Annotated in this window: 54 protein-coding genes (2 of these 54 only partly in view); 21 read left to right on the top strand and 33 right to left on the bottom strand. The window is 73.1% G+C overall.

Annotated features, from left to right (window positions below):
- The 8 genes from FHS22_RS17025 to FHS22_RS16995 form a co-directional block, all read right to left on the bottom strand.
- Positions 1–1,308, bottom strand: partial view of an acyl-CoA synthetase gene (locus FHS22_RS17025; RefSeq protein WP_184942781.1) — the 5' portion only. 228 nt of this gene lie to the left of the window's left edge; 1,308 of the gene's 1,536 nt are visible here — the first part of the coding sequence; its start codon is at positions 1,306–1,308; the stop codon falls past the left edge of the window.
- 156 nt (positions 1,309–1,464) lie between these two features.
- Positions 1,465–2,073, bottom strand: a complete 609-nt coding sequence (locus tag FHS22_RS17020; protein ID WP_184942780.1) for a hypothetical protein — start codon at positions 2,071–2,073, stop codon at positions 1,465–1,467.
- Between the two features lie 174 nt (positions 2,074–2,247).
- Entirely contained in the window at positions 2,248–3,087 is an 840-nt protein-coding gene (locus FHS22_RS17015; RefSeq protein ID WP_184942778.1) for a MetQ/NlpA family ABC transporter substrate-binding protein, read from the bottom strand.
- A gap of 85 nt (positions 3,088–3,172) precedes the next feature.
- Positions 3,173–3,829, bottom strand: coding sequence for a methionine ABC transporter permease (locus tag FHS22_RS17010; protein ID WP_184942776.1), 657 nt, complete (start codon positions 3,827–3,829; stop codon positions 3,173–3,175).
- The gene (locus FHS22_RS17005; RefSeq protein WP_184942775.1) at positions 3,826–4,788 is read right to left on the bottom strand and encodes a methionine ABC transporter ATP-binding protein; all 963 of its coding nucleotides are present in this window, start codon (positions 4,786–4,788) and stop codon (positions 3,826–3,828) included. The genes FHS22_RS17010 and FHS22_RS17005 overlap by 4 nt, the downstream gene beginning before the upstream one ends.
- 175 nt (positions 4,789–4,963) lie before the next feature.
- Positions 4,964–5,089, bottom strand: a complete 126-nt coding sequence (locus FHS22_RS38095) for a hypothetical protein (protein ID WP_260408000.1) — start codon at positions 5,087–5,089, stop codon at positions 4,964–4,966.
- Positions 5,090–5,175: 86 nt separating this feature from the next.
- A complete protein-coding gene (locus FHS22_RS17000) occupies positions 5,176–5,964 on the bottom strand; it encodes a response regulator transcription factor (protein WP_184942773.1) in 789 nt (262 codons plus the stop codon).
- Complete coding sequence (locus FHS22_RS16995) at positions 5,961–7,247, bottom strand: sensor histidine kinase (protein WP_420829964.1); 1,287 nt, start codon at positions 7,245–7,247, stop codon at positions 5,961–5,963. Before FHS22_RS16995 ends, FHS22_RS17000 begins: the two co-directional genes overlap by 4 nt.
- Before the next feature lie 341 nt (positions 7,248–7,588).
- Here FHS22_RS16995 and FHS22_RS16990 point away from each other — a divergent pair, with 341 nt between their 5' ends.
- Positions 7,589–8,845: a serine hydrolase domain-containing protein gene (locus FHS22_RS16990; protein WP_221473727.1), complete on the top strand. Its 1,257-nt coding sequence runs from the start codon at positions 7,589–7,591 to the stop codon at positions 8,843–8,845.
- A gap of 49 nt (positions 8,846–8,894) precedes the next feature.
- On the opposite strand, the gene FHS22_RS16985 is transcribed toward FHS22_RS16990, so the two are convergent.
- Together FHS22_RS16985 and lon are read right to left on the bottom strand one after the other, a co-directional pair.
- Complete coding sequence (locus FHS22_RS16985) at positions 8,895–10,100, bottom strand: cytochrome P450 (protein ID WP_184942769.1); 1,206 nt, start codon at positions 10,098–10,100, stop codon at positions 8,895–8,897.
- A 217-nt stretch (positions 10,101–10,317) separates the two neighbouring features.
- A complete protein-coding gene (gene lon, locus FHS22_RS16980) occupies positions 10,318–12,720 on the bottom strand; it encodes an endopeptidase La (RefSeq protein ID WP_184942767.1) in 2,403 nt (800 codons plus the stop codon).
- A 200-nt stretch (positions 12,721–12,920) separates the two neighbouring features.
- Here lon and FHS22_RS16975 point away from each other — a divergent pair, with 200 nt between their 5' ends.
- The 5 genes from FHS22_RS16975 to FHS22_RS16955 all read left to right on the top strand — a co-directional run bounded on the left by FHS22_RS16975 (position 12,921) and on the right by FHS22_RS16955 (position 18,030).
- Positions 12,921–14,216 carry a sensor histidine kinase gene (locus FHS22_RS16975; RefSeq protein WP_184942765.1) on the top strand — a complete coding sequence of 432 codons (1,296 nt, stop codon included), beginning with the start codon at positions 12,921–12,923 and terminating at the stop codon, positions 14,214–14,216.
- A gap of 30 nt (positions 14,217–14,246) precedes the next feature.
- A complete protein-coding gene (locus tag FHS22_RS16970) occupies positions 14,247–14,984 on the top strand; it encodes a response regulator (RefSeq protein WP_184942764.1) in 738 nt (245 codons plus the stop codon).
- Positions 14,985–15,233: 249 nt separating this feature from the next.
- Positions 15,234–15,974 carry an alpha/beta hydrolase gene (locus tag FHS22_RS16965; protein WP_184942762.1) on the top strand — a complete coding sequence of 247 codons (741 nt, stop codon included), beginning with the start codon at positions 15,234–15,236 and terminating at the stop codon, positions 15,972–15,974.
- Positions 15,967–17,316 carry an acyltransferase family protein gene (locus FHS22_RS16960; protein ID WP_260407999.1) on the top strand — a complete coding sequence of 450 codons (1,350 nt, stop codon included), beginning with the start codon at positions 15,967–15,969 and terminating at the stop codon, positions 17,314–17,316. The genes FHS22_RS16965 and FHS22_RS16960 overlap by 8 nt, the downstream gene beginning before the upstream one ends.
- 60 nt (positions 17,317–17,376) lie before the next feature.
- Positions 17,377–18,030, top strand: coding sequence for a biliverdin-producing heme oxygenase (locus tag FHS22_RS16955; RefSeq protein WP_184942761.1), 654 nt, complete (start codon positions 17,377–17,379; stop codon positions 18,028–18,030).
- Positions 18,031–18,156: 126 nt separating this feature from the next.
- Here FHS22_RS16955 and FHS22_RS16950 read toward each other — a convergent pair whose 3' ends face one another.
- A complete protein-coding gene (locus tag FHS22_RS16950; protein WP_184942759.1) occupies positions 18,157–19,260 on the bottom strand; it encodes a winged helix DNA-binding domain-containing protein in 1,104 nt (367 codons plus the stop codon).
- 156 nt (positions 19,261–19,416) lie between these two features.
- Between FHS22_RS16950 and FHS22_RS16945 the strand changes: the two genes are divergently transcribed.
- The 6 genes from FHS22_RS16945 to FHS22_RS16920 all read left to right on the top strand — a co-directional run bounded on the left by FHS22_RS16945 (position 19,417) and on the right by FHS22_RS16920 (position 22,913).
- A complete protein-coding gene (locus FHS22_RS16945) occupies positions 19,417–20,010 on the top strand; it encodes a TetR/AcrR family transcriptional regulator (RefSeq protein WP_184942757.1) in 594 nt (197 codons plus the stop codon).
- 118 nt (positions 20,011–20,128) lie between these two features.
- Positions 20,129–20,311: a hypothetical protein gene (locus tag FHS22_RS16940; RefSeq protein WP_184942756.1), complete on the top strand. Its 183-nt coding sequence runs from the start codon at positions 20,129–20,131 to the stop codon at positions 20,309–20,311.
- A 36-nt stretch (positions 20,312–20,347) separates the two neighbouring features.
- Positions 20,348–20,674, top strand: coding sequence for a hypothetical protein (locus FHS22_RS16935; RefSeq protein WP_184942754.1), 327 nt, complete (start codon positions 20,348–20,350; stop codon positions 20,672–20,674).
- A gap of 52 nt (positions 20,675–20,726) precedes the next feature.
- The gene (locus FHS22_RS16930; RefSeq protein WP_184942752.1) at positions 20,727–21,758 is read left to right on the top strand and encodes a DUF6745 domain-containing protein; all 1,032 of its coding nucleotides are present in this window, start codon (positions 20,727–20,729) and stop codon (positions 21,756–21,758) included.
- Between the two features lie 210 nt (positions 21,759–21,968).
- A complete protein-coding gene (locus tag FHS22_RS16925; RefSeq protein ID WP_184942750.1) occupies positions 21,969–22,187 on the top strand; it encodes a hypothetical protein in 219 nt (72 codons plus the stop codon).
- 516 nt (positions 22,188–22,703) lie between these two features.
- On the top strand, positions 22,704–22,913 hold the full coding sequence (locus FHS22_RS16920; RefSeq protein WP_184942748.1) for a hypothetical protein: 210 nt from the start codon (positions 22,704–22,706) through the stop codon (positions 22,911–22,913).
- Positions 22,914–23,220: 307 nt separating this feature from the next.
- Here FHS22_RS16920 and FHS22_RS16915 read toward each other — a convergent pair whose 3' ends face one another.
- The 9 genes from FHS22_RS16915 to FHS22_RS16875 all read right to left on the bottom strand — a co-directional run bounded on the left by FHS22_RS16915 (position 23,221) and on the right by FHS22_RS16875 (position 32,830).
- The gene (locus tag FHS22_RS16915) at positions 23,221–24,069 is read right to left on the bottom strand and encodes an STM4011 family radical SAM protein (RefSeq protein ID WP_338047784.1); all 849 of its coding nucleotides are present in this window, start codon (positions 24,067–24,069) and stop codon (positions 23,221–23,223) included.
- Between the two features lie 118 nt (positions 24,070–24,187).
- Positions 24,188–25,570, bottom strand: a complete 1,383-nt coding sequence (locus tag FHS22_RS16910; RefSeq protein ID WP_184942745.1) for an STM4012 family radical SAM protein — start codon at positions 25,568–25,570, stop codon at positions 24,188–24,190.
- On the bottom strand, positions 25,567–26,394 hold the full coding sequence (locus tag FHS22_RS16905; protein ID WP_425567345.1) for an STM4013/SEN3800 family hydrolase: 828 nt from the start codon (positions 26,392–26,394) through the stop codon (positions 25,567–25,569). Before FHS22_RS16905 ends, FHS22_RS16910 begins: the two co-directional genes overlap by 4 nt.
- 61 nt (positions 26,395–26,455) lie before the next feature.
- Positions 26,456–27,571: an STM4014 family protein gene (locus FHS22_RS16900; protein WP_184942911.1), complete on the bottom strand. Its 1,116-nt coding sequence runs from the start codon at positions 27,569–27,571 to the stop codon at positions 26,456–26,458.
- A 121-nt stretch (positions 27,572–27,692) separates the two neighbouring features.
- Complete coding sequence (locus FHS22_RS16895) at positions 27,693–28,640, bottom strand: STM4015 family protein (RefSeq protein WP_184942741.1); 948 nt, start codon at positions 28,638–28,640, stop codon at positions 27,693–27,695.
- Between the two features lie 127 nt (positions 28,641–28,767).
- A complete protein-coding gene (locus FHS22_RS16890; RefSeq protein ID WP_184942739.1) occupies positions 28,768–29,721 on the bottom strand; it encodes an STM4015 family protein in 954 nt (317 codons plus the stop codon).
- Positions 29,722–29,817: 96 nt separating this feature from the next.
- Positions 29,818–30,813 carry an STM4015 family protein gene (locus FHS22_RS16885; protein ID WP_260407998.1) on the bottom strand — a complete coding sequence of 332 codons (996 nt, stop codon included), beginning with the start codon at positions 30,811–30,813 and terminating at the stop codon, positions 29,818–29,820.
- Positions 30,810–31,751 carry an STM4015 family protein gene (locus FHS22_RS16880; RefSeq protein WP_184942737.1) on the bottom strand — a complete coding sequence of 314 codons (942 nt, stop codon included), beginning with the start codon at positions 31,749–31,751 and terminating at the stop codon, positions 30,810–30,812. The genes FHS22_RS16885 and FHS22_RS16880 overlap by 4 nt, the downstream gene beginning before the upstream one ends.
- Before the next feature lie 185 nt (positions 31,752–31,936).
- The gene (locus tag FHS22_RS16875; RefSeq protein ID WP_184942735.1) at positions 31,937–32,830 is read right to left on the bottom strand and encodes an STM4015 family protein; all 894 of its coding nucleotides are present in this window, start codon (positions 32,828–32,830) and stop codon (positions 31,937–31,939) included.
- 214 nt (positions 32,831–33,044) lie between these two features.
- On the opposite strand from FHS22_RS16875, the gene FHS22_RS16870 reads away from it, so the two are divergent.
- A complete protein-coding gene (locus FHS22_RS16870; RefSeq protein WP_184942733.1) occupies positions 33,045–34,490 on the top strand; it encodes an MFS transporter in 1,446 nt (481 codons plus the stop codon).
- A gap of 110 nt (positions 34,491–34,600) precedes the next feature.
- Here the strand turns inward: FHS22_RS16870 and FHS22_RS16865 are convergent, their stop codons facing one another.
- Positions 34,601–35,089: an NUDIX domain-containing protein gene (locus tag FHS22_RS16865; protein ID WP_338047782.1), complete on the bottom strand. Its 489-nt coding sequence runs from the start codon at positions 35,087–35,089 to the stop codon at positions 34,601–34,603.
- A gap of 34 nt (positions 35,090–35,123) precedes the next feature.
- Complete coding sequence (locus FHS22_RS16860) at positions 35,124–36,356, bottom strand: cytochrome P450 (protein ID WP_184942731.1); 1,233 nt, start codon at positions 36,354–36,356, stop codon at positions 35,124–35,126.
- A 94-nt stretch (positions 36,357–36,450) separates the two neighbouring features.
- Between FHS22_RS16860 and FHS22_RS16855 the strand changes: the two genes are divergently transcribed.
- Positions 36,451–37,914, top strand: a complete 1,464-nt coding sequence (locus FHS22_RS16855) for an FG-GAP repeat protein (protein ID WP_184942729.1) — start codon at positions 36,451–36,453, stop codon at positions 37,912–37,914.
- On the opposite strand, the gene FHS22_RS16850 is transcribed toward FHS22_RS16855, so the two are convergent.
- From FHS22_RS16850 to FHS22_RS16835, 4 genes are all read right to left on the bottom strand, one after another.
- Positions 37,895–38,431 carry a hypothetical protein gene (locus tag FHS22_RS16850; protein ID WP_184942727.1) on the bottom strand — a complete coding sequence of 179 codons (537 nt, stop codon included), beginning with the start codon at positions 38,429–38,431 and terminating at the stop codon, positions 37,895–37,897. The genes FHS22_RS16855 and FHS22_RS16850 overlap by 20 nt on opposite strands.
- A 40-nt stretch (positions 38,432–38,471) precedes the next feature.
- Positions 38,472–40,025 carry an alkaline phosphatase D family protein gene (locus FHS22_RS16845; protein ID WP_184942725.1) on the bottom strand — a complete coding sequence of 518 codons (1,554 nt, stop codon included), beginning with the start codon at positions 40,023–40,025 and terminating at the stop codon, positions 38,472–38,474.
- A gap of 154 nt (positions 40,026–40,179) precedes the next feature.
- Positions 40,180–41,028: a hypothetical protein gene (locus FHS22_RS16840; RefSeq protein WP_184942724.1), complete on the bottom strand. Its 849-nt coding sequence runs from the start codon at positions 41,026–41,028 to the stop codon at positions 40,180–40,182.
- Positions 41,029–41,041: 13 nt separating this feature from the next.
- Positions 41,042–41,680 (bottom strand): DUF4386 domain-containing protein, encoded by a 639-nt coding sequence (locus FHS22_RS16835; RefSeq protein ID WP_184942722.1) that lies wholly within the window; start codon positions 41,678–41,680, stop codon positions 41,042–41,044.
- A 67-nt stretch (positions 41,681–41,747) separates the two neighbouring features.
- Between FHS22_RS16835 and FHS22_RS16830 the strand changes: the two genes are divergently transcribed.
- Together FHS22_RS16830 and arfB are read left to right on the top strand one after the other, a co-directional pair.
- Positions 41,748–42,398, top strand: coding sequence for a TetR/AcrR family transcriptional regulator (locus FHS22_RS16830; protein WP_184942720.1), 651 nt, complete (start codon positions 41,748–41,750; stop codon positions 42,396–42,398).
- 32 nt (positions 42,399–42,430) lie between these two features.
- Positions 42,431–42,850 carry an alternative ribosome rescue aminoacyl-tRNA hydrolase ArfB gene (gene arfB / locus FHS22_RS16825; RefSeq protein ID WP_184942718.1) on the top strand — a complete coding sequence of 140 codons (420 nt, stop codon included), beginning with the start codon at positions 42,431–42,433 and terminating at the stop codon, positions 42,848–42,850.
- 46 nt (positions 42,851–42,896) lie between these two features.
- On the opposite strand, the gene FHS22_RS16820 is transcribed toward arfB, so the two are convergent.
- Positions 42,897–44,147, bottom strand: a complete 1,251-nt coding sequence (locus tag FHS22_RS16820; RefSeq protein ID WP_184942716.1) for an MFS transporter — start codon at positions 44,145–44,147, stop codon at positions 42,897–42,899.
- Between the two features lie 84 nt (positions 44,148–44,231).
- On the opposite strand from FHS22_RS16820, the gene FHS22_RS16815 reads away from it, so the two are divergent.
- Entirely contained in the window at positions 44,232–44,675 is a 444-nt protein-coding gene (locus tag FHS22_RS16815; RefSeq protein ID WP_184942714.1) for an NUDIX hydrolase, read from the top strand.
- Positions 44,676–44,716: 41 nt separating this feature from the next.
- Here FHS22_RS16815 and FHS22_RS16810 read toward each other — a convergent pair whose 3' ends face one another.
- From FHS22_RS16810 to FHS22_RS16800, 3 genes are all read right to left on the bottom strand, one after another.
- Positions 44,717–45,616: a TIGR03619 family F420-dependent LLM class oxidoreductase gene (locus FHS22_RS16810; RefSeq protein ID WP_184942712.1), complete on the bottom strand. Its 900-nt coding sequence runs from the start codon at positions 45,614–45,616 to the stop codon at positions 44,717–44,719.
- A 55-nt stretch (positions 45,617–45,671) separates the two neighbouring features.
- Positions 45,672–46,415 (bottom strand): HAD-IIA family hydrolase, encoded by a 744-nt coding sequence (locus FHS22_RS16805; RefSeq protein WP_221473742.1) that lies wholly within the window; start codon positions 46,413–46,415, stop codon positions 45,672–45,674.
- 208 nt (positions 46,416–46,623) lie between these two features.
- On the bottom strand, positions 46,624–47,055 hold the full coding sequence (locus FHS22_RS16800; RefSeq protein ID WP_184942708.1) for a nuclear transport factor 2 family protein: 432 nt from the start codon (positions 47,053–47,055) through the stop codon (positions 46,624–46,626).
- 131 nt (positions 47,056–47,186) lie between these two features.
- Here FHS22_RS16800 and FHS22_RS16795 point away from each other — a divergent pair, with 131 nt between their 5' ends.
- Together FHS22_RS16795 and FHS22_RS16790 are read left to right on the top strand one after the other, a co-directional pair.
- A complete protein-coding gene (locus FHS22_RS16795) occupies positions 47,187–48,119 on the top strand; it encodes a phosphotransferase (protein ID WP_184942706.1) in 933 nt (310 codons plus the stop codon).
- A gap of 48 nt (positions 48,120–48,167) precedes the next feature.
- Complete coding sequence (locus FHS22_RS16790; RefSeq protein WP_184942704.1) at positions 48,168–48,452, top strand: TFIIB-type zinc ribbon-containing protein; 285 nt, start codon at positions 48,168–48,170, stop codon at positions 48,450–48,452.
- 69 nt (positions 48,453–48,521) lie between these two features.
- Here the strand turns inward: FHS22_RS16790 and FHS22_RS16785 are convergent, their stop codons facing one another.
- The 3 genes from FHS22_RS16785 to FHS22_RS16775 all read right to left on the bottom strand — a co-directional run bounded on the left by FHS22_RS16785 (position 48,522) and on the right by FHS22_RS16775 (position 52,155).
- Entirely contained in the window at positions 48,522–49,547 is a 1,026-nt protein-coding gene (locus FHS22_RS16785) for a hypothetical protein (RefSeq protein ID WP_184942702.1), read from the bottom strand.
- A 47-nt stretch (positions 49,548–49,594) separates the two neighbouring features.
- Positions 49,595–51,229 carry an ABC-F family ATP-binding cassette domain-containing protein gene (locus FHS22_RS16780; protein ID WP_184942699.1) on the bottom strand — a complete coding sequence of 545 codons (1,635 nt, stop codon included), beginning with the start codon at positions 51,227–51,229 and terminating at the stop codon, positions 49,595–49,597.
- Between the two features lie 356 nt (positions 51,230–51,585).
- Positions 51,586–52,155: a TetR/AcrR family transcriptional regulator gene (locus FHS22_RS16775; RefSeq protein ID WP_184942697.1), complete on the bottom strand. Its 570-nt coding sequence runs from the start codon at positions 52,153–52,155 to the stop codon at positions 51,586–51,588.
- A 59-nt stretch (positions 52,156–52,214) separates the two neighbouring features.
- Here FHS22_RS16775 and FHS22_RS16770 point away from each other — a divergent pair, with 59 nt between their 5' ends.
- Together FHS22_RS16770 and FHS22_RS16765 are read left to right on the top strand one after the other, a co-directional pair.
- Positions 52,215–54,026: an AMP-dependent synthetase/ligase gene (locus FHS22_RS16770; protein WP_184942695.1), complete on the top strand. Its 1,812-nt coding sequence runs from the start codon at positions 52,215–52,217 to the stop codon at positions 54,024–54,026.
- Between the two features lie 186 nt (positions 54,027–54,212).
- On the top strand, positions 54,213–55,243 hold the 5' portion of the coding sequence (locus FHS22_RS16765) for a hypothetical protein (RefSeq protein ID WP_184942693.1). 76 nt of this gene lie beyond the right edge of the window; 1,031 of the gene's 1,107 nt are visible here — the first part of the coding sequence; its start codon is at positions 54,213–54,215; its stop codon lies off the right edge, out of view.

Here is a 55,243-nt window from a genome sequence, read left to right as displayed (position 1 = left end):
GCCGAAGACCGCCACGTCGGCCACCTTCGGGTGGATCGCCAGCACGTTCTCGGCCTCCTGGGGGTAGATGTTCACCCCACCGGAGATGATCATGTAGGAGCGGCGGTCGGTGAGGTAGAGGAAGCCGTCCTCGTCCACGTAGCCGATGTCGCCCAGGGTCGTCCAGCCCCGGCCCCGCGGGTCCCGGGAGGCCTTCGTCTTGTCCTCGTCGCCGTGGTAGACGAACGTGGGCCCGTCGGAGAAGTAGACCGTGCCGTGCTCGCCCGGCGGCAGCTCGGCGCCGTCCTCGTCGCAGATGTGCACGACGCCCAGGAGCGGGCGGCCGACCGTGCCCCTGTGCTTGAGCCAGTCCTCCGAGCCGACGTAGAGGAAGCCGTTGCCCTCGGTCCCCGCGTAGTACTCGTGGATGATCGGGCCCCACCAGTCGATCATCTGCTCCTTGACCGGCACCGGGCAGGGCGCGGCGGCGTGGATCGCGCACGCCAGCGACGACAGGTCGTAGCGGGCGCGGGTCTCCTCGGGCAGCTTGAGCATCTTGATGAACATGGTCGGCACCCACTGCGAGTGCGTGACGCCGTACTTCTCGATGAGCGCGAGCGCCTGCTCGGGGTCGAACCTCTCCATCACCACGATGGTCGCGCCGAGCCGCTGGAAGCTCATGCAGTAGCGCAGCGGCGCGGCGTGGTACAGCGGCGCCGGGGAGAGGTAGACGCTCTCGGCCGAGGGCGCGAAGAGGAACTGGATGAGCTGGAGCAGCGGGCCGGGGGTGTCGAGCGGGGCCGCCGAGAGGGCGGGCTTGACGCCCTTGGGGCGGCCGGTGGTGCCGGAGGAGTAGAGCATGTCGGCGCCCTGGCACTCGTCGGCGATGGGCGTGGCCGGATGGGCGGCGACCGCCTCCTCGTAGGAGTCGAAGCCGGGGGCGGTGCCGTCCAGCATGAGCCGGCGCTCGACTCCGGGGGTGGCGTCGGTGATGGAGCCCGCGACGTCGGCGAGGCCGGCCGAGGAGATGAAGATCCGGGCCTCGCAGTTGTCGACGATGTAGGCGAGCTCGTCGGTCGTGAGCCGCGAGCTGATCGCGGTGTAGTAGAGGCCCGACCGGTGCGCGGCCCAGGCCACCGCCAGGAACAGCGGATGGTTCTCCAGCATGAAGGCGATGTGGTCGCCCGGCCGGAGCCCGGCGGCGCGGAACAGGTGGGCCAGGCGGTTGGACTCCTCGTCCAGTTCGCGGTAGGTGACGGTCCGGCCGGAACCCGCCATGATCACAGCGGGCCTGTCGGGGGAGATTGCTGCGATGGCTCCGGGGTGCATGAAACCGAACGCTACTCGGTTTGTTCTCCGGTGAGAAGTAGGCGCTTACCACGGGATATGTGCGCGCACACGGCGGGGCCGCGACCTCGCGGGAGAGGTCGCGGCCCCGCTCTCGGACGACGGCCCGGGACGGCCCGGGTGCCGCCGGGTAACCGGTCAGACCTGGCTGTAGACGCTCTGCCAGCCACCGAAGTAGCTGTTGGGCTCGGACGGGTTGCCGCGGCTCACCTGGACGTAGATGGCCTTGGCGTCCTTACCGCTGAACGAGTAGAACTTCGCGTGCTTGTTGCAGTTCTTGAAGCTCTTGTAGTGGACCGAGTCGTCGAAGTTCACGACCTTGAAGGTCTCCCACGCGCAGTGGTGGTTCCACTTGCCCCACCACTTGTGGTTGATGAGCTTGCTGTCGACGGTGTAGGGGTACTCGTGGACCCACTTCCAGACCTTCTTCTTGTGCCAGGTCTTGACCCACGCGCACTTCTTGTGGCCGTTCTTCCACCAGCACTTCTTGACGGTCTTGGAGTACTTCTTCCAGTACCAGTGCTTGAAGGAGTTCTTGTGGACCGTGACCTCGCCCTTGGCCTCGGCCTTGTGGTTGCTGGAGAAGTACGGGCCCCAGGTGTCGTGGAAGTAAGGGCTGGTGGCGGTTGTGGCGGTTGTTGCGGGAGCGGCGGGAGCGGCGGTCTGGGCGTTTGCCGCGACCGGGGCGCCCATCGCCAGAAGGGCGGCCGCACCGGCGCCGACCAGGATACGGGTGGCGAATCGCATTGAGGGGTCCTCTCGGGAATGAGGATTTTCTGACGCTCCCGTTGTATGACCCGTCGATTGCCGCCCGCTTACAGTTCGCTTTAAGGGCCAGGCCACGCCGCGATTCCGGTAAGGGAACTTTCCTGATCTTCCGCAATGGAAGATCAGGAATTCGCCGGCGTGGCCCGGCGGTTCTCAGTCGCCGCTCGCCGGAATGACGGAGCCGCTGTAGGTCTGCTCGATGAACCGCTTCACCTCGGGACCGGTCAGCAGCGCGGCGAGCTTGGCCACGCGCGGGTCCTGCTCCTTGCCCGCGGCGACGACCAGGCCGTTGGCGTACGGGTTGCCCTCGGCCTTCTCCAGCACCAGCGCGTCGGTGGCGGGCTTGAGGCCGCCCTCGATCGCGTAGTTGCCGTTGATGACCGCGGCGTCGACGTCCTCGAGCGAGCGGGGCAGCTGGGCGGCCTCCAGCGGCTGGAAGGTCAGGTTCTTCGGGTTGGCGGTGACGTCGCGCTCGGTGGCGGCGGTGCCGACGCCCTCCTTCAGGGTGACCACGCCGTTGTCGGCCAGCAGCTTCAGCGCGCGGCCCAGGTTGGTGGCGTCGTTGGGCACGGCCACGGTCGCGCCGTCGGCGAGCTCGGCGACGGCCTTGACCTTCTTGGAGTACAGGCCCAGCGGCTCCAGGTGCACGTCCTTGACGTAGGTCAGCTCGGTGCCCTTGGAGGCGTTGAAGTCGTCCAGGTACGGCCGGTGCTGGAAGAAGTTGGCGCCGAGCTGGCCGTCGTCGAGCTGGACGTTCGGCTGCACGTAGTCGGTGAACTCGACGATCTCCAGGTTCAGGCCCTGCTCGGCGGCGAGGTTGTCCTTGACGAACTTCAGGATCGCCGCGTGCGGGACCGGGGTGGCGCCGACCTTGAGCACCTCCCCCGCGGCGGGCGTGGCGGCGGCGGTGGTGCCGGACTCGGTCGAGCCGCAGGCGGTCAGCGCCAGCGCCAGGGCGGTGGCGGCGGACGCGACGGCGAAGAACCTGCGCATGGTGCACTCCTTTTTCGGGGTGTGAGAAGCCGGGGCCCCCGCTCGTGACGGGGTCCCGGAGAGGGCCGGAAGGCCCCGGGGAAGGTCAGCGGCGTGCGAGCCGGCGGGCAACGGCGTCGCCCAGGGTCTGCACGAGCTGGACGAGGACGATCAGCACGATGACGGTGACCACCATGAGGGTGGTCTCGAAGCGCTGGTAGCCGTACCGGATGGCCAGGTCGCCCAGACCGCCGCCGCCGATCACCCCGGCCATGGCCGAGTAGGAGATCAGCGCGACCACGGTCACGGTCAGCCCGGCGACCAGGCCGGACCTCGCCTCAGGCAGGAGGACCTTGCCGACGATCGTCCAGCGGCCGGCGCCCATGGCCTGGGCGGCCTGCACCGTGTCCCGGCCGACCTCGCGCAGCGCGGTCTCCACCAGCCGGGCGAAGAACGGCGCGGCGCCGAGCGTGAGCGGGACGACGGCGGCGAAGGTGCCGATGGTGGTGCCCACGATCAGCCGGGTCAGCGGGATGACCGCGATCATCAGGACGATGAAGGGCAACGACCGGCCGACGTTGACGATCATGCCGAGCACGGCGTTGAGCGGCCGGGAGGGCAGCAGCCCGCCCCGGTCGGTGACCACCAGCGCGACGCCGAGCGGGAGGCCGGACAGCACGGTGAACAGTGTGGACCAGACGACCATCTGGGCGGTCTGCCCGGTCGCCTCCCACAGCAGCGGGCTCATCTCCTCCCAGGTCATGCCGCCACCTCCACCAGCAGGCCGCGCTCGGCCAGGTAGCCGAGGGCCGCGGCGCGCTCGCCGCCGTCGAGGCGGACCCGGAGCCGGCCGACCGAGACTCCGGCCACCTCCTCCAGCGCCCCGCCGAGGATGCTCACGTCCACGTCGAACTTGCGCACGACCTCCGAGACCACGGGCTCGTCGGCCCGCCCGGTGAACGTGATCGTGACGTTCCCGGGCTCGGGCTCGGGCAGCGGGAACAGCTCGGCGGCCAGGCGCGAGCCGGGCCGGGCGATCAGCTCGGTGATGCCGCCCGACTCCTCGACCAGGCCGTCGCGCATGACGGCGACCGAGTCGCAGACACCCTTGACGACGTGCATCTCGTGGGTGATCAGCAGGACGGTCAGGCCGAGCTCGCGGTTGAGGGTCTTCAGCAGCGCGAGGATCGACTGCGTGGTGCCCGGGTCGAGCGCCGAGGTGGCCTCGTCCGAGAGCAGCACCGAGGGGTTGCCCGCCAGCGCCCGGGCGATGCCGACCCGCTGCTTCTGCCCGCCGGACAGCTGCCCCGGGTAGGCCCCGGCCTTGTCGGCCAGCCCGACCAGCTCCAGCAGCTCGGCCACCCGCCTGCCCCGCTCGGCCCGGCCGGCGCCCATCACCTCGAGGGGGAAGGCGACGTTCCCGGCGACGGTGCGCGACGACAGCAGCGCGAAGTGCTGGTGGATCATCCCGATCCGCTGCCGAGCCCGGCGCAGCTCGGCCTCTCCCAGCGCGGTCAGTTCCTGCCCGGCGACGGAGACGGTACCCGCGGTGGGCCGCTCCAGCAGGTTCACGCAGCGCAGCAGGGTGCTCTTGCCGGCGCCGCTCTGCCCGAGCACGCCGAAGATCTCGCCCTGGCGGACCCGGAGGTCGACGCCGCCCAGGGCGACGACCTCCCGTCCCCGGTCTCGGTAGACCTTGCGCAGGTCCGACACATCGATCACAGCGGTTCCCCCAACATGGATGGATCGTGAGAAGAGACTTCGGAAGGGGGGACGGCTAGCGCGTGCCGGGGTGGAACGGCAGGTGGCTCAGGCGGCGCAGGACGAGGGTGTCCGCGGGGCAGTTCATGGGGCAGGGCCTTCTCGGGGAGGGAACGGGCTTCGGCGCGAGGGGGACTCAGCGCATGGAGGGCATGCCGCCCATGGCGCACATGCGGGCCGTCCCGCACATGCGCGTGCCACGACACATGACCCGGCCCTGCGGGGTCATGTCGATGCCGTGTGCCACGTTCACGTCCGCCACAACGCCTCTTCTCCTCCCCGCATTCCCCGCAGGCCGCGTGACGCTCGCCACACGGCCGTCCGGTGCTCCGGGAACCGGTGGAGCCGTCAGGAGGGGTGCGGAGGAAAGGCGTCCGCCAGACCGGCCTCGTGGGCGAGGATCGCCGCCTGGACCCGGTTCTCCAGCCCCAGCCGGGTGAGGATGCGGTTCACCCGGCTCTTCACTCCCGCCTCGGAAAGGCCGAGGCTCCGGGCGATCCGCGTGTTGGACAGGCCCCTGGCGACCAGGACCAGGACCTCGAGCTCCCGCGCGGTCAGTTCGCCGATCCGCCGGGCCGCCTCGGACCGCCCGTCCGGCCGTGCTTCTCCCGCGGCCGACGCCGCCGTCCCGGGTCCCGCCGCGTCCGCGGCGGTCTCCCCCGCGCCGGGCCGCCGGGCACCGGTGAGCAGGACGGGGGGCAGGGCCGCGACGACTCCGATGATCCGCCGGGTGACGGCCGGGGCGAGCGCGGCCTCTCCGGCCGCGACCGCGCGGATGGCGTCGGCGAGCCCGTCGGGCGAGGTGTTCTTCAGGACGAACCCGGAGGCGCCCGAGCGCAGGGAGGCGTGGACGTACTCGTCGAGGTCGAACGTGGTCAGCATCAGCACGCGGGGGCGGGGGCCGTCGTGCGGCCAGTCGGCGAGGATGCGTCCGGTCGCCTCGACGCCCGTCGTCCCGGGCATGCGTACGTCCATCAGCACCACGTCGGGCCGCAGGTCGAAGGCCGCGGCCACCGCCTCCTCCCCGTCGGAGGCCTCCCCCACGACCGTCAGATCGGCGCGCCGCTCGATCATGACGCGCAGCGCCGCCCTGACCAGTTCCTGGTCGTCGGCGACGAGCACGCGCACCGGCGTCATGCCGGACCCCGGGGGACCGCGGCCGCGGCGTCCCCGCCGGGCGGGAGGCCGCCCGCGGCCGCGGCGTCTCCGGAGGACGCGGGTCCCGCCGCGGCGTCCTCCGCGGGCCCGGGATCCCCGCAGGACGGGTCGGAGAAGGGGAACAGCGCCTCCACCCGCCATCCGCCGCCCTCGACGGGACCGGCGCGCAGGACGCCGCCGAACAGCGCGACGCGTTCGCGCATGCCGACCAGGCCGAGCCCGGAGCCGGCCAGCGGCGTGTGCGCCGGCGCGGGCGGCCCGTTGCCCACCGTGACGGCCAGCCGCCCGCCGTCCCGGCGCAGGACGATCCGTACGTCGGTGGCGCCCGCGTGCCGGAGCACGTTGGTCAGCGCCTCCTGGACGACGCGGTAGGCCGAGACCTGCACCGCGGGCGGGACCCCGTCCACCGGGTCCGCGTCGGCGGTGACCCGGCACCCGGCGGCGCGGGCGGTGGCGGCGAGCCGGTCCAGGTGGCGCAGCGACGGCTCCGGAGCGGGGTCCGGCCCGTCCCGGTCGTCGGTGAGCAGGCCCAGCAGGCGCCGCATCTCGGCCAGCGCGGTGTCGGCGGCCCGGCCGATCGCGGCCACGCCCCGGTCGGCCAGACGGGGGTTGTCGTCCAGCACCTCGGCGGTGACGCGCGCCTGCATCGCGATCGCGCTGACGTGGTGGGCGACCAGGTCGTGCAGGTCGCGGGCGATGCGCGCGCGCTCGGCGAGCACCGCGCGCCGGGCGCTGACCTCCTGCTCGGCGCGGAGCCTGCCGGCCAGTTCGCGCAGCCGGGCCGCGTCGGCGTGGATGTGCCGCCGGGAGGCGCCGAGCCACCAGACTCCGGCCGACAGCGCGACGACCAGCGCCACCCCGGTGGGAGCCACCACCGGCTCCCTCGGGGAGGGCAGGCTCAGCCACGGCCCGGCGAACTCCGGTGCGAGCACCGCGGCCGCGACCACGCCGGCCGCGGCGGCGCTCGCCGGGGGACGCGCGTACCGGGCGACGGCGTAGCCGGCGAACAGGATGCACACGCCGTCCTTGAAGTCGACCAGGGGATCGACCAGCTCGTAGGCCACGTAGGCGGCGGCGACCACCGCCAGGACCGGCCACGGACGCGACCGCCGCCAGGCCAGCGGCACGGCCTGGGCCAGCAGCAACGCGACCGCCGCCACGCCCCCGGCCCCGGGAGTCCCCTCACCGTGCCGCAGCAGCAGCGCCAGCGCGGCCAGCACCGCCGCCGGCAGCGCGTCCGCGAGCAGGGGACGGACCTGCAGCCCCCGCCGCAGCGCGGAGACCGTACGGGGAGGCCGCGTCCGGAGGGCCGCGAGGGGGACCCGCGCCCGGGGAACCGCGCGGGACGGCGGCGTCCGGGAGATCGATCCGGGGATGGGTGCTCCTCCGCTTCGCAGGGGGACCGGGGGCGGCCTTCTACGCCGCCAAGCGTAGGACAGCGGCCTCGGCGGAGGAACGCATCCAAAGTTGCGCCGGTGCCCGCCCGGTCCTCCCCGGGGCCGATACGGGTCCGGGCTTATGGCCGATCCGGCCGGCGGTCTCCCTTCCTAGGGTCGAACCACCCGCCGGGCCCACCGGCGCCGACCACGGAGAGGACCCTTCCATGAACCACCCCGTTTCCCCGCGCTCCGCCGCTTCCCGGCCTTCCGGCGCGCCGGCGCCGCAGAGAGGCGGGCGGCGTCTGGCGGCGCTCTCCGCCGCCTGCGCCGTGACCGCCGTCCTGGCCGGCTCCCTCATGTCGCCACCCGCCTCCGCGGCCGCCCCCGCCGCGGGAGCCGGGGGTGACGCCGCCGCTCCCGGGTACGGCCGCGCGCAGCTCCAGCGCGACGTCGACGCCCTCCTCAAGATCGGAGTCATCGGCGTCGACGCGCAGGTGGTCACCGCCGGCGGCGGGCGCCTGGTCGCCACCGGCGGCGTCGCCGACCTGCGGACCAGGCGGCCCGTCCCCGCGGGGGGCTACACCCGCATCGCCAGCGTCACCAAGACCTTCGTCGCCACCGTGGTCCTGCAGCTCTCCGAGGAGGGCGCGCTGTCCCTGGACGACACCGTCGAACGCTGGCTGCCCGGCGTGGTCAGGGGCAACGGCAACGACGGCCGCACGATCACGATCCGCCGGCTCCTGCAGCACACCGGCGGCGTCCCGGAGGCCTATCCGGCCTTCACCACGGTGGAGCAGTACCTCAAGCACCGCTACGACCCCTTCACCCCCGGGCAGATCGTGGCCGACGCCATGAAGAAGAAGCCGGACTTCGCCCCCGGCAAGGGCTGGCTGTACTCCAACACCGGCTACATGCTGATCAGCATGATCATCGAGAAGGCCACCGGCAACCCCTGGCACGTCGAGGTCCGCGACCGCATCAGCCGGCCCCTCGGGCTGCGGCACACGCGCTGGTCGGGCACCTCGGTGGACGTCCCCTCACCCCACGCCAAGGGCTACCTGGTGGGCGTGCGGAACACGCCGCTGGACGTCACCAAGCACTTCGACGGCGACGCGGCCGGCGGCCTGATCTCCACCACCGGCGACGTCAACCGGTTCCTGCGCGCCCTGGCGGGCGGCAGGCTGCTGCCGCCCGCGCTGCTGGAGCAGATGCGCGCCACCGTCCCGGCCACGGCGTTCGAGGCGACCTGGCCGGGCGTGCGCTACGGGCTGGGGATCATGTCGCGCCCGCTGTCGTGCGGCGGCGTCTACTGGAACCACGGCGGCGACGACCTCGGGTACAGGACCCGCGTCGGCGTCACCGCCGACGGCCGCCGCAGCGTCGTGCTGGCGATGTCCACCCAGTTCGGCGACGCCCGCACGCAGGCCCAGGAGAAGGCCGCCGGCGACCTGGTCGACCGCGCGCTCTGCGCCGCGGGCTGACCGGGCCCGGCGCGCGGCGGCGGTCTTCGGTCGCGCCGTACGGCCGGTGTCATCCGCCGAGGCGGACCGGCATCTCCTTGATGGAGTTGACGAAGTTGGAGCGCAGGCGGCGCACCGGCCCGGCGGGCGCGATCCCGGGGGCGCGCTCGGCGAGGACCTCGAACAGCACCCGGACCTCCATGCGGGCCAGGTGCGCGCCCAGGCAGAAGTGCGGGCCGCCGCCGCCGAAACCGATGTGCGGGTTGGGGTCGCGGCCGATGTCGAAGACGTCCGCGGCGGCGAAGACGGCGTCGTCGCGGTTGCCCGACGGGTAGTAGAGGACGACCTTCTCCCCCGCCGGGATCTTCTGGCCGCCGAGCTCGGTCTCGTCGAGCGTGGTCCGGCGCATGGTGATGACCGGGGAGACCCAGCGCACGACCTCGTCGGGGAGCGTGCGCAGCAGCGACCGGTCCTCCAGCAGCCGCCGCCACTGCTCCGGGTGGTCGAAGAACGCCTGGAGCCCGCCGGAGGCGGCGTTGCGGGTGGTCTCGTTGCCCGCCACGGCCAGCAGCATCACGAACACCCCGAGGGCCAGGTCGTCCATGCTCGTGCCGTCCTCGCCGGGGGCGACGAGCTTGCTGACGATGTCGTCGCGCGGCTCGGCCCGCCGCTGCGCGCCGAGCGCGGCGGCGTAGGCGAGCAGCTCGAAGGCGGGCGTCTGGTCGCCGGTGGCGAACTCGGGGTCGTCGGCGCCGATCAGCGCGTTCGACCAGGTGAAGATCCGTTCCCGGTCCTCGGCGGGCGCGCCGAGCAGCTCGCAGATCACGTACAGCGGGAGCGGGGCGGCGACGTCGGCGACGAAGTCGACCGGGCCGCCCGCCGCGCCGCGGGCCAGGGCGGCGCCGACCAGCTCGTGGCAGATCTCGCGGATGTGCTCCTCCAGCTTGCCGATCATCCGGGGGGTGAAGCCGCGGTTGACGATGCTGCGGGTGGCGGTGTGCTCCGGCGGATCCTGGAAGAGCATCATGAACCGGTTGCGGGAGAGCTGCTCCTCGGTCGGGTCGGGCACCATGATGCCGCCCGCGTGGGAGGAGAAGACCTCCGGGTGCCGGGAGACGTGCTGGATGTCGGCGTGCCGGGTGACGGCCCAGAAGCCGGGACCGCCGGGCTCGGCGTGCCGGTGGACGGGCGAGTTCTCCCGCAGCCAGGCGTAGCCCGCCCACGGCATGCCGGTCTCGTACAGCGAGGGGTCGTAGATGTCGATCTCGGGGGTCATGGGGAGCCTTCTGTGCGTCATGTCCGTGCCGTGATGAAGTCTCCCAACTCCCCCGCCGCGGCGGGACCCCTCCCGGCAAATCGTGATCTTGCCTTGCCCGCCGCGGATCCGGCGCCGGTACGGCGACGCGGACGGCCCGCCCTCCCCCGCGGAGGGGAGGGCGGGCCGTCCGGCGGGCCGGCCGCCTCCGTCCGGCGGTCCCGGCGGAGGCGGGCGGTCAGGCCGCGGCGGTCTCGGCGACCTTGGCCGGGGTGAGCGCGATCTCCAGGACCTCCCGCACGTCGCTCACCGTGTGCACGGTGAGCTCGTCGCGGACGGCCTGGGGGACGTCGTCCAGGTCGGGCTCGTTGCGGGCCGGGATCAGCACGGTGGTGATGCCCGCGCGGTGGGCGGCCAGCAGCTTCTGCTTGACCCCGCCGATCGGCAGCACCCGGCCGGTGAGGGAGACCTCGCCGGTCATGGCCACATCGCCGCGGACCGGGCGCCCGGACAGCAGCGAGGCCAGCGCCGTGGTGAGCGTGATGCCCGCGGACGGACCGTCCTTGGGCACCGCGCCCGCCGGGAAGTGCACGTGCACCGAGCGGTCCTTCAGCGAGGAGACCGGCAGCTCCAGCTCCGCGCCCCGCGAGCGCAGGTAGGACAGCGCGATCTTCGCCGACTCCTTCATGACGTCGCCGAGCTGGCCGGTGAGGGTCAGGCCGGTGTCGCCGGTCTCCGGGTCGGCCAGCGACGCCTCCACGTAGAGGACGTCGCCGCCCGCGCCGGTGACCGCCAGCCCGGTGGCCACACCCGGCACCGCCGTACGCTGCCGGGACTCCGGGAGGGAGGACTCGGGCACGTGGCGCGGGCGGCCGAGGTAGCCGACCAGGTCGCCGGCCGCCACCGTCACGGGGAGCCCGCCCTCGCCGAGCGCGGCCTTCGCGGTGACCTTGCGCAGGACGCGGGCGATCGAGCGCTCCAGGGAGCGGACCCCCGCCTCCCGGGTGTACTCGCCCGCGAGGCGGCGCAGGGCCTCCTCCTCGACCGTCACCTCGTCGGCGGCGAGACCGGACTTCTCCAGCTGGCGCGGGAGCAGGTGGTCGCGGGCGATGGCGACCTTCTCGTCCTCGGTGTAGCCGTCGAGCGTCACGATCTCCATGCGGTCGAGCAGCGGGCCGGGGATGGCCTCCAGCACGTTGGCCGTGGCGAGGAAGAGCACGTCGGACAGGTCGAGCTCGACCTCCAGGTAGTGGTCGCGGAAGGTGTGGTTCTGCGCCGGGTCGAGCACCTCCAGCAGCGCGGCGGTCGGGTCGCCCCGGTAGTCGGAGCCGACCTTGTCGATCTCGTCGAGGAGCACGACCGGGTTCATCGAGCCGGCCTCGCGGATCGCGCGGACGATCCGGCCGGACTGGGCGCCGACGTAGGTGCGCCGGTGGCCGCGGATCTCGGCCTCGTCGCGGACGCCGCCGAGGGCGACGCGGACGAACGTGCGGCCCATCGCGCGGGCGACGGACTCCCCCAGCGAGGTCTTGCCGACTCCGGGAGGGCCGACCAGCGCGAGCACGGCGCCGCTGCGCCGCCCGCCCACCGCGCCCAGGCCCTTGGCGGCCCGGCGCCCGCGGACGGCGAGGTGTTCGATGATGCGGTCCTTGACGTCGTCGAGACCGGTGTGGTCGGCGTCGAGGACCTGGCGGGCCGTGGCGATGTCGACAGCGCCCGCTGGCGCGCCTTCGGCACGACGTTCCTCGGTGTACACGTTCCACGGGATGTCGAGGACGGTGTCGAGCCAGGTGCGGATCCAGCCGGTCTCCGGCGACTGGTCGGAGGTCCGCTCCAGCTTGTCGACCTCCTTGAGCGCGGCCTCGCGCACCTTCTCCGGCAGGTCGGCGGCCTCGACGCGGGCCCGGTAGTCCTCCTCCTCGGTCTCGGCGGAGTCGCCGTTGAGCTCCCGCAGCTCCTTGCGGACCGCGGCGAGCTGCTGGCGGAGCAGGAACTCGCGCTGCTGCTTCTCCATGCCCTCCTGGACGTCCTTGCGGATCGTCTCGGCCACGTCGAGCTCGGCCAGGTGCTCGCGCGACCACTCGACGAGCATCGTAAGACGGTCCGCGGGGTCGGGGGTCTCGAGGATCTCGGCCTTGCGCTGGGTGCTCAGCCAGGGGGCGTAGCCGGAGTTGTCGGCCAGGACCGACGGGTCGTCCATCGCGTTGACGGCGTCGACGACCTGCCACGCGCCCCGCTTCTGCAGGATCGTGGTGGCCAGCGCCTTGTACTGCTTGGCGAGCTCCTCGGCGCGCTCGCCCGCCGGGACGGGGTCGATCCGGGTGGCCTGCACCCACAGCGCCGCGCCGGGGCCGGTGGTGCCGGCGCCCACGCGGACGCGGCCGACGCCGCGCACCACGGCGGCGGGCTCGCCGCCGGGCAGGCGGCCGACCTGCTCCACGACCGCCCGGACGCCCACCGGGCCGTAGCGGCCGTCGATCCGGGGAACGAGCAGGACCCACGGCTTGTTCTCGTCGAGTGCCTGGGCGGCCTCGATCGCGGCGCGCACCTCGGTGTCGGACAGGTCCAGCGGGACGACCATCCCCGGAAGCACGACCGCGTCGTCGAGCGGAAGGACCGGGAGGATCAAGCTCTCACTCATCTGCACTCCAGGGGGTTGAGTTATACCGACTCAATTAACAGGAGCCCTCGAATGTTCCCGGACTTGAGCCTTTTCGCTGTGAGCGATCGTAATCGTGTAATCGAGCCCCGGGTGCCGCGGCGGCGTCCCTCTCCGGGGTGACGCCGGCGGTCCCCCCACGGTGCGATCCGGGTGATCGCCGAGCTCCCTAGACTGACCGGATGACCTCTCCCCCCGCCCGGAGCCTGCGGCCGCGGCGGCCTCTCGCCCGGCTGGCGCGGGCGCTCGGCGAGGCCGTGCTGACCGGCAGGTCCGGCCCGGCCCATCCCCGCCCCCGGTGGCTGTCGCCCCGCGTGCCGGGATTCCTCGGGCTGCTGCCGTTCCGGACGGTCGACCTGGTCCCCATCGCCGATCTCGTGCTGGCCTTCGTCCTGTTCCGCGCCGTCCAGTCGATGAACGCCGGCGGGGCCGAGCTCTCCGCTCTGACCGCCGCGCTGCCGCTGGTGCTGCGCAACCGGTGGCCGCTGGCGGCGTGGCGGCTCGCGGCGGTGCTGGCCCCCCTCGACGCCGTCACCCGCGAGCAGTCCACGGACCTCATCTACTCCGCCGACGTCGTGATCATGTATCTCCTGGTGGTCTACGCCGTCGCGGTCCGGTGCGAGCGGCACATCACCATCGGCGTGTGGATCATCTCGATCGCCGGGCTGTGGATCATCGACCTCTCGCTCGAGGCCGTCGGCACGCTGTTCCTCGGCGGTACCATGGTGACCGTCGCCGTCCTGCTCGGCTACAACATCCAGGCCAGGCGGACGGCCGCCGGGCGCCTGGCCGAGGAGGAGCGGCGCAGCGAGCGGGCTCTGGCCGGCCAGGCCGTGCTGGAGGAGCGGGCCAGGATCGCCCGGGAACTGCACGACGTGGTGGCGCACCACATGTCGGTGATCGCCATTCAGGCGGAGGCCGTGCCGCTGAAGGCGAAGGGGGAGGTCAGGCTGCTGGAGGAGGGCCTGGCGGAGATCCGCACGCTCTCGCTGGCGGCCATGACCGAGATGCGACGCGTGCTGGGCGTGCTGCGGGACGCCGACGGGGCGCGGGACACCGGGCCGCAGCCGGGCCTGGGGCGGCTGGAGGAGCTCGTCGCCACCGCCCGCTCCGCCGGGCTCACCGTGACGCTCAGCCTGGGCGGCGACCTGCTCGAACTGCCCACGGCGGTGAGCCTGTCCGCCTACCGGATCGTGCAGGAGTCGCTCAGCAACGCCATGCGGCACGCGCCCGGCTCGACCGTCTCCATCAAGATCGGCCGGTCCGGCGACGAACTGAACATCCACGTGGCGAGCAGCGCCGGGACCCGCCCCGCCGCGGAACCGGCGACGGCGGGTCGCCCCGGGCACGGCCTGATCGGGATGCGGGAACGGGTCTCCATGCTCGGCGGGAGCCTGTGGACCGGCCCGGTCGGCACGGGCTTCGCGGTCACCGCCATACTGCCGATCACACAGGACGACTCGGCGGCCACGGCCTGACGGCCGCGGCCCCCACGCTGGAGGCTATCGGTGACGATCCGGGTGCTCATCGCGGACGACCAGGGAATGGTCAGGACCGGGTTCACCGTGTTCCTGGACGCCCAGCCGGACATCGAGGTCGTGGGCGAGGCGGTGGACGGACGGGACGCCGTCGCGCGCACCGCCGAACTCCGGCCGGACGTGGTCCTGATGGACGTGCGCATGCCGGTCATGGACGGCCTGGCCGCCACCAGGGAGATCCTCTCCCCCGGCGGACGCGGGGACTGCGGCGGGCGGGACGGCGGCGGTCCGCCGGACGGGAACGGGTTCCCGGGCGAGGGCGTCCCGCCGGGCGGGCACCTGCCGAAGATCCTGATCCTGACCACGTTCGACCTCGACGACTACGTCTACGAGGCGCTGCGCGCCGGGGCGAGCGGCTTCCTGCTCAAGGACGCCTCGGCGCAGCAGCTCGCCGAGGCCGTCCGGGTGGTCGCGTCCGGGGAGGCGCTGCTCGCGCCCTCGGTGACCAGGCGGCTCATCGCGGAGTTCGCCCGTGTCGGGCCGAGCCGCCCGCGCGCCCGGCTGGACGAGATCACCGAACGCGAGACCGAGGTGCTGGTCCTCATCGCCAGGGGCCGGTCCAACCAGGAGATCGCCGAGGAGCTGGTGCTCTCGGAGCAGACGGTCAAGACGCACGTGGGCCGGATCCTGGCCAAACTGGACCTGCGCGACCGCGCCCAGGCGATCGTGTACGCCTACGAGTCCGGGCTGGTCCGCCCCGGCGAGTGAGCCCCCGGGGTCCGCCCGTGCTCCCGCCGTCCGGAACCGTCCGCCCGTGCGGCGCCCCGGGTCCTCCGGGACGGTTCCGGCCGCCGGACGCCCGGCCGCCCCGGACCCGCCGGCGCCTCCGTGAACCGCGTGCCGTGCCCGGTGTCCCTCCCCGGGGGGAGGCGGAGGTGAGCACCTGAGGGTGACGCGGGCGACCGATCTTGGTTCGTAGCGTCCTGTCCCGTTCCCCCCGAACGGACAGGAGACCCCATGTTCCGCCCCTCACTCGCCGTCGCCGCCGTCGCGGCGCTCACCTACCTGGTCGTCCCCTCGCCGCAGGGCGACCGGATCATCCAGGTCTACGGTGATCTCGGCACGGCGGAGCACGTGGCCGTCATCGTCCCGGGCGCCGACACCACGGCCGCCACCTTCGACGGCGGGCGGGCCAAGCCGTACAGCACTCCGGGAGGCGGGGCGCGGACGCTGCTGGCCCAGGCGCGGGAGCTGGACCCGGGGGCGCGGCTGGCGGTGGTGGCCTGGCTGGGGTACGACAGCCCGGCGACCGTCAGCCTGGAGGCGGCGACCGGCTGGGCCGCGGAGAAGGGCGCTCCGGCGCTGCGGAGCTACGTGAACGGAACGCTCGGCGGCAAGCGGGTCAGCCTGCTCTGCCACAGCTACGGGTCGGTGGTCTGCGCCAAGGCCGCGCCGGGGATCCGGGCGGACGACCTGGCCGTGTTCGGCAGTCCCGGGCTCGGCGTGTCGTCCGCCGCCGAACTGGGCGGGGTACGGCTCTGGGCGGGGAGCGGAAGCACGGACTGGGCCCGCGACATCCCCAAGATCAAGATCGGCCCGCTGGGCTTCGGCCGCGACCCCGCGGAGCCCGGGTTCGGCTCCCGCGTGTTCGCCACCGGCGCGGCCGGGCACAGCGACTACCTCGCGCCCGGCAGCGAGTCCCTGCGCAATCTCGCCCTGATCGCCCTCGGGCGGGAGTCCGAGGTGTCCCATGGCTGACCTGGGACACCGTACGGCGGAGCCGGATCTGGGACACCGTACGGCGGAGCCGGATCTGGGACACCCCACGGCGGAGCCGGATCTGGGACACCCCACGGCGGAGCCGGAGGCGGGGCGTCCCGGGCTGCCGGGCGAGGGCCGGGCGGGCGCGGAGCGCGCCGGAGGCGGGCGCAGGGCCGGGGGGAAGGGGCCCGGATGGGCGAGGCGGGTCGAGGCGATGACGCCCGCGGGGCGGGACCGGGGGGTGGATGCGCTGCGGGCCCTGGCGATCTGCGGGGTGGTGCTGGGGCACTGGCTGGTCACGGCCTGGGTGCCCGGGCCCGGCGGGACGCTCTCGGTCTCCAGCCCGCTCGTCTTCCTGCCGGGGCTCACGCCGGTGTCGTGGGTGCTGCAGACGCTGGCGGTGTTCTTCTTCGTGGGCGGGTACGCGGCGGCGCGGAGTCTGGGGGCGGCGCGCGGGCCGTTGCGGGCCGGAGCGGGCGGTCCGGCGCGGGACGGGAGGGGCGGTCCGGTGTGGGTGCGGGCCAGGATGGGGCGGCTGCTCCGGCCGGTGCTCCCGCTCGTGCTGGTCTGGGCGGGGATCGCGGCGGGCCTGGCGCTGCACGGCACGCCGTACGCGTCGATCAGGGCGCTGGCGCTACCGGCGCTCGGGCCGCTGTGGTTCCTGGCGGTCTTCACCGCGCTCACCGCCGCCACTCCCCTGCTGCTGCGGCTGCGTCCGGGTGTGACGGCCCTCTCGGCGGCCGCGGTGGTGCTCGCGGTGGACGCGGTCAGGTTCGGCCTGGACGGGCCGGCCTGGCTGGGGTGGGTGAACCTGGCGGCCGGGTGGCTGGTGCCGTACGCGCTGGGGATGGGCTGGGCGGGCGGCGGGTTCGCCTCCCGGCGGGCGGCGGTGGTTCTGCTGGCCGGAGGCGCGGCCGGGGCGGCGGTCCTGGTGGGCGCGTTCGGCTATCCCGCGAGCATGGTGGGCGTGACCGGGGCGAAGGTGTCGAACCTCAGCCCGCCCACGCTCGCCGCCGTGGCCTTCGGGGCCGCCCAGGTGGGGCTGGCGATGCTGGCGCGGGGGCCGCTGGGCCGGCTGATGCGGCGGCCCCGGCTCTGGGCGGCGGTGGCGGCGGTGAACCTGTCCGCGATGACGATCTTCCTCTGGCACCTGACCGTGGCGGCGGTGGCCGTTCTGGCCGTGCTCCGTTTCGGCGCCGTCCCGGGACTCCTCGGCCCGCCCGCCCAGCCCGTGTGGCTACTGCACCGCCTGGCCTGGGTACCGGTGTTCGCGGTCCTGCTGGCTCTCGCGTGGACGCGGGCGAGGCGGTTAAATGACAGGGCGTCGCCATCCGCTTGACGCGCCTTCCGGTTCTTTGTGACACTGTGTCGTGAAACACCCCTTCGTCGCGGAGTGATCATGACCGAGTCGCCGTTCTCCGAAGTGCTCAAGAACTCCACGTGGGGCGAGCACGCGTCGGCAGAGGACGAGAGCTACCTCAAGGCGCTGATGGCCGGACGGCTCAGCCGCGAGGCCTACGGCGAGATGGTCGCCCAGCACTACTTCGCCTACGTCGCCCTCGACGGCGCCTCCCGGTCCCTCGCCGGCGACCCGGTCGCCGCACCGTTCGTCTTCCCCGAGCTCTACCGCGAGGAGGCCCTGGTCCGCGACCTGGAGGCGATCTACGGCTCCGGCTGGGCGGGCAGGATCGAGCCCTCGAAGCCGACCCGGACCCTGGTCGCCCGGATCGAGCAGGTCTCCTCCTGGCCCGGCGGCTACATCGCCCACCACTACACGCGCTACATGGGCGACCTGTCCGGCGGGCAGTTCATCCGGATGGAGCTGGAGAAGATCTACGGCTACGGGACGGGCGGGGGCGTCGACTTCTACCGCTTCGACGCCGTCGGCAGCCTCCCCCGGTTCAAGAACGAGTACCGCGCCCGGCTGGACGCCCTGCCCGTCGACGAGGCCGAGAAGCAGCGCATCATCCGCGAGACCAAGCTCGCCTACCAGCTCAACACCGAGGTCCTGACCGAGCTGGGCCGGGTGGCGCGGGCCGAGGTCGCCGCCTGACCCGCCGGCCGCGACCGCACCTCTTCCGGCGGCGCAGTCGCGGCGGTGCCGCACTCCGGCGGCACAGTCACGGCGGTGCCGCACTCCGGCGGCACAGTCACGGCCGCCCGCGTCACGCCTTCGGCGTCATCCCTGCGGCGGCGCGAACACGATGTCGCAGACCTTCGCCTTGGCCGCCGTGAAGGCCAGCATCGCGGCGCCCTCGGCACTCACCGCCTCCTCCTCGGCACCGGTCAGCTTCCGGAACGGGCGTACCGTCAGCGTCGCCGTCCCCCGTTTCACGACGGTCCTCCAGGTCGCGGCGACGAGGCCGTCCACCAGGACCATGCACGGCTCCTCCCCGGTCATGCCGAACCCCTGGGCGGCGACGTTCACGGTGACCAGCCGGCTCAGGTCGGCGTGCGAGCGCAGCACGTTGTCGTAGTCGTAGACGAACCGCACCGGCGCGGGCGTGTCCGGGTCGGGGCGCGGCGCGTCCGGCAGGTCGAACAGCTCACGGCCCTGCTCGTCGCGGAAGACCGCCAGCTGCGGCCGGAGCCTCTCGACGATCTCGGCGAGCCGGGTCAGCCCGCACCAGTGCTGCACGTCGCGGACGGTCGCCGGGCCGAACGCGGCCAGGTAGCGCAGGACCAGTCGCTCCAGCGAGGCGGCGGCGTCCACCGGCCGCCCGAGCCACGTCTCGACCGCCTGGTGGGCGGCCGGTCCGCTCTCGCCCCACACCCCGCGCGGCGGCACCTGCACCAGCGGCACGTACGCGCGGATCGCCTGGGCCATCGAGGCGGGATCGTTCTCCGGCCACCGCTCGGCCAGGGCGCGGCCCAGCGCGCTGAAGGTCAGCGGTCCGTCGGCGAGCAGCCCACGGCCGGCCGCCACCAGCTCCGCGAGGTCCAGCCCCGCCAGACCGCGCCGGAAGTTGCCCATCGTCATGCGCTCGATGACCGGGTCCACCAGGGGCCGCAGCCACAGGCAGTCGTCCGGGGTCACCAGGTGGATGGTCGAGCGCATCAGGGCCATGCGCACCGCGCCCCGCTCGCGCAGCAGCTGTGCCGTACCCTCCGGCCGGTAGTCCGCGAGCCGGGACCACAGACCGAGGTACCACGTGTGCGGGGTCTGCGCCTGGAGCCCGACCAGGTGCTCCAGCGCCTGCGCAACCGTCAGCTCCGAACGGCGCAGCAGCAGCTGCCTGTCCAGGGTGGCGCGGTTGAGCGCCCTGGAGCCGAGAGTCGTCATGTGTCTCCTCCGCGTCCCGGTGGATCCCGCCGTCGTCGAGGGCATCCGCCGTCATCGAGGACAACAGTGCCACCCGGCGCAGGGATACGGCACCCGCAATCATGATCGGATCAGAGCCGCGGGCCGGTGCCGCCGTACCTGTGCCACCATGGGACCATGCCCCGCATCTCAGCCGCGACGATCGGCGAGCACCGCGCCCAGACGCAGGACCGCATCCTGCAGGCGGTCTCCCGTCTCTCCCGGCACCAGGGCATCGACTCCATCTCCATGACCGACGTGGCGAACGAGGCGGGCATCACCCGGACCGTCCTGTACAACTACTTCCCCGACAAGGCCGCGCTGCTGCTGGCCTTCACCGAGCGGGTGACGCACTACTTCATCGAGTCCTACGAGCGCGAGCTGCCGGAGGACGCCTCCCCCGCCGAGCGGCTGCGGGCGTTCGTCCGGCTCCAGCTCGCCGGGCTGCTCGCCCACCCGCACCCCGGTCCCGCCGACCTCTCGGCGGCCCTCGGCCCCGACGCCTACCAGCGCCTGGCCGAGCACGTCGCGCCGATGCAGGCCATCCTGACCGGCATCATCGACAGCGGCGTGGAGGCCGGCGCCTTCCGGGCCCCCGACGTGCCGGCCACCGCGCGGATCATCATGGCCGTCATCGGCGCCGAGCGGCTGCCCCTGCTCGGCGGCACGGTGACGGTGGAGCAGGCCGAGGAGACCGTCTGCGGGTTCGTGCTCCGCGCCCTGGGCGCCTGAAACCGCCGCGCGGACCGCGCCTCCCGAAGCGGAGGACCGAGGCCGCGGGAACCCGGAGGATCGAGGAGAGCCGGCTCGCCTGACCGCCGCGCCCGCCCCCGCCGAACGCCGGGGGCGGATGGCCGCGGCCCGGTTCCGCCGCGCCGACGAACTGTCCGCGCACAACCGGGAGCTGCGGCAGGCCGACGCGCTCCGCGACCACCTCGTCGCCGTGGTCTCGCACTTCATGGTCACTCTGCCCCTGGCCCGGACGGCGCAGCCCCCGGCCGGGGGACCCGGAAATGTCGGTGGCGGGGGATAGTTTCCGATCAACCCCCGATCCGAGGAGCAGCGACGCATGTACCGCCAGGGTGACATCCTGATCGTGCCCGTTCCCGAAGAGGCCGTGCCGCCCGCGGTCCGGTCCTCCCCCTCCGCACCGCGCGACGTCCGCGGCCGCCTGGTGCTGGCTCTGGGCGAGGCCACCGGCCACGCCCACGCCGTGGTCGGCCCCGGCGCCCTGGTCCGCTCCCCGCGCCCGATGGACCCCGACTTCCTGCACGTCCCCTCCGGCGGGCGGGTGGTCCACGAGGAGCACGCCGCGATCTCCCTCCCCAAGGGCTGGTACCGCGTGCAGCGCCAGCGGGAGTACGTCCCCGGCGCCTTCCGCGTCGTCGCCGACTGAGGTCCCGGCGGACCGTCTCACCCGATCCCCCCGACGACAGGAGCTGTCACGAATGACCGTCACGATGGAACTCGCCGACGTGCTGACCGAGGCGGCGCTGCGCTGGGAAGGCGTGGCCTTCCAGACCGGTCCCGCCGACCGTCCAGGAGCCGAGGCGGGAGTGCGGCTCGCCTACCGGGCCGCCGGACTGGCCGAGCCGGAGAAGATCATCTGGGTCGACTCGCCCGCCGCGGGCGCCCGGGCGATCACCACGCTGGGCGCCGGGAGGTCGGTGCGCGAGCGGGTGCGCACCCGGCCGTGGGAGCTGGCCAGGGCCGAGGTTCACGCCTCGCTGGGCCCGGTCGACTGGCCTGTGGCCTGGTCGCTGACCGGTGGGCGGCTCTGGGATCCGGTGAACGCCCTGGTCACCCGGGTCCGTCAGGGCATCGCCGCGACCGAGGAGTCGGAGGCCGCCGGGGCGGCGCTGCGCGCCTCGACACTGGACGCCGTGCTGGGCCAGCAGGACGCGCCGTGGCTGGCGCTGTTCGAGGCGCTGGACAGGCCGGAGGTGGAGGGCCTGGTCCGGGTGGCCCGGTCGGCGGGCTGGTGGTGGCCGTTCGAGCACGTCGCCATCGTCTGCGAGCGCCCCGCCGAGCTGCACCGCGACGAGCTGGGGCGCCTGCACCGCGCCGGCGGCCCGGCCCTGCTCTTCCCCGACGGCTTCGCGGTGCACGCCTGGGGCGGCATGCCGGTCCCCGCCGACTTCGCCGCCTCCATGGCCACGCTGACCCCGGAGCGCATCCGCGCCGAGGACAACGCCGAGCTGCGCCGGGTCATGCTGGAGCACTTCGGCTACGACCGCTATCTCGCCGAGTCCGGCGCGACCCCGCTGCACCGGGACGAGATGGGCGTGCTCTGGCGGATCGACCTGCCCGGCGACGAGCCGGTGGTGATGGTCGAGGTGGTCAACTCCACCGCCGAGCCCGACGGCGGCTTCCGGAAGTACTGGCTGCGCGTCCCGCCCGGCACCCGCACCGCCCGCGCCGGGGTGGCGTGGACCTTCGGCATGGCCGAGGCCGACTACCGTCCGGAGCGGGAGACCTGAGTCCCCGCGCGACCGGTCGACACGGCCGGAGGAGTGGGTGAAACACCGACACCCGCTAAGAAAACATCACCAGCCTTTGGCCGAATGCGGCGGAAGTCTCCTGGAACGCCGTCTCAGGCAGATGAGAGCATTTGTGACGACGAGAGACCGACCGAACACGGTCGGTCACGAACGTCATAGATGATTCTCTGTTTCCATGGAGGAAAACTCATGATTCGGCGCATTCTGGCCGGTGCGGCCATCGCAGGCTTCGCGGGCCTGGTCTTCGCAGGTCCCGCCGCCGCGGGCTGCGACCGGGACCACGGCGGTCACGGCGGTCACGGTTACGGCGGTCACGGCGGCGGCTACGTCTTCATCGACGACAGCAACCACAACGAGGTCCTGAACGACCTCCTCGACCTCGCCGTCCTCGGCATCATCGAGAACTGACCTTCCCCGGAAGGCGCCGGGCGCCCGGTTGAACACCGGGCACCTTCGCCCGGAGGCGGTACGCCTCCGGGCGCTCGTGCCGACCGATAGACCCAACGAGGAATTTCCCAAAAAATCGGGAGAGAACCTTCCTTCTGCGACACGTTCCCCATTCAGGGGACACTTCTGGCATTCAAAATATATGTAAAAAATCAGCTCTGCGATCATATTCAGATCGCAGAGCTGATTTTTTGCATGTGCGCTCCCGTGGCGTCATTCCCGTCCCGACGAGCAGGAAGGACGGAGAGTCGCCCCCCTCCCGCACTTCCGGGGAAATGCAGCCGACACGGCCGCGGAGAAGCACGCAAAACGCCGACGACCAACCAAAAAACATCACCAGCATACGGTCGAATGTGACGAAAGCCCCCTAGAACGACCCCTGGGACAAGTGAGACTATTAAGTACGACGAGCGATCGACCAGCCACGGTCCGTCGCGAAAGTCATCGATGATTCTCTATTCCCATGGAGGAAAACTCATGATTCGCCGCATTCTCGCCGGTGCAGCCATCGCAGGCTTCGCCAGCCTGGCCTTCGCAGGGCCCGCCGCGGCCGGCGACCGCGACTGGGACGACTGGGACCGCGGCTGGGGCCACGGCGGCTACCACGTCTACATCGACGACAGCAACCACAACGAGGTCCTGAACGACCTCTTCGACTTCGCGTTCCTCGGCATCATCGACAACTGATCCTTCTTCGGAAGGCACCGGTGTTCCCGGCCGCGCATGCCGGGCGCCTCCGTCCGGAGGCGCCCGCCGCCGGGCCCCGTGCCGACCGGGAGGTCACCGAGGAGTTCCCCGAGAACCAGGAGGTCATCTTCTACGACATCACCCCGACCAGAAGACGCTTCCGACTTCACGACCGGACAGAAGCGGCTTCGCCGCCGGGAACACGGCTGCGAAGCCGCTTCTTCGTCCGCAGAGCCCCCGTCCGCAGAACCCGCCGGCTCCGCCGTTCCCGCGCCCGCACGGGCGGACACGGCGGAGCGGGGCCGCCTCAGTGGCCGTGCGGGATGCGCTCCAGGACACCGCCGGCGAAGACGTCGTACAGGCCGGTCGGCTCCAGGTGGACGTACCCGATGTGGCAGTCGCACAGCGCCGCCGGACAGGGCCTGGCCCGGCTGCGGAAGGTGCCGTCGTAGAGGTTGCCGAGCACGGCGGGGACGAAGTGGCAGCGCCGTACGGTGCCGTCGCCGTCCACGGAGACGACGCTGTCGCCGGTGCGGCAGGCCTGTCCGGCGCTGCGGTGCGCGGTTCGGCTGTAGTGGAACAGCGGGTCGACCGCCGTCCATCCGGCCGCCTCGGCATCGGTGTAGAGGCGGCCTTCGGCGGCGTTCACCCACAGGTACACCGCCTCCGGCAGGTCGGCCCTGAGCCTCCGGGCGTGTTCCAGATGCTCGGGCAGGCCGACGATGCCGACGCTGAACCGCACCCCCCTCCCCGAAAGATCAAGGCATTTCTCGATGAATCCCTCGTAGGCGACCTGGCCGGGGTGGTAGGTGACCCAGAGGGCGAGCGTGCCGAGATCGGCCTCGGCCAGCCAGTCCGGGCGGCAGCTGAAGTTGGTCTGGATCGCGACCCGCCGGACGTGGGGAAGGTGGCTGAGCTCCACCATCGCCCGCCGGTACCAGGACCGGACGAGCCCCTCGCCCCACGGTGTGAACAGCACCGAGACCGGGTGCTCCCGCCCGGCGACCCACCCGGTGAACCGCTCCAGCGCCGCCCGGTCGGCCCGCAGCCGCTCCGGGCTGTCGCGGCGCTTGGCGAACGGGCAGTAGGGGCAGTCGTAGTCGCAGCTCGACAGCGGCCCCCGGTAGAGGATCGTCAGGTGCCCGGGGTCGTCCACCGGACCCGCGTCCGCCGGACGGCCGCCCGCCGCCGGACCGGGCCTCCGCCCGATCCGCAGGAGCTCCGCAGGGACGCCCGGCCCGCGGACGGACGGTGATCCGCTGCCGGGGCGGGTCTCATCGGGCTTCATACGCGGCCATCAGCTCGCGGACCCGGCCGGAGAACAGTCCCGGGCCGATCGCGTCGGAGTACGCGAGGCCTTCGGCGGTGAGCCTGAGCCGATCGCCCCCGTGGCCGGACCCGGCCCGCCCGGGCTCCGGCGGGGTCCCGCCCTCCGCGGCGGCCCGCTCCAGCCAGCCCCGGTCCGCCAGGCGCTCCAGCTCGCCGCCGAAGTCCTCCGTCACCTCGGTGCCGAAACGCGCCCGGTAGGCGGCCACGTCGAGTCCCCCGGCCTGGAGCAGCGACTGGATCAGGTGGCGGCGGCGCCGTTCGGCCCCGTCGAGGCGGAACCCCACGTTGGCGAGCGCGAACTCCTCCGGCGCGAGCCGTACGTAGTCGTCGATGATCCCCCGCACCTGTCCGGCCGCGACCGCGTACTCGTAGGAGTAGTGCAGGGTGGAGGTGTAGGAGCGGGCCCCGCAGCCGAGGCCGACCATGCCGTCGCTCTGGCAGCAGTACTCGGTGGCGCTCCCCGTCCCGGGCAGCCGGAACATCCGCATCGACACCTGCTCGTACCCGGCGGCCAGCAGGTGCTCGCGGCCGCTGCGGTAGAGGCCGAGCCGGTGGTCGTCCCAGTCGCGGGCCCGGCGGCCCAGACCGGTGAGCGGGCGGACGTACAGCGGGTAGAGGTAGACCTCCTCGGGCTTCCACTCCAGCGCGGCGTCCAGCGAGTACCGCCAGGACTGCTCGGTCTGGCCGTCGATGCCGTAGATCAGGTCGAGGTTGAGCGCCTCGAACCCGGCGTCCCTGATCCGGCCGAGCGCCGCCTCGACCTCGGCGCGCCGCTGCGGCCGGACCGCGGCCCGCGCCTCGGCGTCGACGAAGCTCTGCACGCCGATCGAGATCCGGGTGGTGCCCCGCCCGGCCAGGACCGCGAGCCGGTCGGCCGTCGCGGTCGCGGGCGAGGTCTCCACCGACAGAGGAACGGCGCGCAGGTCCACGCCCATGATCCGCTCGGTGAGGTCGAACATCCGGGTGAGCTCGCCCGCGTCCAGGTAGGTCGGCGTGCCTCCGCCGATCGCGGCGGTGGCGAACCGCGGGGAGTCCAGCGCGTCCCGTACGGTGTGCGCCTGCCGCTCCAGCGCGTCCAGGTAGGCGGCGACGAGCTCCTCGGGGGCGCCCGTCCGGGTGAACAGGTTGCAGAACCCGCAGCGCATCTCGCAGAACGGGATGTGCAGGTAGAGAAAAAGGCTGCCGGTCGGCTCGCCCGCCCACACCTCGCGCAGCGCCGGGCGCGGCTCCAGCGGCCGGTAGGCCGTCTTGTGCGGGTAGGCGTAGACGTATCCCTGGTAGGGGCCGGACGGGGATCCCGCCGTCTGCCCGGACGATCCCGATGTCACCGCCACGTTCCCCGCCTCAGCTCGAACTCTCCGTACGGCACCGTCCAGACCACCTCATGGCCGATTCGATGTCCGATATATCCGTCTTCACCGTAGGCCGTACCGTGATCGGAGCAGACGATCGCGAACCCCGGCCTCTCCTCGCTCACCAGCGCGAACAACCTGCCGATGTGCCGGTCCACGTACTCCAGCGCGGCGGCGTGGCTCTCCCTGCCGTCCCCGTGCTCGCGGGTCGCCCCGGGCAGGTGGAACCAGTTCGGCTGGTGCAGCGCCGAGACGTTGACGAACAGGAGCACCGGCCCGCCCGTCTCCGCCCTCGCCCGCGCGAGCGCCCGCTCCGCGCACGTGATCTGCTGCTCGAACGAGGTCGGCGAGGCGACGCCGTACCCCGGCTCCCAGTGGCTCTCGGCGAACATGCCGGGCAGCGCCGACCCGAGCGGGGTCAGCTTGTTGAAGAACCCCACTCCTCCCACGCAGATCGTGTGGTACCCCGCCGCGGCCAGCCCCGCGGGCAGATCGGGCGCGTCGAACACCCAGGTCCCCGCCGCCGTGGTCTCGCTGCCGGGGAACGTGGCGGCGAACAGCCGGGCGTGCGGGCCGGGCGCGGCCGGCGTCGGCAGGAACCCGGCGAGGATCGCGGCGTGCGCGGCGTAGGTGAAGCTCCCGGGGCTGTGCCGCCGCTCCCACCGCCCGCCGGGCAGCGCCCGCGCCAGGTTCGGCAGCCGTCCCGCCCGGACGAGTTCGTCGGCCACGTCGTAGCGGAGCGTGTCGAGCGTCACCAGCAGCAGATCGTGGCTCCCCACGATCGTGTTCATGTCCCGCATCCCGCTCGCTTCCCCGCTCCCGTCTCGCACGACCGCCCCGCACCCGGTGCCCCGCCTCTCCTCACCCGGACGCTCCGCCCGCGTCCGGCACCGGTACGGCGAGCGGGCGGTCGGCGCCCGGCGCCGCCGCATGGCGCGTCAGGATCGCCCGGACCTGCGCATCATAGGTGTCCAGACCCTCCGCTCCGCTCCCGGGGAAACCGGTCAGGCCGGGCAGCAGGTCGCCGAAGGCGTTGACCTCGGCCACCGCGACCGACCTCCAGTCGATGCCGATCATCAGGTCGACCCCGGCGGCCGGGCTCCCGGGGAAGCAGGCCGCCGCCCGCTCGCAGGCGTCCAACACCCGCCGCCAGCCCGGCTCGCCGAGCCGGGCCCGGACCGCGCCGAGGTCGCCGCGCGCGCCGCCCAGGTGCAGGTTCGTCATGGGGGCGCGGCTCGCGCGGACCACCGCGTGCGTGGGCCTCGCGTCCACGGCGACCACCCGCAGGTCGAACGTGAGCCCGTCCATGCCCGCCTTGGGGAACCAGCGCTCGACGTGGAGCCCGTCCCCGGCCAGCCGGTCGACGATCACCGCCAGGTCGGCCTCGGTCTCGTAGCGGCGCACTCGCAGCGAGTTGTGCAGCCCGCCCGGGGACAGCTCCGCCGACGTCACCGCCGTGACCCTGCTCCCGGCGGCGTGCAGGGCGATCACCCCGGACGCCGACGAGCCGTGCGCGGGCTTGACGAACACCCGGCCCCACCCGGCCCGGTCCATCTGCTCGCGCAGCGAACGGTACCCCTCCACCGGCCCGGGCAGCGCGGGCGGCACCGGCACCCCGGCCTCCGCCAGCCGCGCGTGGCAGAGCCGCTTGTCGAACATGACCGCGATCTCGTCGACGTCGCCGAGCAGCGCCGCTCCGGGCGTGCGCTCCACGGCCTCCCGTATCCGCGCCGTCCCGGCGGTGAACGCGGCGTGCCAGCGCGCGCCGCCGCCGACGCGGGACGGCTCGCCGGGCCCGCGCAGCAGCGCGTCGGCCCCGGCGTCCTCACCGGGCGAGTCGAGCCGCACGAGCGTCCCGGGCTCCAGGGTGATCTCCTCGCCCCGGAGCACGGAGGTCCAGGGGACCACCCGCGGCGCGGGCAGGCCGTACCGGGCGCAGGCACCGGCGAACATCGTCACCCGCCGGTCCCCGGGCATCCCGACGACCGCCAGGATCGGACCGTTCACATCGGCACCGCCGGTTCCTGCACCATCGGTTCCCACACCCCCGGACGACGCGGCGCCCGGGCGGAGTCTCCACGGCCGGCCGTGATCGCTCTCATTCGGAGACCGCGACGTAGCGCTCGTGTTCCGTGCCCGTCTCCTGGCCGGACAGGTCGATCTCGGCTCCGGGCAGGGCCTCGCGGACGCGGTCCATCATGGCGTCACTCAGATAGTGGTGGTGCAGGTCCAGGCGCTTGAGATGGGTCAGCGGCTGGCCCGACAGCAGCGCCTCGGCGCCCGTGTCGCCCAGGGCGCCCATCGACAGCGCCAGCGACTCCAGCCGCGCCACCACCGGGGCCGACGCCACCGCCGCGGCGATCTCGTCCTGGAACTCGCTGTCCTGCAGCCCCAGATGCCGCAGCGCCGGCAGCCGCTCCCCCGACAGGATCGGCTCCAGGTCTGCCACCGTGGCGTCACCGCCGTACCAGGAGACACCGAGCCACATCTCCAGGTACTCCAGCGCGGGCAGGTCGCACGCGCCCACCCCCCGCACGACCGCGGCGGGGAGCCCGCCCGTCTCGAACCGCAGGACCCTCAGGTTCCCGTGCCGGACCCGCCGCAGCTCCAGGCCGCTGCCACCACGCACCTCCAGCCGCTCCAGCAGTGGGAACGCCTCCAGCAGCGGCGTGACGTCACCCTGCTGGATCCAGGAGATCTCGCACTCCTCCCTCGTCATCGCGCCCAGGAAGACCGAGCGCAGCTCGGGGAAACGGTCCGCGTTGTCCACGAGCACCTGGACGACCGAGCCGTCGTCACCGGAGGCATCCGCCCACTCACCGATGATCAACGCTCTGACGGCCGCACCGTCCACTCTCTGCAGGAACCCCGCCAAGCAGTCCTCGAAGAGCTCATCTTCGTAGGACGGCACCGAGAGCCGCCACGCCACCCGGTCCGCGGCCGGGATCTCCTCGCCCTCCTCCTCGGGCGCGGGCACGATCGGCAGGCCCGCGTAGGTTCCCTCGGAGAGGTCGTCGACGCGGTCGTCGAACTCGGAGTAGTCCATCCATGGCTCCTGGAGGAGAAAACACGATGGACCATGTCCTACCAGAGACAACCGACACTCCAGGCACATCCATCTCACCCGCCGCAGGAGCGGCCGCGACGCTGCGGAGACGACCAGACCCCGGGAGTCACTCCGCCACCGCGACGTAGCGCCAGTCGTTGTCGATGTCCTCCTGGTCCGACAGGTCGATCTCGACTCCGGGCAGGGCGTCGCGGACGCGGCCCATCATGGCGTCGCTCAGGTAGTGATGGTGCAGGTCCAGCCGCTTGAGATGGGTCAGCGGCTGGCCGGACAGCAGCGCCTCGGCACCCGCGTCGGTCAGCATGCCCATCGACAACGAGAGCGACTCCAGCCGGGCCACCACCGGCGCCCCGGCCACCGCCGCCGCGATCTCGTCCTGGAGCTCGCTGTCCTGCAGCCCCAGATGCCGCAGCGCCGGCAGCCGCTCCCCCGACAGGATCCCCTGCAGGTCCGCCACCCGGGCGTCGCCGCCGTACTGCTCGATGCCGAGCCAGGCTTCCAGGTACTCCAGCGTGGGGAGGTCCGCCTCTCCCGCCGCCCGCACCACCCCTGCGGGGAGCCCGCCGGACTCGAAGCGCAGGACCCGCAGGTTCCCGTGCCGGACCGGCCGCAGCTCCAAGCCGCTGCCCCCGCGCACCTCCAGCCGCTCCAGCAGCGGGAACGCCTCCAGCAGCGGCGTGACGTCACCCTGCTGGATCCAGGAGATCTCGCACTCCTCCCCCTCCATCGCGCCCAGGAAGACCGAGCGCAGCTCGGGGAACCGGTCCGCGTTGTCCGCGAGCAGCCGGACGATCGCCGCGCTGCTCTCCTCGTAGGCGTCCTCCCACCCGCCGATGATGATCGCCTTGACGGCGGAGGCGTCCACCTTCTCCAGGAAGCGGGTGAACTGCTCCTCGAAGGTCTCCTCGGCGTCGTAGGTCTCGACCGAGAGCCGCCACGCCGTCCCGCCCGCGGCCGGGATCTCCGTGTCCTCCTCGTCGGGCACCGGCGCGATCGGCAGCCCGGCGTAGACCCCCTCGGAGAGGTTGCCGACGTGGTCGTTGAACTCGGTGCGGTCCATCCATGGCTCCTGAGGGGCGGGAACAGTGGACCCTGTCCTACCAGAAACCACCGACACCCCTGACATCCCGGACGCCACGGGCGGATCCGCACGGGGTCACTCCGACACCGCCACGTAGCGCTCGCCCTCGATGATGTCCGCCTGCTGCGACAGGTCCACCTCGACGCCGGGCAGAGCCCGCCGGACGCGCTCCATCATCCCGTCGCTCAGGTAGTGGTGGTGCAGGTCGAGCGCGCGCAGGTGGGTCAGCGGCTGGCCCGACAGCAGCGCCTCGGCGCCGGCATCGGACAGGGTGCCCATGGCGAGGCTGAGCGCCTCCAGCCGGGCCACCACCGGGGCCGACGCCACCGCGGCGGCGATCTCGTCCTGGAACTCGCTGTCGCGCAGCCCCAGGCGGCGCAGCGCGGGCAACCGCTCTCCGGAGAAAATCCCCTCCAGGTCCGCCGCGGTGGCGTCACCGCCGTAGTGGGAGACGCCGAGCCACAGCTCCAGGTGCTCCAGCCCGGGCAGGTCGCACTCGCCCACCGCCCGCGCCACGGATCCGGGCAGCCCGCCCGACTCGAACCGCAGGACCTTCAGGCTCCCGTGCCGCACCGGACGCAGCCGGAGCCCGTCCCCGCCCCTGACCTCGAACCGCTCCAGCAGCGGGAACGCCTCCAGCAGCGGCGTCACGTCGGTCTGCTTGATCCAGGAGATCTCGCACGCCTCGGCGGGGATGTCCCCCAGGAAGATCGAACGCAGGCGGGGCAGCCGGTCCGCGTTCTCCGTGAGGACACCGATGACGTCGTCCGGGCCGTCCTCGATCGGGTCGTCCCACCCGTTGATCACTATCGCCCGGGCGTGCTCGGCGCGGTCACCGCGCACGAACCCCTCGCAGACACCGTCGATCTCCTCGTGGTACATCAGCCAGGCGACGGCTCCGGGGTCCGTCACGGTCCCGGCGCCGGCCTCGTCCGGGGCCACCAGGGGCAACCCGGCGTAGTGGCTCCGGTAGCCGTAGAACTCGGCGGCGGACGGGAACCAGCCGTCCCACGCCCCTCCGGCCGGGGATTCCGGGCCGCCCCGGCCCGCCTCGCCGTACGGATCGCTCATTCGGAGACCGCCACGTAGCGCCGGTCGTTCCTGACGCGCTCCTGGCCGGACAGGTCCACCTCGACCCCGGGCAGCGCCCCGCGGAGTCGCCGGGCCATGGCGTCGCTCAGGTAGTGGTGGCTCAGGTCCAGCCGCTTGAGACGGGTCAGCGGCTGGCCGAACAGCAGCGCCTCCGCCCCCGCGTCGCCCAGGGCGCCCATCGACAGCGCGAGCGTCCCCAGACGGGCGACGACCGGGGCCGCGGCGACGGCCGCGGCGATCTCGTCCTGGATCTCGCTGTCCTGCAACCCCAGGTGCCGCAGGGCGGGCAGCCGTTCGCCTGCGAGGATCGCCTCCAGGTCCTCCACGGTGGTGTCACCGCCGTAGTCGGAGACGCCGAGCCAGAGCTCCAGGTGCTCCAGGGCGGGGAGTTCCGACGCGCCGACCGCCCGGGCCACACGCCCTGGCAGGCCGCCCGACTCGAACCGCAGGACCTTCAGGCTCCCGTGCCGCACCGGACGCAGCCGGAGCCCGTCGCCCCCTCTGACCTCCAGAACCTCCAGCTTCGGGAACGCCTCCAGCAGCGGGGTGATGTCGCCGTGCCTGATCCAGGAGATCTCGCACTCGTCGTAGGGGATGTCGCCGAGCGCGATCAGCCGCAGCGCCGGGAACCGGTCCGCCGCCCCGGAGAGCAGCCGTACGGCCTGTTCCGACGACTCGTGCGGCGACCCCCACATCTCGAAGGTCAGCTCGCGGACCGCGGTGGTGTCCACCTCGCCGACGAAGCGGGCGAAGTAGTCCTCGAAGGACTCCTCCCCGTCGTCGTAGTACTCGTTCAGCCAGAGCGACCACGCCTCCGCGCGGGGATGCTCCTCGGACTCCTCCTCGTCGACGTCGGCGAGGCAGGGAAAGCGGTCCACCGGCAGAGTGCCGAACCTGCACAGAGCGGCACGTGTCATCCGGTCACCCCTCCCGGTGGCACGGCGCCGGGAAGGGCCGCGGCCGGCGGAACGGCGTCGCCGCACCGGTGGGAGCCGTCATCGCGGTCGTCGAACTCGGCATGGTCCATCCGTGGCTCCCGTCAGGCGAAACACAACGGATCATGTCCTACCAGAGATCTCCGACATTCCGGCCCCGGGACCGGTCACTCCGATACCGCGACGTAGCGCCAGACGTCCTCGTCGTCCTCCTCGTCCTCCTGGCGGTCGGACAGGTCGACCTCGACTCCCGCCAGCGCCTCGCGGACGCGTTCGATCATCGCGTCGGTCAGGTAGTGGTGGCTCAGGTCCAGCCGCTTGAGATGCGTCAGCGGCTGGCCGGACAGCAGCGCCTCGGCGCCCGCGTCGCTCAGCGTGCCCATGCCGAGGCTGAGCGCCTCCAGCCGGGCCACCACCGGCGCGGACGCCACCGCCGCGGCGATCTCGTCCTGGATCTCGCTGTTCCGCAGTCCCAGGTGCCGCAGGGCGGGCAGCCGCTCCCCCGACAGGATCGCCTCCAGGTCGGCCACGGTGGCGTCGCCGCCGTACTCGTCGACGCCGAGCCACATGTCCAGGTCCTCCAGCGCGGGGAGCTCCGACTCCCCGACGGCCCGGACGACCTCGGCGGGCAGGCCGCCGCTCTCGAACTCCAGCGTGCGCAGCGCCTCGTGCCGCACCGGCCGCAGGACCAGGCCGCTGCTCCCCCGGATGGCCAGTCCCTCCAGCTTCGGGAACGCCTCCAGCAGCGGGGTGACGTCACCGTGCTCGATCCAGGAGATCTCCGACATCTCCTGGCCGATGTCGCCGAGGTAGATCGAGCGCACGTTCTTCAGCCGGTCGGCGGCCTCGCTCAGCAGCCTGACCGGCAGCTCGGACGAGCGGCCCTCGTAACCGGCTCCCCACCAGCCCACCACGATCCGGCGGACCCGGCCGGGATCGCCGGTGGCCATGAAGTCGTCGAACTTCCGGCGGATCGAGGGCTCCTCCCCTTCGGCCGCGCGCTCGAAGGGATCACCTGCCAGGTTCCAGGTGCCGTCCTCCGTCAAGCTCTTGTCGGTCATCTGCGTCCCTCTGCGAGATCGGGGTGAACGCCTATGTCCTACCAGAGATCACCGATCTCTCCTGCCCCTTTCGACCGGCTTCTCCGACAGGAGTCTCGCGAGCGCCCGGCTGGGAATCATGTGACAGGCGCCGTTGTTGCGGTGGTCCTGCCCCCTGACTTCCGGGCAGGGAATCGCCGGACGCCGCACGCGGGCGTCGGAGAGGACGGGCACCATGGACGACGGCCGCATCCGGTTCGCCTCGCCCGCCGGACGGTGGGTGCTGCTCGCCACCGTGCTGGGCTCGGGGGTCGCCATGCTGGACGGCACCGCCGTCAACGTCGCGCTGCCCGCGCTCGGCTCGGACCTCGGCACCGACATGGCCGGGCTGCAGTGGACGGTCAACGCCTACACGCTCACCCTCGCGGGCCTGATCCTGCTCGGCGGCTCGCTCGGCGACCGGTACGGCAGGCGCAGGGTCTTCCTCGCCGGCGTCGTCTGGTTCGCGCTCGCCTCCGCCCTGTGCGGTCTGGCGCCCGACGTCGAGACGCTGATCGCGGCCCGGGCGCTGCAGGGCGTGGGCGGGGCGCTGCTCACCCCCGGCTCCCTGGCGATCATCCAGGCGTCCTTCGACCGCGAGGACCGGCCCCGGGCGATCGGCGCCTGGTCCGGGCTGGGCGGGGTGGCGGCGGCGGTCGGGCCGCTGCTCGGCGGGTGGCTGGTGGACACGGCCGGCTGGCGGTGGGTGTTCCTGATCAATCTCCCGGTGGCCGCGGTCGTGGTGGCGGTGGCCGTACGGCACGTGCCGGAGAGCAGGGACACCGGGGCGGGCGGCCGGTTCGACGTGTTCGGCGCCGTCCTGGCCGCCGCGGCCCTGGCCGGGATCACCTACGGGCTCGTCGACCTGCTCGTGCTCCCGCTCGTGGCGGGCACGATCCTCGGCGCGGCGTTCGTCCGGGTGCAGGTCCGGCGCTCGCCGGACGCCCTGGTGCCGGTCGGGGTGTTCGCGTCCCGGGTGTTCACCGCCGTGAACGCGGTCACCTTCGTCATGTACGCCGCGATGGGCGTGGTGTTCTTCCTGCTGGTCGTCCAGCTCCAGGTCTCCTCGGGCTTCTCGCCGCTGCTGGCGGGATCGGCGATGATCCCGGTGACGGTGCTGATGCTGCTGCTGTCGGCGCGGGCGGGCGAGGCGGCCAAGCGGATCGGGCCGCGGATCCCGATGACGGCGGGCATCGCGCTCTGCGCCGCCGCCCTGCTGTGGATGTCCCGGATCGGGGAGGGCTCCGGCTACGTGGTGGACGTGCTGCTGCCGGCGTCCCTGTTCGGGCTGGGACTGTCGGCGGCGGTCGCACCGCTCACCGCGACCGTGCTGGCCACCGTCGAGGACCGGTACGCCGGGGTGGCCAGCGGCGTCAACAACGCCGTGGCCCGCACCGGCGGTCTGCTCGCGGTGGCCGCGATCCCGCCGCTGACCGGGCTGACCGGTGACGCCTTCACCTCCGCGGCCGCGTTCACCCCGGGGTTCCGCACGACGATGCTGGTCGGCGCGGCGATGATGGCGGTCTCCGCGCTGATCACCTTCCTCACCGTCCGGGAGAACGTCCTGGCCGTCTCCCGGCCGTGCACGAGCTGCCCGGTCGAGGCCCCGCCGCCGGCCGTTCCCGCCGGCGGGGACGCGTAGCGGGATCGGCCCCCCGGACCGGGGAGCGAACGCTCCGCCCGTGACCGGCCCCGGCCCGGCCGCGGGCGCCCGGGCCCGTCCCGCGCGGGAGCACCCCGCCGCGGCCGTGCTCACCGCGCGCCGAAGTACTCCGCCACGACGCGGGTGTGCAGCGGGAACGCCAGCTCCCGCTGCCCGTCGATCACCAGCCACTCCGTCGCCTCGGCCGTGGGCGCGACCGGCGGCAGGCCGGCGGCGGCGGTCCGCGGGCCCAGGGCGAAGATCAGCACGGTGCCGTCGGGGGCGCTGTGCACGTCGAGCAGCCGCACGCCGTCCGCGTCGACGACGACGCCCGTCTCCTCACGCAACTCCCGGACGGCCGCCTCCTGCCAGGACTCGCCCACCTCGATGAAGCCGCCGGGCAGGGCCAGCTCCCCGCGGCGCGGTTCGATGTCGCGGCGGACCACCAGCAGGCCGCCGTCCAGGGGCAGCACCATCACCGCGACCGGCAGCGGGTTGAGGTAGCTGGTGTTCCCGCAGCCGGAGCAGGTGCGCGGCCACGCCTGGCCGACGGCGAAGGAGGCGCCGCAGAATGAGCAGTGCGCGTTCTTGATCGTCACGACCACGAGCCTAGGGCCCCGCCGGGGTGCCGGATCAGAAGGCGAAGCGCTGGCTGCGGACGCTGTTGTCGAAGTTGGACAGCAGCAGCTCCGGCTCGCCCACCGAGCGGATCTCCGGCAGCCGGGTGAACAGCTCCCGGAACATGGTGCGGATCTCCTGGCGGGCCAGGTTGGCGCCCAGGCAGAAGTGCGGGCCCGGACCGCCGAAGCCGACGTGCGGCTTGGCGTCGCGGGTGATGTCGAAGCGGTCGGGGTCGGGGAAGACCTCCTCGTCGCGGTTGGCCGAGCCGTAGAAGAGCACGACCTTGTCCCCGGCCTTCAGGTGCAGGCCGCGCAGGTCGTAGTCCTGGGTGACGGTCCGGCGGAACTGCATGATGGGCGAGACGTAGCGGACCATCTCCTCGATCGCGCCGCCGATGCGCCCGTCGAAGTCCTCGGCCAGCAGCGCGCGCTGCTCCGGGTGGTCGGTGAGCAGCTTGATGCCGTGCGCCATGGTGTTGCGGGCCGTCTCGTTGCCCGCGACGAGCAGCAGCGCGAAGAACGAGCCGAGCTCGCGGTCGGTCAGCCGCTCCCCGTCGACGTTCGCGGTGACCAGGGCGGAGACCAGGTCGCCCCGGGGCTCCCGGGCGCGCTCCCGGCCCAGCTCGATCACCATGCGCTGCAGGGCGAGCAGGGCGAGCATGTTCTGCCCGGCCATCCGGAGGGTCTGCGGCAGGCTGGGCCGCACCCCCGTGTAGGCGGTGGAGACGTCGACGTGCCGGTGGACCTTCTCCCGGATCGTGTCGGGGATACCCATCATGTCGCAGATGACGTGGATGGGCAGCCGGGCGGCCACCTGGGTCACGAAGTCGCCGCCGGGACCGGCCGCCACCGCGTCGTCGACGATCCGCCCGCACGCCTTCTCGATGTCGCCCTGCAGGTTCGCCAGCATCTTCGGGCTGAACGCGCGGGAGACGATGCGGCGCAGCCGGGCGTGCCGGGGGTCGTCCATGTTGACCATCGACTCGCCGAACACGTGCTTCACCCAGCCCGGCGGCTCGGGGTTGGTCACCGCGGGCTCGCTGGAGAACACCTTGGCGTTGCGGCTGGCCTCCACCACGTCGGCATGCCGCACCAGCGCGTAGAAGCCCTTGCCGGAGCGGAGCAGCGGCACCCGCTTCTCGGGGAAGAACACCGGCCGGTCGAGCTGTCGCAACCGCGCGAACGCCTCGTGCCGCTCGGTGAGCGGGCGCCGCCAGAACCCCAGGTCAGCAAGGTCGATGTCCATACTCCAATCCTGGCACGTTCTTTACGCGCCCCGGTCACCGACACGTCATCTCCCGGTGGGGAGGCCGTCCGGAACCGCGGGGACCATCGGAGGCATGAGAGCCGCGCTCCTCGCCTCCCCCGTCCTCGCCTCCTCCCTCCTCGCCGCCGCCCTCGCCTCCCCGTCACCGGCCGCGGCCGCGCCGCCGCTCTCCGGGCCGGTCTCCGGCGGACGGGCCTGCTCCGGCGTGTCCTCCGACTTCGACGGCGACGGCCGCGCCGACCTCGCGGTCGCCGCGCCGTACGCGACGGTGCGCGGGCACGCCCGCGCCGGCTCCGTCACGATCCTGTACGGCATGCGAACCGAACGGCGGCTCACCCAGGACGGCCCCGGCGTGCCCGGCGAGGCCGAGACCGGAGACGCGTTCGGCTCGGCGCTGGCCACCGGCGACTTCGACGGGGACCGCTGCGCCGACCTGGCCGTGGGCGTCTCCGAGGAGGACCGGGCGGGCTCGGGCGCCGACGGCCGCGGAACCGTGCAGCTCTTCAGGGGCTCACCGGACGGCCTGCGGCCCGGGGCCGTACTCGACGCCGGCGACCTGGGGCGCAGACGCGGCCCGGACCGGTTCGGGGCCGCGCTGGCCGCCGGAGACCTGGACGGCGACGGCGACGACGAGCTGGTGATCGGGATCCCCGGGCTGGGCGGAGGCGGCGTCGGCGTGTACGGCCTCGCCGGGCGCAGGCCGTACGTGATCACGCAGGAGAGCCGCTGGGTGGACCAGTCCGAGCGCGCGACCGACCAGTTCGGGTCGGTGCTCGCGACCGGCGACTTCGACGGCGACGGCCGGGCCGAGATCGCGGCGGGCGCTCCGGCCGACACGGTCCTGAAGAACGGGCAGGGCTCGGTGACCGTGCTCGACGTGCGCCGCCGCAGGGCCGTCCAGCTCACCCAGGACAGCCCGTGGATCACCGGACGGGCCGAGCCCTGGGACGCCTTCGGCGCCGCGCTGGCCACCGGGGACTTCAACGCCGACGGCCGCGGCGACCTGGCGATCGGGGTGCCCGGCGAGGGACTGACCGCGAACCAGCGGGCGATGGACTACGGCGACGGCACCGTGGTGGTCGTCTACGGCGCGCGCGGCGGCCTGCGGACCGCGACCTCGGAGGCCTGGTCGCAGCGGGGGCTGAAGGGCAGGCCCCGCTACTCCGACCGGTTCGGCGCGGCCCTGGCCTCCGGCGACTTCAACGGCGACGGCGACGACGAGCTGGCGATCGGGGTGCCCGGCGAGAACGCCGTGCAGGTGCTCGCCGGGACCCGCTCCGGCGGCCTGACGAAGCAGAACGACCTGCTGGTCACCGGAGGCGGCGGGGACTTCGGCGCGGCCCTGGCCGCCGTCCCCGGGCGGGGCCCCGGTCAAGGGCTCGTCGTCGCCGCCCCCGGCGACGGCAGGCTCACCCTGCTGCGCGGGAGCGTGCGCAAGGGCGCCCACCCCGGCCTGCGCCCCGCGACGGCGGCGACCTTCGCCACCTCCGCCGGGGACACCCTGTTCGGTTACGCGATCACACGATCCGGGTCGTGAACTTCGCGAAGCGCACCCTGTCCCGCGTCCAGACGTGCCCGCCCGGGCCCTCGGCGTAGTTCAGGCCGAACTTCGCGACGTACTTCCCGCGCCGGGCCGGCGACAACCAGGCGCGGACCGTCAGCGAGACCCTGTCTCCCTCGCCGAGGGAGTCGATCTCGCAGTCCAGCTTCCGCGCCCGGACCTCGCAGCTCACGCCCCGAGGCTTGCCGATCACCCTGACCCTGCGCGTACCGGCCGGGAAGTCCCCGGCGACCAGGGCCGCGGCCACGCCCCCGTAGTTCCTGTTGGCGACCCTCACCTTGTAGGTGACGTGGCCGCCCCTGCGGACGTACTCGTCGAAGGTGACCGAGGCGCTGACGCCGGAGCCGTACGAGCCGGAGGTGACGACGGCCGCCGAGTCCGCGGAGGTGACGACGGCCGCCGAGTCCGCGGCGGAGGGACTCCCCGAGAGAAGACCTCCGCCCAGGGCGGCGGCGAGGGCCGCGACGGCGACCCGCCGTACAAAGCTACTCATACTGGGTTTTCACCACAGATCAGGAGTTCCCACAAGGAGATCAGCGAGGATCGAGCTGGCTCTCCCCCGCCGGCACGGTGAACCGGGCGCCGGTCCTGGCCGGGGCCCCGCGGCGGCTGATGTACTCCAGCACCCGGAAGTCGGCCTGCAGCTCCTCGGCCGTCAGGCGGCAGACGATGTAGCCCCGCCGCTGGTCCAGGTAGGAGATGTGCCGGTTCTCCGCGGTCAGCTCGGCGACCCGGCTCTCGTCCCGGTAGCCGTCGCCGTCGCTGGAGATGGAGGAGGTGACCAGCTCCACCGCCACCCGGGGCGAGTCCGGGTCGTCGAAGTCGAGCTTGAGATCGGCCGCGTGGTGCATGTGCGCGTCACCCGTCAGCACCACCGGGTTGGCCGCGCCGGAGTCGCGGAACCCGGCCAGCAGGCGGGCGCGCTCGGCGGCGTAGCCGTCCCAGGAGTCCAGGTTGACCTCGGTGCCCGGCCCCGCCCGGTGATCGCGCTGGGCCATCAGGATCTGCTGGCCGACCAGGTTCCACCGGGCCCCGGAGGCGGCCAGCCCGTCGAGCAGCCAGCGCCGCTGGTCCTCCCCCAGCAGGGTGCGCTCCGGGGCCAGCCGGTCGTCGCAGCCCGCCCTGACGCCGTCCTCGCAGGCCTGGTCGTCGCGGAACTGGCGGGTGTCGAGCAGGTGGAAGCGGGCCAGCGGCCCCCAGTCCACCCGCCGGTGCACCCGGATCGACGCCCCTCCGGGCACGCTGGAACGCCGCAGCGGCATGTTCTCGTAGTAGGCCCGGAAGGCGTTGGCCCGGCGCCGGTTGAAGGCCGGCGCCCCGGTGCTGGAGACCCCGGCGGCCCAGTTGTTCTCGATCTCGTGGTCGTCGAAGGCGACCAGCCAGGGCGCGACCGCGTGCGCCGCCTGCAGGTCGGGGTCGCTCTTGTACTGCGCGTGCCGCATCCGGTAGTCGGCCAGGGTCTCGCACTTGCCCCAGGTGTGCTGCCGGACGCCGCCGCCGAGGGCGGTGTACCCCTGCGGGGCGTACTCGTACATGTAGTCGCCCAGGTGCACCACCAGGCCGGGCTCCTGCTCGGCCAGCCGCCGGTAGGCGGTGTAGTAGCCGTGCTCGTAGTGGGCGCAGGCGGCCACGGCGAAGGTCAGCGGGGAGAACCCCGCCGGGGCGGTGCGGGTGCGGCCGGCGGGGGACAGCCGGCCCTCGGCGCGGAAGCGGTAGAAGTACTCCCGGCCCGGCTCCAGTCCGTCCAGTTCCACGTGCACGCTGTGCGCCTGCCGCCACCGCGCGGTCTCGGTGCCGGAGCGCACCACCTTCGCGAACCGCTCGTCGGCCGCGAGCTGCCACTGCACGTCCACGTCCCGGGCCGGCATGCCGCCGCGCCCGTTCGCGCCGAGCGGGTCGGGCGCGAGCCGGGTCCAGAGCACGAACCCGCCGGCCGACGGGTCGCCGGAGGCGACGCCCAGGGTGAACGGGTCCGCGGCCAGGGTCCGCGATCGCGGTGCGGGGGCCTGCCCGGCCCCGGTGACCAACAGGCCGCCCGTGCCCGCGGCGGCGGAAAGGAACACTCTGCGTGACAGGTTCTGCTCCACCCACCCAGTGCAGCCGCTCCACCTTTCCCCGCTGTGGCCTGCGAATCAAGGGAGAATGAACAGCCGCCGCACAGGCAAGGGCGTTACCCGCCGTGAGTTAACACCGGCCGGCCACCGGAAGACGTCATCCCTGTCTTCCGGTGAAGAGAACCTGTCAGGACAGGTACGGCCTCAGATGGTCGTTGAGCGCGCCGCAGCCCAGGTACTTCTCCACCGTGTGGAAGTCGATCCAGTCGAGGTCGACCAGGAACTCCTGGTCGACTCCGGTGAAGCAGGCCCGCAGGCCGGGCGGGATGGCCGCGATGTCGTGCCGGTCGGCGATGTTGACCCACCGCCCCACCTGGCGCGGGCGCTCCCCCCAGCCGTTGACCGGGGCGGGCAGCAGGTGCTCGAAGACCACGTTGCGCATGCCGAGCGGGCTGCCGAGGGTGATCAGCAGCTCCACCTCCAGGTCCGGGTTCTCCCAGAGCGTCTCGTAGGCGACCACGCTGCCGAGCGAGTGCGCGACGACCACCCGCGGCCGGTTGCGCCGGATCACCCCGGCCACGGCCGCCCGCGCGCCGGCCCGCGCCTCGCCGCCGGCGTCGAGGTAGGCGGCGACCTCGGGGGCGAAGACCCGTGCGAAGTCGGCGGCCCGGTCCGGGAGGCGGTCCAGCAGCCAGCCGGCCACCCGGTGCAGCGCGCCGGTCAGCCCCTCCCCCAGCGCGTCGAGTTGCCTGGCCCAGGCGACGAGGACCTCCTGCGAGCGCGCGTCCATGCTCTGCACGGCGCGCGGCGCGTCGCCCCGGTGCTCGCCGTCCTTGTGCTCGCCCAGCAGGTGGGCGTAGTAGGCGATCTCGGCGATGTAGCGCTCTCCGGCGTGCGGCATGCCGCCGGTGAGCCCGCCGTGCAGGTACCGGTCCCACTTGCCGCGCATCGCCGCGGCCGCCCCGGCGACCGAGTTCCCCGCGTCGCGGTAGTAACGGTACTTGCCTATCCCGTGCACACCCACGATCGCGCTCATGCTCCCCCGCCTCTCATCCGCCGGCACGTACGGCCCGCCCCTGCGAAGCCACTGTGACGGAAGGAGTCGAACGCCACAAGACCACCGCAAGCCCGACAAGCCAGAGGCTCCACAGCACGTACCCCCCGAAGTTCGCCAGGTCGGCCCCGGGCACGCCGAACGGGACCAGCACGCCCGAGGCGACGAGGGCGGCCGCCGCCAGGCCCCACACCCTGAGCAGCCGGCCCCCCACCGCCCCGGCCACCAGCACCGTCCAGAGGGCCGTCAGCAGGTAGCCGGCGGTCTCCCCGACCACCGTGCCGAGCACGGTGCCGAGCGTCCGGAAGGTCTCCGGATCCGTCACGAAGGGCACGACCAGCGGCCAGCGCAGCAGCCCCACGACCTGGACGGCCGCCGCCGCCACACCGACGCGGAGGGCGAGGCGGCCGGTCAGCGGGGCCAGCCCGGCCGCGACGGGCGCCAGCAGCCCCGCCCCGAGCGCCAGCAGCAGGAACAGCGCGCTGACGGCCGCCTGGTGGTGGTGGAAGTCGGCCATCACCTGCACGGCGGGGGCGGCCAGCACGTCGGGGTAGTCGAAGACGGCCGCCAGCCCGGCGAAGGCCACGTTGGCCGCCAGGGCGCCGAGCACCAGCAGGATCGCCGTTCTCTTCATGATCACTCCTTCTTTGTACGGTGTACATTGTGCACTGTACAGAATTTATACACCGTACAATGAGAAAGTGAAAGGGCCCAAGCGCAGCCTCGACGTCTCCAAGATCGTGGACGCGGTCATGGAACTGCTCGACGAGGAGCCCTCGGCGGCTCCGACTCTCCGGGGCGTCGCCGCCCGCCTCGGCGTGCGGCCGAACACCCTCTACACCTACGTGCCCGACCGGGTCGCCCTGGAGGGGGTCGTGGTCGAGCACCTGCTGGAGCTGGCCGGGCCCGCGGCGCTGACCGGTGGCGCCCCCTGGCGCGAGCGGGTCACCGGCTACGCCATGCGCCTGCGGGCCGAGCTGCTGGCCAGGCCCGGTGTCGTGCCGTTCTTCTTCTCCGGCCCGATGAGCGGCCCGAACGCGGCCGCGGTGGGCGAAGGACTGCTGACCGCCTTCACCGAGGGCGGTCTCCGCCCCGACGACGCCGCGCGGGCGGCGTACACGGTGATCGTGCACGTGCTCGGGTCGGCCGCCCTCGCCGCGGCCGACCCGCCGGGGCCGGGAGCGAGCGAGGCCGAGGTCCTGGCGGTCCTGGAGGCGCGGCGGGCCGCGCTGGCCGCCGGCCCCCCGCTCACCGCCGCGACGGCCGCGACGGCCGCGGCCTGGAACTCATCGGAACAGGCCGAATGGGGCATAAACCGGTTGATCGATGGGTGCATCGGTTCGCTACCCTGAACGCCCGCCCCCCGCCGAAGGAGTCACCCGCCATGCCCGGCCCGCTTCAGATCAGCGGCTCGGTCTCCATCCCCGAGGCCGAGCTCCGCTGGAGGTTCTCACGTTCTTCGGGACCCGGTGGCCAGGGGGTCAACACCACCGACAGCCGCGTCGAGCTCAGCTTCGACCTGGCCGCCACCGAGGCCCTGCCCCCGGCCCTCAAGACCCGCGCCCTGGAACGCCTCGCCTCCCGCCTGACCGGGGGCGTCGTCACCATCGCCGCCTCCGAGTTCCGCTCCCAGCTTCGCAACCGCGAGGCCGCCGAGATGCGCCTGGCCCTGCTCCTGCGCGAGGCCGTCGCCCCGCCGCCCAAGAAGCGCCGCCCCACCAAGCCCAGCAGGGGCGCGGTCGAACGCCGCATCACCGCCAAGAAGCACCGCTCCGACCTCAAGCGCCTGCGCCGCGACATCTGAACGCCGCGTTCCCGCCGGTCCCGTCAGACCGGCCCGGCAGCTCCCGTCAGGCGGCGTCGGCCTGGGCGAAGCGGCGGGCGGTGAACGCCGTCACCGCCCCGGCCAGGACGACCAGCCCGAAGGCGGTCATCGCGATCCGGTAGCCCGCGGCGTCGCCCAGCGCGTACAGGGCGATCGAGGCGAGCGTGCCCAGCCCGATGCAGAACACCGCCCACGCGTAGGCCTGCGAGCGCACCTCGCCCGGGGAGACCCGGCCCACCAGCGACAGGTAGGCCGGCAGGAAGCTCCCGCCGCCCGCACCCATCAGGAACATCACCGCGAACGCCGCCGCCGGGACCGGCGACCAGCCCAGCACCACCAGCGCGGCGGCGAAGACCAGCCCCGAGCGCCCCGCGACCGTCGCCACGCCGTGCCAGTCGTCCCGCGAGGAGGCCCGGCCGGCCCAGCGCCCGCCGAGGAACAGGCCGGCCATCTGGCCGGCCCCGGCGACGGTCAGCGCCGCGCCCCGCTCCGTCGCGCCGAGCTGGAAGACGTCGCTGAGGAACAGCGAGAGCATCTGCGGCAGCGCCACCAGCCCCATGCCCGACAGCAGCGCCGCGAGCCAGAGCCGCCGCAGCGTCCTGATCCGGAACAGCAGCCGGGTCGCGGCCGTGAAGGGCAGTCCGCCCCCGCTCCCGGCGGGGGCGGCCGTACGGGACCGGGCGCGTCCCGGATCGCGGAGCCGTACGGTCAGGCAGAGCAGCAGGAACGTCGGGACCGCCAGCACGGCGAACGCCCAGCGCCAGCCGTAGGCGGCGGCGAGCGCGCCCGCGACGACCGCGGAGACCTGGCTGAGCGGGTTGGCCAGCCGGTGGAACTGGAAGACCCGCGGGTGGACCTCGGGCGGGTAGTAGTCGGTGAGCAGGCTGGAGTGCACGACCTCGTTGCTCACCCGGCCGAGCCCGGCCAGCAACCGCACCGCGAACAGCAGCGCCACCGCGGTCACCAGCCCGGTGAGCGCGCTCATCGTGCCCCACAGCAGCGCCGCCCCGGCCACCAGCCACACCCGGTTCACCCGGTCGGCGACGTAGCCCAGCGGGACGGCCGCCAGCAGGATGAACACGCTCACGACCGACCCGATCGCACCGATCCCGGTGTCGGTGAGCCCGAACGCGTCACGGATCTCCGGCGAGAGCGTGGCGAAGGCCAGCCGGTCGATCTCGTCGACGAAGTTCAGCCCGAACAGCAGGGCGAGCGGGAAGGCGGGAGCGCCGGCGGTGACCGCGCCGAGGCGGCCGGAGGCGGGTGCGGTCGTCACGGGAGCTCCCCCATCTTCCGAACCTTGTTCTGTTGTCTAGAGCCCGCCGAAGATCGCGTCAAGGGGTGATGGGAGAATTCTGAGATGCCGCTCGTTCCCAGCGTCCGCGCCCTCCTGCTCGACGGCGACCGGCTCGTGCTGTTCCGCCGCACCGTCCCCGGCAGGGAGCTCTACTGGTCCGTGCCCGGCGGCCACGTCGAGCCCGGGGACGCCTCCCTGGAGCACACCCTCCGCCGCGAGCTGATGGAGGAGCTGGGCGCCACCGTCTCCGACGTCACCCCGCTCGTCACCCTGAACTGCGTCCGCCACGGCGGCCTCAAGATCCAGCACGTGTACGGCTGCCGCCTGGTCTCGATGGACCTCGCCCTGCGCTCCGGCCCCGAGTTCAGCGACCCCGCCAAGGGCCTGTACGAGGTGGTGCTGCTCCCGCTCGTCCCCACCGAGATCACCGCCCTCAACCTCATCCCGCCGGAGCTGGGCCCCTACCTCGCCGACACCGTCACCCGCCTGCCCGAGCTGATCGGCTGACGGGCCCGGGGCGGGGCTCCGCCCCGGGCCCGTCACCCCGCTCAGGGCGCGAGGGCCTCCAGCGCGGCCTCCGCCCGGCGCATCGACTCCGCGGGGTCGGCGTCGGGCGAGCCGATCTCCGGGTCGAAGTTCAGGTCGTGGAAGACGTCGGTCACCCCCTGCTCCGCCAGGCGCGCCACGTCCGCCCGGATCTCCTCGAACGAGCCGGTCAGCGGCGCGCGGCCGGGGCTTCCGGCGGGCCGTACCCGCGTCACCCCGCGGGTGACGAAGCGCAGCGCCCCGGGGTCCCGCCCGGCGTCGAGCGCCGCCCGCCTGACGACGGAGACCTTCTCGCCGATGCGGTCCAGGTCCTCCCGGCTCGCGCTCACCCAGCCGTCCGCCAGCCGTCCCGCGCGCCGCAGCGCCGCCGGCGCGCCCCCGCCCAGCAGGATGGGCGGCGGCACGTCCGGCCTGGGCTCCTGGTGCACCGGCGGCAGCCGGTAGAACTCGCCGTCGTGCTCCACGGCCTCCTCCGTCCAGAGCCTCCGCAGCACCCGGAGGAACTCCTCCCCCCGCCTGCCGCGCCGCTCGAACGGCACCCCCGAGGCGGCGAACTCCTCCGGCAGCCAGCCCAGCCCGAGCCCGGCGTCGAGCCGGCCGCCGGAGACGGCCTGGAGGGTGGCGAGCTGCTTGGCCAGCAGGGCAGGCGAGAAGAACGGCATGTTCAGGACCGCCACCCCCAGCCGGATCCGGGTGGTCGCCCCGGCCAGGTAGGCCAGCGTGACCACCGGATCGTGCACGCTGCGGTACGTGGGGCCCATCGGATGCCCCTCGGGGTACAGCAGCCGCTGGAAGGTCCACACCTCGTGGTAGCCGAGCTCCTCCGCCCGCCGGGCGATCCCGGCCATGTTGGCGGGCGTCGCCCACGACCCGGACACCGGCACCGCGAATCCGATCCTCATGCCGGTACCCTACGCCGGGCCGCGATCTTCGGGCCGGTACGGCCGCGCCGCGCCGTCAGCCGACCATGCCGATGAGGTCGGCGACCGAGTCGACCACCTGCGAGGGGCGGAACGGGAAGCGGTCGACCTGCTCCTTGGCCACCACGCCGGTGAGCACCAGGATCGTGTGCAGCCCGGCCTCCATGCCGGAGACGATGTCGGTGTCCATCCGGTCGCCGATCATCGCGGTGCTCTCGCTGTGCCCGTCGATGGCCCGCAGCGCGCTGCGCATCATCATCGGGTTGGGCTTGCCCACGAAGTACGGCTCGACGCCCGTCGCCTTGGTGATCAGCGCCGCGACCGCCCCGCAGGCCGGCAGGGAGCCCTCGTTGGAGGGGCCGACCGGGTCGGGGTTGGTGGCGATGAAGCGGGCGCCGCCCTCGATCAGCCGGATCGCCCGCGTTATCTGGGTGAAGCTGTAGGTGCGGGTCTCGCCGAGGACCACGTAGTCGGGGTCCAGGTCGGTGAGGACGTAGCCGATCTCGTGCAGGGCGGTGGTCAGCCCGGCCTCGCCGACCGCGTAGGCCGAGCCGCCGGGGCGCTGGTCGTCGAGGAACTTGGCGGTGGCCAGGGCCGAGGTCCAGATCGACTCCGGCGGGATCTCCAGGCCCGCCGCGCGCAGCCGTACGGCCAGGTCGCGCGGGGTGTAGATGGAGTTGTTGGTCAGCACCATGAACCGCTTGCCCGTCTCGCGCAGGCGGCGGATGAACTCGTCGGCGCCGGGCACGGGGTGCCCCTCGTGGACGAGGACCCCGTCCATGTCCGACAGCCAGCACTCGATCGGCCTGCGCTCGTTCACCGTTCCCCCGCGTCTCGTCCTGGTGTGCAGGAGACAAGGATGACAGGTGCGAAGCGGTCATATGTCGTCAGGCATGCCATATCAGCCCGATTCCCCCGGGCTTCACGGACGCGCCCGCCGCACGGGACCGGCACCCGGCGCTCAGCGTGCGGTGATCAGCGCGCGGCGATCACTGGATGGTGCGCCAGGACTGCTCCTCGACGAGTTCCCGGCTGCGCCAGCCGTACATCGTGCGGACCATCCGGTGGCGGTACCAGCCGCCGCCCCGGATGAGCCCGGCGGCATCGGCGGCGACCATCTCCCTGGACGGGGCGAGGACGTCGGTGAAGGGGGCCGCGACCGCGGCCTCGTCGCCCTCGAACCGGATGGTCGCCGCCCCGATCAGGTGCTGCCGACCGGGCCACTGCGGCAGCACCTCGGCCAGCCACGCGCGCACCTCGTCCCGGGTGCCCCTGATCCCGCCCGCCGCCGTGTAGTCGATCACCGCGTCGGAGGTGAACACCAGGTCCAGGCGCTGCCAGTCACCGGTGTCGATGGCCCGGGTGTAGCGGGCGAGCAGGTCGCCGATCTCCAGCCGGTCCGCGATCTCCTGTTGCCTCATGACCCGTATACAACCAAACGCTTGGTATATACGCGAGGGGCCCCGCCGCCCCGGCCCCGAGCGGCTCCGGCGCCTCCGCCTTTACAGTGTAGATTATCGTTCGGCGCCGGACGCTGTGGTTCACTTTGCGGGTGAGCGAGAGCGAGGAGCTGATCTCCGAGATGGGCCGGATCGGCCTGCGGTACGGCGACGCGCCCCCCGAGGTGCTGCCGACCCGGCCGGACGTGGTCATCGTGCGGGCCGGGTCCGTCGTGGTCAAGGCGCACGCCCCCGGGACCGACCGGGAACCGCTGGTGCGGCGGATGCGGGCCGTGCGCCACCCCGTGCTCCGCGGCATCCTGCTCGACCCGGTGACCGAGGAGGTCACGGAGGTCTGCGGCAGGCTGGTGACCGTCTGGCCGACCGGCGTCCCGGTGGACCACGACGACCCGGACTCCGCCCCCTGGGAGGCGAGCGCCCGGCTGCTGGCCAGGCTGCACGCCGTACCGGCCGGGGCACTCCCCCCGCTGCCGGCGGCGGGCGGGCCCGCGCGGGTGGGCAAGACCGTCGCCCGGCTGGACGGCGGCACGGCGGCCGGGCGCGTCGTGCTGCGCGCCTTCGACTCCCTGGCCGCCTTCCTGCCGGGCCCCGGGGGCGCCCCCGGACCGGACGCGCGGGACGGGGCGGACCTGCTGGCGCACGGCGACTGGCACATGGGGCAGATGGTCCGCCTCCACGGCGAGTGGATCATCCTCGACACCGACGACCTGGGCGTCGGCGACCCGGCCTGGGACCTGTCGAGGCCCGCGGCCTGGTTCGCGGCGGGCCTGCTGGAGCCGCAGGTCTGGCACCGCTTCCTGGACGCCTACCGGGCCGAGGGCGGGTGCGCGGTCCCCCCGCACGGCGAGCCGTGGGAGCGGCTGGAGGTCCCGGCGCAGGCGATGACGGTGCAGCTCGCGGCGGCGGCCGTGGCCGCGGCGGGGCGGGAGGGGCGGGAACTGGACGAGGTCGAGCAGGTGCTGGTCGACACCTGCCAAAGGATTGTCCAGTTCCGGCGTGCCTGCCATAGTGTGCCAACGCAGTAGGTTGTGGTTAGCACGGCGACCACGATGCCAAGGCAAGGAGACAACCAGATGCAGTGCCCGAAGTGTCGCGGCAACATGCGCACTTATGAGCGCAATGGTGTCCATATCGACCAGTGCGACGGCTGTCGCGGGATCTTCCTGGACTACGGCGAGCTCGAGACCCTGACCCGCATGGAGAGCCAGTGGTCCCAGCAGCACGCGACCCCGCCGCCCCCGCCGCCGCCGCCCGCCCACGGCGCCCCGCCGGCCTGGGGCGCTCCGGCCCCGCACTACGGCGGCCACTACGGCCACCACCGCCAGCGCAGCTGGGTGGGAATGCTCTTCTCCACCTGATCCGCCCAAGGGGGGACGACGAGACCGCGATCTCCAGGAGGTCGCGGTCTTCGCCTTTCCCCCCCGGCCTCAGCCCGGGAAGTCGTCCGGCTTGAGCGGCTTGGAGCGTACGGTCCCGCCCTTGACGGAGTGCAGGGTGATGGTCCAGTTGTTCCAGCGGACGTACGCGCCGGAGTAGGTGGTCTTGAAGGGCACCGTCTTGCCGAACTGGGTGAACTCGCACGACCGGGTGAACGCCCTGGAGTCCCAGTCGGTCCCGGTGGTGTAGAAGACCTTGTACTTGCCGTCGCGGACCCCGCTGATCGTCGCCTTGCTCTTCCCGCGCACGTAGACGGTGACGACCCGCTTGCCTCCGCGCAGCATGACGATGACGGCGTCGCGCTTGCCCCCGTTGTGGATCTTCAGCGAGCCCCGGCCGGTGCGGCTCTCCGAGCGGATGATCCTGCCGTTGGGAAGCCGCCGGTTCCGCTGCCCGGCCGCCTTCACCGGTACGACGTCGGCCGGGTAGCCGCTCATCGCGGCGGCGGCCTCGTCCATCCGGGTCAGCTCGCCCTGCTTCTCCAGCCCGGTCAGCACCGCGGGGCCGGTGCACGCCTGCTGCGTCTGCACGTCCTGCAGCGCCCCGTCGAAGGCGGTGCCGAAGGAGCGCAGCGCGCCGACGTAGTTCCCGTGCTGGGCGGCCAGCTCGGCGGGCGGCGCCAGCGGCTCCAGCCGGGCCACGGCGTCGTCCACCGCGGCGGCGACCCCCTTGACCCGGCGGTCGAGGCTCTTGCCGCCGGTCCCGGCCAGCTTCTTCAGCGCCTCGCGGACCGGGCCGCGCGCCTGCTCCAGCTCGGCCCGGTAGTCCTCGGGCGCCAGCGCGGCCGGGGAGGGCGTGGCGCTCGCGGTGGACGACGGGGCGGCACCGGTCGGGTCACCGCCCTGGTCACCGCCCCGGTCACCGCTCTGGCCGCCGAACGCCCCCACGACCCCGCCCGCGGTGGCCTGCCCTCGGACGGGCTCGGACGGGGGGAGCAGGGAGGAGCAGGCGGTCAGGGCGAGCATGGTGGCCGCGGCGCACGGGAGCAGACGGCGAGCAGCCGGGGGGATACTCATTTGCCCCACTATCGTGGGGTCGGTCAGTGTCCGTCAAACTCCTTTCCCTACTGGTCATCCTGTTCCTCCCGCAACGTCCCCTCCCGGTCGAGGACCAGCCTGCGGGTGATCCCCGCGGCCTCCAGGAACGGCAGGTCGTGACTCGCCACGATGAGCGCGCCCCGGTAGGCCCGGAGCGCCTCGGCGAGCCGGCGGACGCTGGCCAGGTCCAGGTTGTTGGTCGGCTCGTCCAGCAGCAGCAGCCACGGCGGGGGCTCCGCCGAGAGCAGCGCCGCCAGCGTCGCGCGGAACCGCTCGCCGCCGGAGAGCGTCCCGGCGGGCCGCTCGGCCCGCTCCCCCCGGAAGAGGAACCGGGCCAGCCGCGCCCGGACGGCGTTGACCGGCGCGGAGGGCGCGAACCGGCGGACGTTGCCGACCACGCTGAGCGAGTCGTCCAGCAGGTCCAGCCGCTGCGGGAGGTATCCCACCCCGGGCACGCCCACCTCCACCGAGCCCTCCGCCGGTTCGAGCTCCCCGGCGACGGTGCGCAGGAGCGTGGTCTTGCCGGAGCCGTTGGGGCCGAGCAGCGCGATCCGCTCGGGCCCCCGGACGACCAGCTCGGCCACGGTCGTCCCACCCGCGGTCCGCAGGCCGGTCACGGTCAGCACGGTCTTGCCCGGCGGCACGGCGGTCTCGGGCAGCTCGATCCGGATCTCCGCCTCGGCGCGCACGGCGTCCTCGGCCTCGCCGAGCCGTTCGCGGGCCTCTGCGAGCTTGGCGGCGTGCATGTTCCGGTGCTTGCCCGCCGCCACCTGCGCCTGCCGCTTGCGCTCCTGCATGATGATCTTCGGTTCGCGTTTCTGCGCGTACATCTTGTTGCCGTAGCGCACCCGGCGGGCCAGTTTCACCTGCGCCTCCTCCCATTCGCGCTTCTGCCGCCGCACGTCGGCCTCCGCGACCCGGACCGTGCGCTCGGCGGCCTCCTGCTCGGCGGCGAGCACCTCCTCGTAGGCGGAGAGGTTCCCTCCGTACATCCGGACCGCGCCGCCGGTCAGGTCGGCGACGGTGTCCACCCGCTCCAGCAGGGTCCGGTCGTGGCTGACCACCACCAGCACCCCGGTCCACGCCTCCAGCGCGGCGTAGAGCCGCCTGCGGGCGTCGAGATCGAGGTTGTTGGTCGGCTCGTCCAGCAGCAGCACGTCCGGGCGGCGCAGGAACTGCGCGGCCAGGGCGACCATGACGGTCTCGCCGCCGGAGAGCGCCGCCACCGTCCGGTCGAGGCCGACGTGGTCCAGGCCGAGCCGGTCGAGCTCGGCGCGGGCGCGCTCCTCGACGTCCCAGTCGTCGCCGATGACGGCGAAGTGCCCGGCCAGTTCGTGCTCCGGGACGTCGCCGCGTTCGAGGGCGAGCAGCGCGGCCCGCTTCTCCGCGATGCCGAGCAGTTCGCAGACGGTACGGCCGGCGCCGAGCGGGAGGTTCTGCGGCAGGTATCCGACCTCCCCGGCGACGGCGACCGAGCCGGAGACCGGGACGAGCTCGCCGGCGATCAGCCTGAGCAGGGTGGACTTGCCCGATCCGTTGACCCCGATCAGGCCGGTACGGCCGGCGGGGAAGGCGGCGTCGAGGTCCTCCAGGACGGGCGTGCCGTCCGCCCACGCGAACGAGAGACCGTCGCAGACGATGGAGGTGAAGGAAGAGGACATGGGGCGGCTCCAACGGTGTGTCGTGATTCATCGGGACACGGGAGACACCGCGGGCGCGCACGCCGTCAGAAGCGGTTCCGCACGGAAAGAGCCGTCACCGGGCGCGGGGCGCCGGAGGCGAGGGGCCGGGACGGAGAGCGGAGTGCACCGAGGTCAGCTGCGCGCCGGGCCGGGGAACGGCTCTCATGGCGCGGTGTCTGGAACCTCAGAACTCCAACGGGCTCTCCTACGGACGGCAGTACGACATCGTCGAGAGTACTGATGCGACTCATGTCGCGTCAAGCTCTTTTCGTCCGCCCCCGGAGACCGCCCTCGGGACACCGCACCCGGGACACCGCACCCGGGACACGCGCCGCTCAGGGCCGGACGATCGCCCAGACCGCGTGCTCGACCTCGGGCCGGGCCAGCTTCAGGTCGAAGGAGTCCGGCCCGGCCAGATAGCGCCGGGCGCACTCGTGGGCCGGGCCCATGACCACCGCGTCCAGCGCCCAGGGCGGGACCGGCCGGAGCTCCCCGCGGGCCGTACGGGCTCCGAACCACTCCGCCAGCGGCGCCATGACCCGCGCCTTGAACTCGGCGGTCCCGTCCTCGGGGAGCAGCCCGGCGACCGAGGCCCGGTAGACGAACTCCCCCCGGGTCGGGTTCTCCACGATCCAGTCGAGGAACCGCCCGGCCAGTTCCGGCACGACCGTCGCGGCCGGGCGGTCGTCGAGGGCGAGGGCCATCGCGCCGACCAGCTCGGCGAAGCTCTCCCGGTACAGCGCGGCGACCACCCCGCCCCGGCTGCCGAAGTGGTGGTAGATGCTCCCGTTCGAGGCCCCGGAGACCTCGGCCAGCCGGCTGACCGTCATGGCCTCCAGCCCGCCCTCGGCCACGATCCGCAGCGCCGCGTCCAGGACCGCCTCGCGTGTGGCGCCCCTTGCCATCGCTCTTCCCCCGATTGCTAGAGTGACGCTCTAGAGTGCCACTCCAACCGAGGTGCGTCATGAGCGTCGAATACACCGGTTCCCTCCCCGCCCTGCTGCGGAGCCGGGTCCGAGCGACACCGTACACGGAGGCCTTCCGCCACCCGTCGGGCGACGGCTGGGCCTGTCTCACCTGGTCCGAGACGGGCGAGCGGGTCCGCGCGCTGGCCCTGGGGCTGCGCGAGCTCGGTCTGGAGCCCGGCACCCGGGCGGCGGTGCTCTGCGGGACCCGGGTGGAGTGGATCGTCGCGGACCTGGCGGTCCTGTCCACCGGCGCCGCGACCACCACGATCTACCCGTCCAACACCGCCGCGGAGTGCGCGTTCATCCTCACCGACTCCGGCAGCGTGCTGGTCGTCGCGGAGAACGACGACCAGGTGGCCAAGCTCCGCTCCGTCAGGAGCGAGATCCCCGCCGTCAAGCACGTGGTCGTCATCGACGGCGAGGCGGACGAGGAGGGCTGGGTGCTCACCCTCGACCAGGTGGCGCGCTCCGGTGAGGAGGCCGCCGCGGGCGGGGCCGGCGAGTACGACCGGATGGTGGACGCCGTCACCGAGGACGACCTGGCCACCCTGATCTACACCTCGGGGACGACCGGCCGCCCCAAGGGGGTGGAGCTGACCCACCGCAACTGGCTGCAGACCGCCCGCGCGGCCGCGCAGATCGAGCTGCTGACCCCCGACGACCTGCACTTCCTCTGGCTGCCGATGTCCCACTCGTTCGGCAAGCTGCTGGAGTCCGTGATGATCGCGGTGGGCACGCCGACCGTGGTCGACGGCCGCCTGGACCGCATCGCCGCCAACCTCGGCGCGGTCCGGCCCACCGTGATGGCCGCCGCGCCCCGGATCTTCGAGAAGATCCACAACACCGTGGCCGCGACCGTGCAGCGCGAGGGCGGGATCAAGCTGAAGCTGTTCCGCTGGGCGCGCGGCGTCGGTCTGGAGACCGTCCGCGCCCGGCAGGAGGGCCGGGCCCTCTCCCCCGGACTGCGGGCCCGCCACGCGCTCGCCGACCGGCTGGTCTTCGCCAAGCTCCGCGCCAGGTTCGGCGGGCGCATCCGCTACTTCATCTCCGGCTCGGCCCCGCTCTCCCTGGAGATGGCCGAGTTCTTCGACGCCGCCGGGCTGACGATCCTGGAGGGGTACGGACTGACCGAGTCGTCGGCCGGAAGTTTCGTGAACCGGCCGGGGAACGTGAGGTTCGGCACGGTCGGTCCGCCGCTGCCCGGCGTCACCGTGCGGATCGCCGAGGACGGGGAGATCCTGATCGGCGGGCACGGGATCATGCGCGGCTACCACGGCCTGCCCGAGGAGAGCGCCGAGGCGCTCCAGGACGGCTGGCTGCACACCGGCGACATCGGCGAGCTCGACGAGGCCGGGCGGCTGCGCATCACCGACCGGAAGAAGGAGCTGATCAAGACCTCCGGCGGCAAGTACGTCGCGCCCCAGCACCTGGAGGGCCGGATCAAGGCCGCCTGCCCGTTCCTGTCGCACGTCGTCGTCCACGGCGACCGGCGCAACTACTGCACGGCGCTGGTGACGCTGGACGCCGACGTGGTCGCCCCCTGGGCGCAGGCGGAGGGCCTGCCGTCCGACCCGGCCGAGCTGTGCGCGCATCCCAGGCTCCGCGAGGAGGTACGGCGGGCGATCGAGACGGTCAACGCCGATCTCGCCAGCTACGAGACCGTCAAGGACTTCGCCGTGCTGCCGGCCGACTTCACCGTGGAGAGCGGCGAGCTGACCCCGAGCATGAAGGTGCGCCGCCGCGAGGTGGAGGAGCGCAACCGGGAGCTCCTCGACTCCCTCTACAGGAACCCGGTCGAACGCGTCTGATCCCGCCGGGGAGCCCCGGGCCCGGCCTCCCCGGTCCCGGGCGGCTCTCCGCGCTCCGCGGCCCCCCGGATGACGGGTGAATGAACACGGATTGAATTCTCCCGCCCGTCGCCACCTGGAGAACACGCCTCTTTTCTCTGGCTCACATAATCCCATTCACGGGGTTATTCCAGAAAAAGGAGTGTGATGAAACGGTCGATCGGCGTCGTCCTCGCGCTGCTGCTCGGCGCCGCGGTCGTGGTGGCGGTCGTCCTCGGCAACGGGGGCGGCGGACCGGCCGTGGTCCGGGGCGTGATCGGCTCGGAGAAGAAACCGTTCTTCGACGACCCCCGGGTGCGCGCGGCATTCGAGAAACACGGGCTCCGGGTGGAGGTGGAAACCGCCGGATCGCGGCAGATCGCCACCGAGGTCGAGCTGGACGGCTACGCCTTCGCGTTCCCCTCCAGCCTCCCCGCCGCGGAGAAGATCAAAAAGGAGCGCGGGGTCTCCCAGGTCTTCTCCCCCTTCTACTCGCCCATGGCCGTGGCGACCTTCCGGCCCATCGCCGACGTCCTGGCCAAGGCCGGCCTGGTGCGCGACTCCGGTCACGGCTACCAGGTGCTCGATCTCGCCGAGTACCTCAAGCTGGCCGCCCAGGGCACCCGGTGGGACGAACTGCCGGGCAACACCGCCTACCCGGCGCGCAAGCGGGTGCTGCTCACCACCACCGACGTCAGGACCTCCAACTCCGCGGCCATGTACCTGGCCATGACCAGCTACGTGGCCAACGGCGACGACGTGGTCACCACCGCGGCCCAGGTGCCGAAGGTCGCCGAGACGGTGGCCCCGGTCTTCCTCGACCAGGGCTACTCCCAGTCCTCGACCGAGGCGCCGTTCGAGGACTACCTGGTGATGGGCTCCGGCAAGACCCCGATGGTCATGGCCTACGAAGCCCAGTACCTCTCGCGCCTGTTCTCCGGAGACGGCTCGATCACCCCCGACATGCGCCTGCTCTACCCGGCCCCGACCGTGCTCAGCAAGCACACGCTGGTGCCGTTCACCGAGGAGGCGGTCCGGGTCGGGCGGCTGCTGACCGAGGACCCCGCGCTGCGGAGCCTCGCCGCCCGGCACGGCTTCCGCACCGCCGACCCCGGCGCCTTCGCGGACCTGGCGGCCGAGCACCGGGCCCCGGTCGCCCGCGACCTGGTCGACGTCGTGGAGCCGCCCGCCTACGACCG

The organism is Thiemannella venezuelensis (assembly GCF_014203605.1).
Classification (GTDB): Bacteria; Actinomycetota; Actinomycetes; order Streptosporangiales; family Streptosporangiaceae; genus Planomonospora_A; species Planomonospora_A venezuelensis.
This window is presented reverse-complemented; position numbering and strand designations above follow the sequence as displayed.

What these genes read in the sequence shown, in the direction of transcription:
- FHS22_RS17020 (WP_184942780.1), bottom strand. Translation starts at nt 2,073, where the DNA reads ATGCGATTCGCCACCCGTATCCTGGTCGGCGCCGGTGCGGCCGCCCTT.
- FHS22_RS17015 (WP_184942778.1), bottom strand. Translation starts at nt 3,087, where the DNA reads ATGCGCAGGTTCTTCGCCGTCGCGTCCGCCGCCACCGCCCTGGCGCTG.
- FHS22_RS17010 (WP_184942776.1), bottom strand. Translation starts at nt 3,829, where the DNA reads ATGACCTGGGAGGAGATGAGCCCGCTGCTGTGGGAGGCGACCGGGCAG.
- FHS22_RS17000 (WP_184942773.1), bottom strand. Translation starts at nt 5,964, where the DNA reads ATGACGCCGGTGCGCGTGCTCGTCGCCGACGACCAGGAACTGGTCAGG.
- FHS22_RS16990 (WP_221473727.1), top strand. Translation starts at nt 7,589, where the DNA reads ATGAACCACCCCGTTTCCCCGCGCTCCGCCGCTTCCCGGCCTTCCGGC.
- FHS22_RS16985 (WP_184942769.1), bottom strand. Translation starts at nt 10,100, where the DNA reads ATGACCCCCGAGATCGACATCTACGACCCCTCGCTGTACGAGACCGGC.
- lon (WP_184942767.1), bottom strand. Translation starts at nt 12,720, where the DNA reads ATGAGTGAGAGCTTGATCCTCCCGGTCCTTCCGCTCGACGACGCGGTC.
- FHS22_RS16975 (WP_184942765.1), top strand. Translation starts at nt 12,921, where the DNA reads ATGACCTCTCCCCCCGCCCGGAGCCTGCGGCCGCGGCGGCCTCTCGCC.
- FHS22_RS16965 (WP_184942762.1), top strand. Translation starts at nt 15,234, where the DNA reads ATGTTCCGCCCCTCACTCGCCGTCGCCGCCGTCGCGGCGCTCACCTAC.
- FHS22_RS16960 (WP_260407999.1), top strand. Translation starts at nt 15,967, where the DNA reads ATGGCTGACCTGGGACACCGTACGGCGGAGCCGGATCTGGGACACCGT.
- FHS22_RS16955 (WP_184942761.1), top strand. Translation starts at nt 17,377, where the DNA reads ATGACCGAGTCGCCGTTCTCCGAAGTGCTCAAGAACTCCACGTGGGGC.
- FHS22_RS16950 (WP_184942759.1), bottom strand. Translation starts at nt 19,260, where the DNA reads ATGACGACTCTCGGCTCCAGGGCGCTCAACCGCGCCACCCTGGACAGG.
- FHS22_RS16945 (WP_184942757.1), top strand. Translation starts at nt 19,417, where the DNA reads ATGCCCCGCATCTCAGCCGCGACGATCGGCGAGCACCGCGCCCAGACG.
- FHS22_RS16940 (WP_184942756.1), top strand. Translation starts at nt 20,129, where the DNA reads ATGGCCGCGGCCCGGTTCCGCCGCGCCGACGAACTGTCCGCGCACAAC.
- FHS22_RS16935 (WP_184942754.1), top strand. Translation starts at nt 20,348, where the DNA reads ATGTACCGCCAGGGTGACATCCTGATCGTGCCCGTTCCCGAAGAGGCC.
- FHS22_RS16930 (WP_184942752.1), top strand. Translation starts at nt 20,727, where the DNA reads ATGACCGTCACGATGGAACTCGCCGACGTGCTGACCGAGGCGGCGCTG.
- FHS22_RS16925 (WP_184942750.1), top strand. Translation starts at nt 21,969, where the DNA reads ATGATTCGGCGCATTCTGGCCGGTGCGGCCATCGCAGGCTTCGCGGGC.
- FHS22_RS16920 (WP_184942748.1), top strand. Translation starts at nt 22,704, where the DNA reads ATGATTCGCCGCATTCTCGCCGGTGCAGCCATCGCAGGCTTCGCCAGC.
- FHS22_RS16905 (WP_425567345.1), bottom strand. Translation starts at nt 26,394, where the DNA reads ATGCGGGACATGAACACGATCGTGGGGAGCCACGATCTGCTGCTGGTG.
- FHS22_RS16900 (WP_184942911.1), bottom strand. Translation starts at nt 27,571, where the DNA reads ATGCCCGGGGACCGGCGGGTGACGATGTTCGCCGGTGCCTGCGCCCGG.
- FHS22_RS16895 (WP_184942741.1), bottom strand. Translation starts at nt 28,640, where the DNA reads ATGGACTACTCCGAGTTCGACGACCGCGTCGACGACCTCTCCGAGGGA.
- FHS22_RS16890 (WP_184942739.1), bottom strand. Translation starts at nt 29,721, where the DNA reads ATGGACCGCACCGAGTTCAACGACCACGTCGGCAACCTCTCCGAGGGG.
- FHS22_RS16885 (WP_260407998.1), bottom strand. Translation starts at nt 30,813, where the DNA reads ATGAGCGATCCGTACGGCGAGGCGGGCCGGGGCGGCCCGGAATCCCCG.
- FHS22_RS16880 (WP_184942737.1), bottom strand. Translation starts at nt 31,751, where the DNA reads ATGACACGTGCCGCTCTGTGCAGGTTCGGCACTCTGCCGGTGGACCGC.
- FHS22_RS16875 (WP_184942735.1), bottom strand. Translation starts at nt 32,830, where the DNA reads ATGACCGACAAGAGCTTGACGGAGGACGGCACCTGGAACCTGGCAGGT.
- FHS22_RS16870 (WP_184942733.1), top strand. Translation starts at nt 33,045, where the DNA reads ATGGACGACGGCCGCATCCGGTTCGCCTCGCCCGCCGGACGGTGGGTG.
- FHS22_RS16860 (WP_184942731.1), bottom strand. Translation starts at nt 36,356, where the DNA reads ATGGACATCGACCTTGCTGACCTGGGGTTCTGGCGGCGCCCGCTCACC.
- FHS22_RS16855 (WP_184942729.1), top strand. Translation starts at nt 36,451, where the DNA reads ATGAGAGCCGCGCTCCTCGCCTCCCCCGTCCTCGCCTCCTCCCTCCTC.
- FHS22_RS16850 (WP_184942727.1), bottom strand. Translation starts at nt 38,431, where the DNA reads ATGAGTAGCTTTGTACGGCGGGTCGCCGTCGCGGCCCTCGCCGCCGCC.
- FHS22_RS16840 (WP_184942724.1), bottom strand. Translation starts at nt 41,028, where the DNA reads ATGAGCGCGATCGTGGGTGTGCACGGGATAGGCAAGTACCGTTACTAC.
- FHS22_RS16835 (WP_184942722.1), bottom strand. Translation starts at nt 41,680, where the DNA reads ATGAAGAGAACGGCGATCCTGCTGGTGCTCGGCGCCCTGGCGGCCAAC.
- arfB (WP_184942718.1), top strand. Translation starts at nt 42,431, where the DNA reads ATGCCCGGCCCGCTTCAGATCAGCGGCTCGGTCTCCATCCCCGAGGCC.
- FHS22_RS16815 (WP_184942714.1), top strand. Translation starts at nt 44,232, where the DNA reads ATGCCGCTCGTTCCCAGCGTCCGCGCCCTCCTGCTCGACGGCGACCGG.
- FHS22_RS16810 (WP_184942712.1), bottom strand. Translation starts at nt 45,616, where the DNA reads ATGAGGATCGGATTCGCGGTGCCGGTGTCCGGGTCGTGGGCGACGCCC.
- FHS22_RS16805 (WP_221473742.1), bottom strand. Translation starts at nt 46,415, where the DNA reads ATGGACGGGGTCCTCGTCCACGAGGGGCACCCCGTGCCCGGCGCCGAC.
- FHS22_RS16800 (WP_184942708.1), bottom strand. Translation starts at nt 47,055, where the DNA reads ATGAGGCAACAGGAGATCGCGGACCGGCTGGAGATCGGCGACCTGCTC.
- FHS22_RS16790 (WP_184942704.1), top strand. Translation starts at nt 48,168, where the DNA reads ATGCAGTGCCCGAAGTGTCGCGGCAACATGCGCACTTATGAGCGCAAT.
- FHS22_RS16785 (WP_184942702.1), bottom strand. Translation starts at nt 49,547, where the DNA reads ATGAGTATCCCCCCGGCTGCTCGCCGTCTGCTCCCGTGCGCCGCGGCC.
- FHS22_RS16780 (WP_184942699.1), bottom strand. Translation starts at nt 51,229, where the DNA reads ATGTCCTCTTCCTTCACCTCCATCGTCTGCGACGGTCTCTCGTTCGCG.
- FHS22_RS16775 (WP_184942697.1), bottom strand. Translation starts at nt 52,155, where the DNA reads ATGGCAAGGGGCGCCACACGCGAGGCGGTCCTGGACGCGGCGCTGCGG.
- FHS22_RS16770 (WP_184942695.1), top strand. Translation starts at nt 52,215, where the DNA reads ATGAGCGTCGAATACACCGGTTCCCTCCCCGCCCTGCTGCGGAGCCGG.